At 55.3% G+C, this 45,314-nt stretch carries 40 protein-coding genes and 1 tRNA gene; 25 read left to right on the forward strand and 16 right to left on the reverse strand.

Translation table 11 applies throughout. The features are described from left to right. The first annotated feature begins 283 nt into the window (after positions 1-283). Positions 284-2,452 (forward strand): YgiQ family radical SAM protein, encoded by a 2,169-nt coding sequence (locus WFN87_RS22495; RefSeq protein WP_336983827.1) that lies wholly within the window; start codon positions 284-286, stop codon positions 2,450-2,452. Positions 2,453-2,568: 116 nt separating this feature from the next. After that, positions 2,569-3,231, forward strand: coding sequence for an HAD family hydrolase (locus WFN87_RS22500; RefSeq protein ID WP_336983842.1), 663 nt, complete (start codon positions 2,569-2,571; stop codon positions 3,229-3,231). 40 nt (positions 3,232-3,271) lie between these two features. On the opposite strand, the gene phnE (WFN87_RS22505) is transcribed toward WFN87_RS22500, so the two are convergent. The 6 genes from phnE (WFN87_RS22505) to yqhD form a co-directional block, all read right to left on the reverse strand. Next, positions 3,272-4,153, reverse strand: coding sequence for a phosphonate ABC transporter, permease protein PhnE (gene phnE, locus WFN87_RS22505; protein WP_008460938.1), 882 nt, complete (start codon positions 4,151-4,153; stop codon positions 3,272-3,274). Next, on the reverse strand, positions 4,150-5,019 hold the full coding sequence (gene phnE, locus WFN87_RS22510; RefSeq protein WP_442892792.1) for a phosphonate ABC transporter, permease protein PhnE: 870 nt from the start codon (positions 5,017-5,019) through the stop codon (positions 4,150-4,152). Before phnE (WFN87_RS22510) ends, phnE (WFN87_RS22505) begins: the two co-directional genes overlap by 4 nt. A gap of 101 nt (positions 5,020-5,120) precedes the next feature. After that, positions 5,121-6,062: a phosphonate ABC transporter substrate-binding protein gene (gene phnD, locus WFN87_RS22515; protein WP_008460942.1), complete on the reverse strand. Its 942-nt coding sequence runs from the start codon at positions 6,060-6,062 to the stop codon at positions 5,121-5,123. Positions 6,063-6,097: 35 nt separating this feature from the next. Next, positions 6,098-6,940 carry a phosphonate ABC transporter ATP-binding protein gene (gene phnC, locus WFN87_RS22520; RefSeq protein ID WP_336983829.1) on the reverse strand — a complete coding sequence of 281 codons (843 nt, stop codon included), beginning with the start codon at positions 6,938-6,940 and terminating at the stop codon, positions 6,098-6,100. A gap of 225 nt (positions 6,941-7,165) precedes the next feature. Then, complete coding sequence (dkgA, locus tag WFN87_RS22525; protein ID WP_008460946.1) at positions 7,166-7,993, reverse strand: 2,5-didehydrogluconate reductase DkgA; 828 nt, start codon at positions 7,991-7,993, stop codon at positions 7,166-7,168. 103 nt (positions 7,994-8,096) lie between these two features. Continuing rightward, positions 8,097-9,260, reverse strand: a complete 1,164-nt coding sequence (gene yqhD / locus WFN87_RS22530; RefSeq protein WP_166995200.1) for an alcohol dehydrogenase — start codon at positions 9,258-9,260, stop codon at positions 8,097-8,099. A gap of 187 nt (positions 9,261-9,447) precedes the next feature. Here yqhD and WFN87_RS22535 point away from each other — a divergent pair, with 187 nt between their 5' ends. Continuing rightward, the gene (locus WFN87_RS22535) at positions 9,448-10,335 is read left to right on the forward strand and encodes an AraC family transcriptional regulator (protein WP_008460951.1); all 888 of its coding nucleotides are present in this window, start codon (positions 9,448-9,450) and stop codon (positions 10,333-10,335) included. Between the two features lie 60 nt (positions 10,336-10,395). On the opposite strand, the gene yghB is transcribed toward WFN87_RS22535, so the two are convergent. Both yghB and metC read right to left on the reverse strand, forming a co-directional pair. Next, entirely contained in the window at positions 10,396-11,055 is a 660-nt protein-coding gene (gene yghB / locus WFN87_RS22540; RefSeq protein ID WP_008460953.1) for a DedA family general envelope maintenance protein YghB, read from the reverse strand. A 176-nt stretch (positions 11,056-11,231) separates the two neighbouring features. Then, positions 11,232-12,419 carry a cystathionine beta-lyase gene (metC, locus tag WFN87_RS22545; protein ID WP_166995202.1) on the reverse strand — a complete coding sequence of 396 codons (1,188 nt, stop codon included), beginning with the start codon at positions 12,417-12,419 and terminating at the stop codon, positions 11,232-11,234. Between the two features lie 256 nt (positions 12,420-12,675). On the opposite strand from metC, the gene exbB reads away from it, so the two are divergent. After that, a complete protein-coding gene (gene exbB, locus WFN87_RS22550) occupies positions 12,676-13,410 on the forward strand; it encodes a tol-pal system-associated acyl-CoA thioesterase (RefSeq protein ID WP_166995204.1) in 735 nt (244 codons plus the stop codon). 6 nt (positions 13,411-13,416) lie between these two features. Then, a complete protein-coding gene (exbD, locus tag WFN87_RS22555; protein WP_008460960.1) occupies positions 13,417-13,842 on the forward strand; it encodes a TonB system transport protein ExbD in 426 nt (141 codons plus the stop codon). Positions 13,843-14,622: 780 nt separating this feature from the next. Here the strand turns inward: exbD and WFN87_RS22560 are convergent. Further along, the gene (locus tag WFN87_RS22560; RefSeq protein WP_008457003.1) at positions 14,623-15,006 is read right to left on the reverse strand and encodes a hypothetical protein; all 384 of its coding nucleotides are present in this window, start codon (positions 15,004-15,006) and stop codon (positions 14,623-14,625) included. A 4-nt stretch (positions 15,007-15,010) separates the two neighbouring features. Further along, positions 15,011-15,412 carry a hypothetical protein gene (locus WFN87_RS22565; protein WP_166995206.1) on the reverse strand — a complete coding sequence of 134 codons (402 nt, stop codon included), beginning with the start codon at positions 15,410-15,412 and terminating at the stop codon, positions 15,011-15,013. A gap of 93 nt (positions 15,413-15,505) precedes the next feature. On the opposite strand from WFN87_RS22565, the gene WFN87_RS22570 reads away from it, so the two are divergent. Then, complete coding sequence (locus WFN87_RS22570) at positions 15,506-16,009, forward strand: ESA_00282 family adhesion-associated protein (protein WP_008457007.1); 504 nt, start codon at positions 15,506-15,508, stop codon at positions 16,007-16,009. Positions 16,010-16,095: 86 nt separating this feature from the next. Further along, a complete protein-coding gene (locus WFN87_RS22575) occupies positions 16,096-16,593 on the forward strand; it encodes a TIGR00645 family protein (RefSeq protein WP_008457009.1) in 498 nt (165 codons plus the stop codon). Between the two features lie 33 nt (positions 16,594-16,626). Here WFN87_RS22575 and mgrA read toward each other — a convergent pair whose 3' ends face one another. Together mgrA and WFN87_RS22585 are read right to left on the reverse strand one after the other, a co-directional pair. Next, positions 16,627-17,667: an L-glyceraldehyde 3-phosphate reductase gene (mgrA, locus tag WFN87_RS22580; protein WP_336983830.1), complete on the reverse strand. Its 1,041-nt coding sequence runs from the start codon at positions 17,665-17,667 to the stop codon at positions 16,627-16,629. Positions 17,668-17,746: 79 nt separating this feature from the next. Next, on the reverse strand, positions 17,747-18,598 hold the full coding sequence (locus WFN87_RS22585; protein WP_008457013.1) for a MurR/RpiR family transcriptional regulator: 852 nt from the start codon (positions 18,596-18,598) through the stop codon (positions 17,747-17,749). 249 nt (positions 18,599-18,847) lie between these two features. Here WFN87_RS22585 and WFN87_RS22590 point away from each other — a divergent pair, with 249 nt between their 5' ends. From WFN87_RS22590 to WFN87_RS22655, 14 genes are all read left to right on the forward strand, one after another. Further along, a complete protein-coding gene (locus WFN87_RS22590; RefSeq protein ID WP_336983831.1) occupies positions 18,848-20,353 on the forward strand; it encodes a CoA-acylating methylmalonate-semialdehyde dehydrogenase in 1,506 nt (501 codons plus the stop codon). 11 nt (positions 20,354-20,364) lie between these two features. Continuing rightward, positions 20,365-22,293, forward strand: a complete 1,929-nt coding sequence (iolD, locus tag WFN87_RS22595) for a 3D-(3,5/4)-trihydroxycyclohexane-1,2-dione acylhydrolase (decyclizing) (RefSeq protein WP_336983832.1) — start codon at positions 20,365-20,367, stop codon at positions 22,291-22,293. Positions 22,294-22,611: 318 nt separating this feature from the next. Next, a complete protein-coding gene (gene iolG / locus WFN87_RS22600; protein WP_008457020.1) occupies positions 22,612-23,598 on the forward strand; it encodes an inositol 2-dehydrogenase in 987 nt (328 codons plus the stop codon). A gap of 35 nt (positions 23,599-23,633) precedes the next feature. After that, a complete protein-coding gene (locus tag WFN87_RS22605) occupies positions 23,634-24,563 on the forward strand; it encodes a substrate-binding domain-containing protein (protein ID WP_166995218.1) in 930 nt (309 codons plus the stop codon). Between the two features lie 51 nt (positions 24,564-24,614). Beyond that, on the forward strand, positions 24,615-26,162 hold the full coding sequence (locus WFN87_RS22610; RefSeq protein ID WP_336983833.1) for a sugar ABC transporter ATP-binding protein: 1,548 nt from the start codon (positions 24,615-24,617) through the stop codon (positions 26,160-26,162). Between the two features lie 11 nt (positions 26,163-26,173). Further along, positions 26,174-27,202 (forward strand): ABC transporter permease subunit, encoded by a 1,029-nt coding sequence (locus WFN87_RS22615; RefSeq protein ID WP_166878096.1) that lies wholly within the window; start codon positions 26,174-26,176, stop codon positions 27,200-27,202. Between the two features lie 87 nt (positions 27,203-27,289). After that, entirely contained in the window at positions 27,290-28,423 is a 1,134-nt protein-coding gene (locus WFN87_RS22620; RefSeq protein ID WP_336983834.1) for a Gfo/Idh/MocA family protein, read from the forward strand. 9 nt (positions 28,424-28,432) lie between these two features. Then, complete coding sequence (locus WFN87_RS22625) at positions 28,433-30,346, forward strand: bifunctional 5-dehydro-2-deoxygluconokinase/5-dehydro-2-deoxyphosphogluconate aldolase (protein WP_008457031.1); 1,914 nt, start codon at positions 28,433-28,435, stop codon at positions 30,344-30,346. 10 nt (positions 30,347-30,356) lie between these two features. Next, entirely contained in the window at positions 30,357-31,247 is an 891-nt protein-coding gene (gene iolE, locus WFN87_RS22630; protein WP_336983835.1) for a myo-inosose-2 dehydratase, read from the forward strand. A gap of 9 nt (positions 31,248-31,256) precedes the next feature. Continuing rightward, positions 31,257-32,075 carry a 5-deoxy-glucuronate isomerase gene (gene iolB / locus WFN87_RS22635; RefSeq protein ID WP_166995226.1) on the forward strand — a complete coding sequence of 273 codons (819 nt, stop codon included), beginning with the start codon at positions 31,257-31,259 and terminating at the stop codon, positions 32,073-32,075. Between the two features lie 211 nt (positions 32,076-32,286). Then, on the forward strand, positions 32,287-34,149 hold the full coding sequence (gss, locus tag WFN87_RS22640) for a bifunctional glutathionylspermidine amidase/synthase (protein ID WP_336983836.1): 1,863 nt from the start codon (positions 32,287-32,289) through the stop codon (positions 34,147-34,149). Positions 34,150-34,664: 515 nt separating this feature from the next. Then, positions 34,665-35,885 (forward strand): phosphoadenosine phosphosulfate reductase, encoded by a 1,221-nt coding sequence (locus tag WFN87_RS22645; protein ID WP_336983837.1) that lies wholly within the window; start codon positions 34,665-34,667, stop codon positions 35,883-35,885. Beyond that, positions 35,885-36,511 carry an IbrB-like domain-containing protein gene (locus WFN87_RS22650; RefSeq protein ID WP_336983838.1) on the forward strand — a complete coding sequence of 209 codons (627 nt, stop codon included), beginning with the start codon at positions 35,885-35,887 and terminating at the stop codon, positions 36,509-36,511. The genes WFN87_RS22645 and WFN87_RS22650 overlap by 1 nt, the downstream gene beginning before the upstream one ends. A 229-nt stretch (positions 36,512-36,740) precedes the next feature. Next, positions 36,741-37,685, forward strand: coding sequence for a hypothetical protein (locus tag WFN87_RS22655; RefSeq protein ID WP_336983839.1), 945 nt, complete (start codon positions 36,741-36,743; stop codon positions 37,683-37,685). A 262-nt stretch (positions 37,686-37,947) separates the two neighbouring features. Here the strand turns inward: WFN87_RS22655 and WFN87_RS22660 are convergent. Next, positions 37,948-38,023, reverse strand: a tRNA-Phe gene (locus WFN87_RS22660). A gap of 432 nt (positions 38,024-38,455) precedes the next feature. Between WFN87_RS22660 and WFN87_RS22665 the strand changes: the two genes are divergently transcribed. Continuing rightward, positions 38,456-40,591 carry an ornithine decarboxylase gene (locus tag WFN87_RS22665; RefSeq protein ID WP_336983840.1) on the forward strand — a complete coding sequence of 712 codons (2,136 nt, stop codon included), beginning with the start codon at positions 38,456-38,458 and terminating at the stop codon, positions 40,589-40,591. 114 nt (positions 40,592-40,705) lie between these two features. On the opposite strand, the gene mltC is transcribed toward WFN87_RS22665, so the two are convergent. Genes mltC through mutY form a run of 3 tightly spaced genes read right to left on the reverse strand, consistent with a single transcriptional unit; the run spans position 40,706 to position 43,189 of the window. Continuing rightward, positions 40,706-41,785: a membrane-bound lytic murein transglycosylase MltC gene (gene mltC, locus WFN87_RS22670; protein ID WP_008461527.1), complete on the reverse strand. Its 1,080-nt coding sequence runs from the start codon at positions 41,783-41,785 to the stop codon at positions 40,706-40,708. Positions 41,786-41,828: 43 nt separating this feature from the next. Further along, a complete protein-coding gene (locus WFN87_RS22675) occupies positions 41,829-42,104 on the reverse strand; it encodes an oxidative damage protection protein (RefSeq protein WP_008461529.1) in 276 nt (91 codons plus the stop codon). A gap of 2 nt (positions 42,105-42,106) precedes the next feature. Next, positions 42,107-43,189, reverse strand: a complete 1,083-nt coding sequence (gene mutY / locus WFN87_RS22680) for an A/G-specific adenine glycosylase (RefSeq protein WP_336983841.1) — start codon at positions 43,187-43,189, stop codon at positions 42,107-42,109. Positions 43,190-43,344: 155 nt separating this feature from the next. On the opposite strand from mutY, the gene trmB reads away from it, so the two are divergent. The 3 genes from trmB to WFN87_RS22695 all read left to right on the forward strand — a co-directional run bounded on the left by trmB (position 43,345) and on the right by WFN87_RS22695 (position 45,175). Next, a complete protein-coding gene (trmB, locus tag WFN87_RS22685) occupies positions 43,345-44,064 on the forward strand; it encodes a tRNA (guanosine(46)-N7)-methyltransferase TrmB (RefSeq protein ID WP_166868480.1) in 720 nt (239 codons plus the stop codon). Beyond that, the gene (locus WFN87_RS22690; RefSeq protein ID WP_008461534.1) at positions 44,064-44,390 is read left to right on the forward strand and encodes a YggL family protein; all 327 of its coding nucleotides are present in this window, start codon (positions 44,064-44,066) and stop codon (positions 44,388-44,390) included. Before trmB ends, WFN87_RS22690 begins: the two co-directional genes overlap by 1 nt. A 68-nt stretch (positions 44,391-44,458) precedes the next feature. Then, positions 44,459-45,175, forward strand: a complete 717-nt coding sequence (locus WFN87_RS22695) for a DUF2884 domain-containing protein (protein WP_008461536.1) — start codon at positions 44,459-44,461, stop codon at positions 45,173-45,175. Positions 45,176-45,314 lie beyond the last annotated feature (139 nt).

A 45,314-nucleotide genomic window follows, 5' to 3' on the forward strand; every position in this document is an offset into this window, starting at 1 on the left:
GAAAGTGGGGGTGATCGACCTGAAGAATAAGTCGATCACCATGGGTAAAGGATGTTAAAAAGTGTTCACCATGTCTGCGAACACCTGTCTACCATGTCCCCGGACTGTACAAAGGGAGAAGGGATAGCATGGGACTCTACGCAGAGTCTTTTTCCCCTCGCCCCTTTGGTGAGAGGGCCGGGTGAGGGGCGTAAAACACCGAATAACCCTTCAAAGATTACTGCTAATAGGCGTATAATCGCCGCCCTTTTGTTCATTTCTACATCATCTCTTCGGAAATATTATGAGCGTCAAAAGCCTGATCCAGCCGGAACGCGAACTCTTTTCATGGCCTCAATACTGGGCCGCCTGTTTTGGTCCGGCACCGTTTTTACCCATGTCTCGAGCGGAGATGGACGAACTCGGCTGGGACAGCTGCGACATCATTCTGGTCACCGGCGATGCCTACGTGGATCACCCCAGCTTTGGGATGGCCATCTGTGGCCGTATGTTAGAGGCGCAGGGTTTCCGTGTCGGTATCATTGCTCAGCCGGACTGGTCTTCTAAACAGGACTTTATGCGCCTCGGCAAGCCGAACCTGTTCTTTGGCGTGACCGCCGGGAACATGGATTCGATGATTAACCGCTACACGGCGGACCGCAAGCTGCGCCACGACGATGCCTACACGCCGGATAACGTGGCAGGCAAGCGCCCCGATCGTGCTTCTCTGGTTTACACCCAGCGCTGCAAAGAAGCGTGGCGTGATGTGCCGGTGATCCTCGGCGGCATCGAGGCCAGCCTGCGCCGTACCGCGCATTATGATTACTGGTCTGATACCGTGCGCCGCTCGATTTTGGTTGATGCCAAAGCCGATATGCTGATCTTCGGCAATGGTGAACGTCCGCTGGTGGAAGTGGCGCATCGTCTGGCTAACGGAGAAGGGATCGCTGACATTTGCGACGTGCGTAATACCGCCATCATGCGCAAAGAAGCGATGCCCGGCTGGGCAGGCGTCGATTCCACCCGGCTTGATACGCCAGGAAAAATCGACCCCATTCCGCATCCTTACGGGGACGATCTCCCCTGTGCCGACGGCAATAAACCGAAGGACAAGAAGGCGGATGAAACCAAAGCGGTAACCGTGCAGCCGCCGCGACCAAAGCCGTGGGAAAAGACCTATGTTCTGCTGCCGTCCTTTGAGAAGGTGAAGGCCGATAAGGTGATGTATGCCCACGCTTCTCGGATCCTGCATCATGAAACTAACCCCGGTTGCGCCCGAGCGCTGATGCAAAAGCACGGCGATCGCTATATCTGGATCAACCCTCCGGCAATCCCGCTTTCTACCGAAGAGATGGATAGCGTGTTCGCGCTCCCTTACCAGCGTGTGCCTCATCCTTCCTACGGCAAGGCCCGCATTCCGGCCTATGAGATAATCCGCTTCTCGGTGAACATTATGCGCGGCTGCTTCGGCGGCTGCTCTTTCTGCTCCATCACCGAGCATGAAGGCCGCATTATTCAGAGCCGATCCGAAGATTCCATCATCAGCGAAATCGAAGCGATGCGCGACAGCGTGCCGGGCTTTACCGGCGTGGTGTCCGATCTCGGTGGCCCAACGGCCAATATGTATATGCTGCGCTGCAAGTCGCCGCGCGCGGAGCAAACCTGCCGTCGCCTGTCGTGCGTTTACCCGGAAATTTGCCAGCATATGGACACCAACCATCAGCCGATCATCGATCTCTACCGCCGTGCCCGCGATCTGCAGGGCGTGAAGAAGATCTTGATTGCCTCCGGCGTGCGTTACGATCTGGCGGTTGCCGATCCGCGTTACATCAAAGAGCTGGCCACTTACCACGTGGGCGGTTATCTCAAAATTGCCCCGGAGCATACCGAAGAAGGGCCGTTGTCGAAGATGATGAAGCCGGGGATGGGCAGCTATCATCGCTTTAAAGAGCTGTTCGATACCTATTCGAAGCAGGCTGGCAAAGAGCAGTATCTGATCCCATACTTTATCTCCGCGCACCCTGGGACGCGTGATGAGGACATGGTGAACCTGGCGCTGTGGCTGAAGCAGCATCGGTTCCGCCTCGATCAGGTTCAGAACTTTTATCCGTCGCCGCTGGCTAACTCCACCACCATGTATTACACGGGTAAAAATCCGCTGAGTAAGGTGAACTACAAAAGCGAGGATATCGTTGTGCCTCGCGGTGACCGCCAGCGCCGCCTTCATAAAGCTCTGCTGCGCTATCACGACCCGGCTAACTGGACGCTGATCCGTGAGGCGCTGGAGGCGATGGGGAAAAAGCACCTGATTGGCGGCAGACGTGAATGCCTGGTGCCTGCCCCGACCCTGGAAGAGATACGTGAGGCCCGCAGGCATGCTCGTCACGCCCGCCCGGCGCTGACGAAACATACCCCGCTTGCGCACCAGCGCCGTCCGGCAGCAGCAGGAAAGAGGAAGCCGCATGTGAAGTAACCCGTGCTTTCATGCCGCTGTCATTTTTTTCTGCGACAAAGAGGAGTGGGAATCCCTGCCCGTCGGGTCTGGTGCTAAGCTGCCCGGCGGCCTCTTTGCTGAAATGAGAAATGAACATGTCTAACCCGCTGTACGTTTTTGACCTCGACCACACCCTGATTGACGCCGATTGCAGCACTCTCTGGAGCCGCTTCCTTTCTCGCGAAGGGCTGATCAAAGACCCTGATTATCTGGCCAAAGAGCACAAGCTGATGCTCGACTACCAGCGTGGCGAAATGAACATTCACGAATACGTTGGCGTCACGCTGGCCCCGCTGGCCGGCATGACAGTTGCCGATGTCGATACGCTGGTGGCTCGCTGCGTAGAAAATGATGTACTGCCGCTGGTTTACCCGGAGGCGAAGCGCCTGATTGAGCAATTACACGCTCAGGGCCAGCAGATGATGATCATCTCTGCGTCGGTCAGCCTGCTGGTGAAGGCCATTGCGCCGCGGCTGGGCATTGAACACGCCATCGGTATCGACCTGGTGACCGGCAATAACGCCTACACCAGCGTGATAAGCGGCGTGCCGAGCTATCAGGCAGGTAAAATTACCCGTCTGAAGGAGTGGCTGACGGTGAACCCCGAATACAGCGGAGAACTGACGTTTTATACCGACTCTATTAACGACCTACCGCTCTGCCTTGAGGTCGATAAAGTGCTGATGGTAAATCCTTGCCAGAAGCTTGCGGCGCAGGGCGCTCGCTACGGCTGGCAAACGCTGAGCTGGTCTTTATAGCGAAACCGGGGCATGGTGAAAACCGTGCCCCGTTTAGGCGTTATTGCGGAGAATACAGCGGCACCGGCTTCCCGGTGATATAGCGGCGGCGCAGCCAGGCAGAAATAGCATCCATCGCCATTACCACGCAGACCAGAATCAGGGTGATAAACATCACCACGTCCCAGTTCCACAGCCGCATGTTCTCGGCATAAACCAGGCCGACACCGCCCGCGCCGACAAAACCCAGCACCGCCGCTGAACGGGTGTTGGACTCAATCTGGTACAGGCTGAGGGAGAGAAACGCCGGGAACGACTGGGTGAAGATCCCGAAGCGGTGCTTCTGAATGCCTGCCGCGCCCACGGCGGTTAATCCCCGGCTCGGAGAGCGTTCTACCGCTTCGTGCCCCTCGGCATACAGCCTGCCCAGTAAGCCGGTATCCTGCATGATAATTGCCAGTACGCCAGCCAGCGGGCCAAGCCCCACGGCGCGCACAAATATTAGCCCCCAGATTGCCATATCCACGCCGCGCAGCAGGTCGAACAGGCGGCGCACCAGCAGCGCAATGACCCTTGCCACCGGGCCCTGCATGATATTGCGGGCGGCAAAGAACGACAGCAGCAGCGCCAGCACAGTGGCGGTTAGCGTCCCGGCAAAGACAATGGCGAGCGTAATAGCGATTTGCGAGAAGTAATAGGCGAACGGCCAGTTAACAAAGTCATGCCAGACAAACATACGCAGGAAATAGCGCCCGAGCTGAGCGATGCCGGTCAGGATTTGCCCGGAGTCGATGCCGAAAGTGAAGAAAAACCAGACGTAGTAGCCGAGGATGGCGGCGGCCAGCAGGCCGATGTGACGCAGATAGCGTCCCTGCATCCGGTAAAGTTCGCGGTGCTGCTCGCGGCTTTTAGCGATATCCGGTGTTGCCTGTGAAATGCTCATTTTTTCCCCTCCAGAACCCAGCGGCGCAGCCTGCCGGACAGGACATCGAGGATGGAAACCACCACGATAATCAGCAGCAGCGTGATGCTGACCTGGTCGTAGCGGTCGAGTTTAATGTTGGTCATCAGCTCCTGGCCGATCCCGCCCGCGCCAACGAGGCCGAGAATGGTGGAGGAACGGAAGTTAATTTCAAAGCGCATAAAGCTGTAGGACAGGAAGATCGGTTTCACCTGCGGCCACAGAGCGAAGCGCACGCGCTGAAGTGGCGTGGCACCGCAGGCCACCAGGCCGCGCACAGGTTTGTCGGACGCGCTTTCGATGGCTTCGTAAAACAGCTTGGTCAGGCTGCCAATGGTGTGCAGGGCCAGCGCCAGAAACCCCGGAATAGCGCCGATACCAAAGGCCATCACGAACATCACCGCCCATGCCAGCTCCGGCATGGTTCTCAGGAAGGCAACTGAAGCACGAACGCCGAAGCGCACGGCGGGCGGTGTCCAGGTATTACCGGCGGCCAAAAATGCCAGCACAGCGGCAATGCAGGTCGAAATCAGCGTCGACGCCAGCGCCAGCTGCAGCGTTTCCCAAATCAGCGGCAGCTGAATCGGCAGGCGGTATCCCCAGTAGGCCAGCGAGCCTTTGGTGTGGACGTCGGCCAGCAGAACCGGGAGGTGCAGCGTCGGCAGGGTTTCGAACATGTAGTCGAGGAAGTTTGGCAGCGATTGCCAGATGGTGGTCAGGCTGAACTCTGCGATATGACCGGCGGTAAGATACAGGACTACCAGCAGCAGGGACCAAATCAGGGTATCGCGCTTCTGGCGCATTCTGACCTGGTGATAGTAACGCTCAAATTCCGTATTCAACATCATCACTTATTATCCGGTTTGTTTCCGGTGACGGGTTGCCCCGTCCTGATAAAAAAGCACCCAGGCAGGCTGCCGGGGTGCGATTTTTATGCGGTGGGCGTCAATTAGCGAGCGCTAACCAGCTCACGCTTCATGTCGATGATCTGCTGGAAGTCAGCCACTGACGCCGGGCCGATGTGCTGGGTGCCGCCCATCGCCTTCACAAAGCAGCCGTGATCTTCTTTATCCAGTTTTTTCACCGCATCCACCACTTTGGCCTTGAAGTCAGCTGGCAGCTTGTTGCTGACCAGGATCGGGCCGTTCGGGATCAGTGGTGAGGTCCAGATGATGCGGATCTGCTTCATCAGGTCAGGGTGATCCATACGGATCAGGCGGTTAAATGCCCCGGCGGTGTAGCCGTCGTTATAGTCGCCAACCATGGAAGCCCAGGTCACCGCGCCAGCAAACTGGCCGTTCAGCACGCCCAGGATGTCCTGTTCGTGGCCGCCGGAGAAGGTGACGCTGGAGAAGAAGTTGTTGTATTTGTTGTCCGCGGTGCCGCCGAGTTTCTGTTTGAACTCGTGGTTCGGGATCAGATAGCCAGAGGTGGAGTCCGGATCCGCGAAGCCGAAGGATTTGCCTTTCAGATCTTCGATGGTTTTGTACGGACTGTCGGCTTTCACGATCACTACGGAGTGGTAGCCGCGGGACTGGTCCTTATCGTCAACCGCGATGCCGACGATATCCACCGCTTTCGGGTCGTTCATGTACACCGAAGCGTAGGAAGAAGGAGACATGCTCAGCACCAGGTCGACTTTACCGCCGATCAGGCCCTGAATAACGCCAGAGTAGTCAGAAGAGTTACGCAGTTTAGTGTCGACATTCAGTTCTTTATCCATGAACTGCTTCACACACTGGTTATCACCAATTTGCTGGGTCGCATTCTGCCCGCCGAGGATCCCGAGGTTCAGTTCGCGCGGCTGGTCAGCAGCCATAGCGTGGCCTGCAATCACAAGGCCAGTAATCACTGCGGATAAACGTAATGCGCCAGTCAGTTGCTTTTTCATTATCATTGCCTGTGTTGTATCAATTGGAGAGAGAATTAATGCACTTGATTGATTTCATCGCCGTACAAGAGATGCAGCACGTCGTCCGTTAACATCGACGGATGACCGTCAAACACGATATTTCCTTTTGCAACCCCGATAACGCGGGTGCAGTACTCTTTCACCAGCTCGATGGAATGCAGGTTCACCATCACGCTGATGCCTTGCTCACACACTTCACGCAGCACTTTCATGATGCGTTGGGTATTTTTCGGGTCGAGTGAAGCCACCGGCTCATCGGCCAGCAGAATGCTTGGGTTTTGCATCAGCGCGCGGCAAATAGCGACGCGCTGCATCTGGCCGCCGGAAAGGTTCTCGGCGCGCTGCAGGGCGTGGGGCAGCATGTTCATCCACTTCAGAAGCGAAATAGCGCGGGCGCGGTCTGCTTCAGGGAAAACCTTAAACAAGGATTTCAGCGTGGAGGTCTGGCTCAGGCGACCCAGCAGGACGTTAGTCAGCACGTCCAGTCTTGGCACCAGGCAGAAGTCCTGGAAGATCATGCCGCATTCGGTGCGCCACTGGTTCAGGGCGCGACCGCTGAGTTTAGACACATCGTGCGGCATCCCGACTTCCGGAAAGCTGAGGATCTCGCCCGACGTGGCAGAATGCGTACCGTTAAGAATATGCAGCAGCGTAGATTTACCTGCGCCTGAACGGCCAATCACGCCCACCAGTTCACCGGCATGCAGGTCGAAGTTAATGTCGTGCAGCACGGTCTGGTGTGCGTTATAGGCCTTACTCAGACTCTTAACGCTCAGGACTTTACGCCCCGGCGCGGGCGCAAACTGCGGCAGCGACTCCAGGTCAGAGTTGGTAACTACGGCAAGGGATCTGTTCATAACCATTCCAAATGAGTTAGCGAAGCTGGCCCTATTTATCGTGGTGTTGTGTGACTTTTTGATTACGGCTAAAAGAACAAATAATGAACGCCAGGAAAATTCACGTGACGATCAAACGGATGTGTTACACGTAGAAAGCGCTGGGGCAGGGGGTGTGCGGGAAATAAAAAACCACCCTGCGGGTGAAGGCGAAGGTGGTTTTGGGGACGAAAAGAGAAGCCGGATTTAGCCGACAAACACGTCCGGGTCTGGCCCAAGGCGTTTGCCGCTGTCGAGCTTCGCAATTTCAGCCAGTTCTTCTTTGTCCAGGCGGAAGTCGAACACGTCAAAGTTTTCAGCAATACGGGCAGGCGTGACCGATTTAGGGATAACCACCAGCCCGCTATCGAGGTGCCAGCGAATCACCACCTGAGCCGGGGTTTTACCGTATTTGTCCGCTAAATCACGAATGATTTTCTGATCAAACACGCCTTCACCGCCCTGGGCCAGCGGGCTCCAGGACTCGGTCTGGATTTTGTGGGTCGCGTTCCAGGCGTGGAGCTGGCGCTGTTGCAGCAGAGGGTGCAGCTCAATCTGGTTGATCACCGGGCTAACGCCGGTTTCGTCGATCAGCCGCTGGAGATGATTAAGATTGAAGTTACACACCCCAATACTCTTCGCCAGTCCCTCTTTTTGCAGCTCAATCAGCCCTTTCCAGGCTTCGAGATAATGATCTTTACTCGGCACCGGCCAGTGCAGCAGGTAGAGATCGACATAATCAAGCTGCAGTTTTTCAAGGCTGTCTTCCAGCGCCTGGCGGGGCCGCTGCTGGTCGCTGTTCCAGAGCTTGGTGGTAATAAACAGATCGTCACGCGCAATGCCTGCGCTTTTCAGCGCGGCACCTACGCCGTCCTCGTTTTTGTAGGCGGCGGCGGTATCAATGGAGCGGTATCCCACTTCCAGGGCTTTCTCAATGGCCGTTCTGACCTGGTCGTTGCTGGCCTGCCAGACACCGAGCCCAAGCTGCGGCATTACGTTGCCATCCTGGAGCTTGATTAAGGTTGGATGAGTCATGCGTACCTCCTTAATAGTGCGAAAAACACCGGGCAAGCCCGGTGTAAGTTTTGTATTAAGTCTAGTCGAAACTCAGGCGATCAAATCGCTAACCTGGATTCTCTTAGCGCGCGGCTTCGTAAATGCGGCGGCTAACGTCCAGCGTAATGTCCTGATGTTCGCCCAGCTTAGTCATGCCTTTTTCTTCCAGTTTCACCAGCAGAGCAGGGATGGAGCTGCCGTCCAGGCCGTAGGCGGACAGGCGAGTCGCGGTGCCCATTTTCTCGAAGAAATTGCGGGTTGCTTCGATGGCCGCATCAATACGCTCTTCTTCGCTGCCGGAGGTGATGTTCCAGACGCGTTCTGCGTATTGCAGCAGTTTGGCGTGCTTCTCGTTACGCTTTTCATTCATCAGCGAAGGCAGAACCACCGCCAGCGTTTGAGCGTGATCCAGGCCGTGCATCGCGGTCAGTTCGTGGCCCAGCATGTGGGTCGCCCAGTCCTGCGGCACGCCAGCCCCGATCAGGCCGTTCAGCGCCATTGTTGCAGCCCACATAACGTTCGCACGCACGTCATAGTTTTCAGGATCTTTCAGCGCTTTCGGGCCGTCTTCGATCAGCGTCAGCAGAATGCCTTCCGCAAAACGATCCTGCACTTTGGCGTTGACCGGGTAGGTCAGGTACTGCTCGATGGTGTGAACAAAGGCATCCACCACGCCGTTAGCAACCTGTTTAGGCGGCAGGGTGTAGGTGTAAACCGGATCCAGAACCGCAAAGACAGGCTGCACGAAGTCAGACATGAACGCCTGTTTGTCGCCGGTAGAGCGGCGGGAAACCACTGCGCCTTTGTTAGATTCGGAGCCGGTGGCCGGCAGCGTCAGCACGGAACCCATTGGGATCGCGCTTTTCACGTCGCTACCGCGGGTCAGCAGAATGTTCCACGGATCGATATCCTGCGGATAGTGCGCCGCAGCGGCGATAAATTTAGTGCCGTCTAGCACGGAGCCACCGCCGACTGCCAGCAGGAAAGTCACGTTTTCTTTACGCGCAATCTCTACGGCTTTCATCAGCGTTTCGTAAGACGGGTTAGGTTCGATGCCGCCAAACTCCAGCACGTCGAGGCCTTTCAGCGCGTCTTTAACCTGGTCCAGTACGCCAGTTTTAATCACGCTGCCGCCGCCGTAGGTAATCAGTACGCGAGCGTCTGCTGGGATCTGGTCACGCAGTTCTGCCAGGGAGCCTTTACCAAACAGGATGCGGGTTGGGGTATGAAGATTGAAGTTATTCATGATGGGTTTCCCGTTCGTTAGATGAGTCACATTGCTAAATCTGATGGTGCCTATTGTGGTCCGCCACGCTGCCTCTCTCAATGCATATTCCTGCCTTTATCTTGCCTGTTTCTCCAAATGACTGGAGAAATCGCAGAATCCATCGTACACTGTAAGCCGGATAAAAAGCGCCGTGGAGACGTAAGAAATGAACCGCCAGGCTATCTGCCAGCAGCTGACGGATAAAATCAATCAGCTGATTTTAAAAGAAAAGAGTGATGTATTTTTTGATGGCGTACGGCTGATGTACGGCACCAAGCCGATGGCGCGTACCCCGGTCATGTACGAGCCGGGCATTGTTTTTCTCTTTTCGGGTCATAAAACAGGTTATCTTAATGACCGCGTATTCCGCTATGACGCCAATGAATACCTGCTGCTGACGGTGCCTTTACCCTTCGAGTGCGAAACTTTTGCGACGGCAGACGTACCGCTCGCCGGGATGCGTGTGAAAGTGGATATCCAGCAACTGCAGGATTTGCTGATGGACATCGGAGAAGACGATCTCTTCCGTCCGCAGTCCTGTACCGACGGGATAAATTCTGCCGAACTGTCGGAAGAAATTCTTTGCGCTGCAGAGCGGTTGCTGGATGTATTAGAGAGGCCTCTCGATGCCCGAGTCCTGGGCAAGCAGATTATCCGTGAGATCCTTTATCACGTTTTGACGGGCCCAAGCGGCGGGGCGCTACTGGCGCTGGTAAGCCGCCAGACGCATTTTAGCCTGATCAGCCGCGTGCTGCGCCGGATTGAAAACCAGTACACCGAAAACTTGTCGGTGGACCAGCTGGCAGCCGAGGCTAACATGAGCGTTTCTGCGTTTCATCACAACTTCAAGTCGGTGACCAGCACGTCGCCGCTGCAATACCTGAAAACTTACCGTCTGCATAAGGCAAGAATGTTAATGCTGCATGACGGTATGAAGGCAAGCGCGGCGGCTATCCGCGTGGGCTACGAGAGCGCGTCTCAGTTTAGCCGGGAGTTTAAACGCTATTTTGGCGTGACGCCGGGGGAAGATATGGCGCGGATGCGGGTTATTTAATGAGGCAAAAGCGAAGAGCGAATAAGTCGGGCTTATCCGCTCTTTCTTCATCAAGCAGGGTTACGCGGCGCTAACCTTTTTTTTCAGCACCACAAACACCGTGCCGACCAGGCCCACAATCAACAGAGCAACCGGCAAAATCATCAGGAAGGTCATCACCTGATCTTCATGGCGCTTAACAAAGGGGATCATGCTAAGCGCGTAGCCCAGGCTAATCACAACGCCGACCCACAGCAGGCCGCTTAGCCAGTTAAAGAACTGAAAACGGCGGTTGCTGAGGCCTGAAATTCCCGCCATGGTAGGCAGCAGAGTACGAACAAAGGCCAGGAAGCGGCCCGCGAGCAGCGCCAGTAAACCGTGGCGGTCAAACATTTGCGTGGCGCGCTGGTGGTACTGGGTTGGCAGCTGTTTCAGCCAGCCTTTAACCGTGCGGGTATTGCCGAGCCAGCGCCCTTGTAAATAGCTAAGCCAGCAGCCCAGACTGGCTGCGATGGTTAAAATCACCAGCGTCGGTACAAAGCCCATCACGCCTTTGGCGATCAGCGCTCCCGCGAGCAGCAACAGGCTATCGCCCGGCAAAAATGAAGCAGGAAGTAGCCCATTTTCCAGGAACAGCGTCGCAAACATAACGCAATAGACAATGCCAATCACATGGGGGTCGGCCAGCGCGGCAAAATCGTGATGCCAAAGCGCCTCGACAATATTTTGTATAACAGCCATAGGTATTCCTGTGGAACCGCTTATTGAGTTCGCCCCGAGTATTACACCCGCAACTTAGGCTCACCTTAATTTCTACACATTGTACTGCTAAAATCTTCTCGACACCTTGATCCCAGGCTCAACAAAATCCCGATAATGGCAAAAAACTGTTCCACGATTACCGATAAACGGATTTTTTAGGCAATACGCTGGAAACCCGCTTCCAGATCCGCCATCAGATCGTCCACGTTTTCCAGGCCAATATGAAGGCGAACCAGGGTGCCGCTAAAGTCGACGCCGCCTGCCGGGCGGATCTCCGCCAGCTCATCGGGCTGATTAGCGAGAATAAGCGATTCATAGCCGCCCCAGGAATAGGCCATGCTGAAATACTCGAAATGATTGAGGTACTGTTCATACTCTTCATCACTCAGCCGCTTTTTCAGCACAAATGAGAACAGCCCGCTGCTGCCCGTAAAGTCACGTTTCCAGTATTCATGCCCTTTGCTGCCGGGCAGCGCTGGATGATTCACGCGCTCAACCTGCGGATGCTGTGCCAGCCATTCGGCAACTTTTAAGCTACTTTCTTGATGCTGACGCAGGCGAACACCCAGGGTCCGAATACCGCGGCTGGTCATATACGCGGTGTCTGCATCCAGCATTTGCCCCATCAGATAGGCATTCTCGCGCAGCTGATCCCAGCATCGGGCATTGGATACCGCGGTGCCAACCATCGCATCCGAATGGCCAATTAAATATTTGGTTCCCGCCTGAATGGAGATGTCGATGCCGAACTCCAGCGCTTTAAACAGCACGCCAGCCGCCCAGGTATTGTCGATCATGATGATAGCGTCGGGGGCAACGCGCCTTACCGCTGCGACAATCGCCGGAATATCGTGGACTTCCATCGTAATGGAACCGGGGGATTCCAGAAAAACGACTTTGGTATTCGGCTGAATCAGGCTGGCAATATCGGCACCAATCTCCGGCGCGAACCAGCCAGTGCTAACCCCAAGCTTTGAGAGAATTTTGGTACAGAAATCCTGCGTTGGTTCATAGGCCGTTTCGGTCACCAGAACGTGATCGCCCTGTTCAACAAAGGCCAGAATTGTATTAGCCACCGCGGCGGCGCCGCAGGGAAAGAGGGCACAGCCCGCGCCGCCCTCAAGTTCACACATCGCTTCCTGCAACGAGAAATGGGTCAGCGTGCCGCGACGGCCATAGAACAGCTCGCCCTTAGCGCGGTTAGCGGTGGCCTGCTTTTTGGCCTCAACGCTTTCAAAGACGAGGGAGGAGGCGCGCTGAATCACGCTGTTAACCGAACCCTGAGTAAACTTCTTGCTGCGCCCGGCGTTGACCAGCGCCGTTTCGATGTGTTTTTCCGCCATTTCCGCTTCCCCGTCTAACCATCTGGATGTCTGGACGTAAATTAACACAGAATGGGCAAAGGGCATCATGGCGTTTTCTCAGGTTGGCGAAAAAAGTCATCATTTCGCCAGGTGGGCGCTTTTCCTGCGTAAGCGCAAGGAATGCTTCAACAATTTCCGGCAGTCTGCAAATACTAATGAGAACGACTATCAATTCGATAGTTTTTTGATATATTAGTCTCAGTTTTGACATTTATTTCTCGCTGGAGCGTAAGACGTGACGAGTAATCTGATGCAGACGGATCTGTCCGTTTGGGGCATGTATCAACATGCTGACATCGTAGTGAAGATCGTGATGATTGGCCTGATTCTGGCCTCTGTTGTCACCTGGGCCATCTTTTTCAGTAAGAGCGTGGAGCTGATCACCCAGAAACGTCGCCTCAAGCGAGAGCAGCAGCAGCTGGCTAACGTGCGCTCCCTGAACGAAGCGAGCAGCGTGGCAGAAGCCTTTGACAGTAAAAGCCTGAGCACGCTGTTAATCAACGAAGCCCAGAACGAACTGGAACTTTCAGCCGGCGTGGAAGATAACGAAGGCATTAAAGATCGTACCGGCTTCCGCCTTGAGCGCCGCGTGGCCGCCGTTGGGCGTCACATGGGGCGCGGTAACGGCTTCCTGGCCACCATCGGTGCGATTTCACCGTTCGTCGGCCTGTTCGGTACCGTTTGGGGCATCATGAACAGCTTCATCGGTATCGCTCAATCCCAGACCACTAACCTGGCGGTCGTTGCCCCGGGCATCGCAGAAGCGCTGCTGGCGACGGCAATCGGCCTGGTTGCCGCCATCCCGGCGGTGGTTATCTATAACATCTTCGCGCGTATGATCGGCAGCTACAAAGCCAGCCTCAGCGACGTTGCCGCGCAGGTTCTGCTGCTGCAAAGCCGCGATCTGGACCTGGATGGTACCGCTCAGCCGCGTCCGGTGCGTAATACCCAGCAACTGCGAGTAGGTTAATGCCCCATGGCAATGCGTCTGAACGAAAACCTCGACGACAATGGTGAAATGCACGAAATCAACGTTACGCCGTTTATCGACGTGATGTTGGTGCTGCTGATCATCTTCATGGTGGCGGCGCCGCTGGCAACGGTGGACGTGAAGGTTAACCTTCCGGCCTCCAGCAGTGAACCACAGCCACGCCCTGAGAAGCCGGTTTATCTGTCGGTAAAAGCCGATCATTCGATGTTTATCGGTAATGACCCGGTAACCAAAGAGTCGATGGTCAATGCGCTGATTGCCGCAACCGAAGGGAAAAAAGACACCACCATTTTCTTCCGCGCGGACAAAACGGTGGACTACGAAACGCTGATGGACGTGATGGATACGCTGCACCAGGCAGGGTATTTGAAGATTGGCCTGGTCGGCCAGGAAGTCACGAAAGCGAAGTAAGTGGGGATGACCCTCATCACGGCCCTCTTCCTCTTGGGAGAGGGTGAAAACAACTCAAGTTTATTCTCTCCGTAGTTGTTACGTTCACCCGTAAATCTGTTTCCCCTGCGCGTTCAGAGCACGGTGAACGTGTCCGGGGGATAACGCCATCCCCCGGACAGCCCCGGCGCCCGGCGAGCTCATCGCCGCTGAAGCGGTAAACCCCCCGGCTATCACCCAAACATTCGGGGTCGTTCGCGATTCGTTCCTGACGATCGCTCTCTTTCGCTGTTCCCGACAGCTCAACCCCGCCTGAGTTGGGTCATAGCCGGGGGCGATGAGAGCCGGGGACAAGGGCGTGGCGGTGTGACTTGCAGCGACTGTTGCGTTCAGCGTTGCTTTGAGCTTAAAGCGAGGCTCGGTTCCGGCTTAAATCGCCTCCGTTTTCTCTCCGACTGGCCAGGGTCCGGACGCCGGGAGCGGCCGGAGGCTGAGAGCGTCGGGAGCGCATCTCAGCCGACCCAGGACTGGGAGATAAAACGGAGGTCTGCCGCTTCAGCGGTCGATTTATTTGGCCGGGAGTCCGGGGTCTCGGGGGAGTGACGGTGACTCCACCGAGTCGTTCACAAGTTTGGGGGCTGCATATAAAGCTGTGCTTGAGGTGAACGGAACCTTAGCTGAACCTTCATATAGCTTATTTGTGACTAACAGACAGCCAAAGAGAGAAATCGTTAAATTTTATTACTCTTTATATTCCCTCGCCCCACTGGGGAGAGGGCCTGGGAAAGGGGCAAACCCCACTCACAGCGTAGAACTTTTCCACGTCTTCTCTGCAAGACCACGGGTCATCGACAGCGTCTGGGCTTCCTGCTCCTTCAGGCGCTGATAATGCCCTTCCAGCCGCTTAAGAATCTGCTCTTTAAGCTTCGGATGATGGCTGAGGATCTCTTCCAGCACCGCCCCATACACCTCTTCTTTGGCGCGCCACGGGAAGATTTCACGGCGGTTCATCCACTTCAGATCGATAAGCGCCGAAGTAATATCCGTAACTTCCTGCGTATTACGGGTGATATTTTCATTCTTAAGGCGAACCAGAATCGCTATATTTTTACTTAACGTAAATTCATGGTCTTTATTTTCATCAGCGCTAATTAACAAGGGCTGTTTTTTTAGAGGTTCTGCCATAGCACTACTCCTCAATTGAATAGCATAATGGCCAGGGTTTTTCTTGGGTCATTTGATTAACCCAAATTTCCTGCTCCTTGCTACTCACCCAGGCGGTTTTGTCTTCGATAAGCATCTGCAAATCGGCGGTACTAATAAGTTCTTTTTCAACCAGTTCGCCTATCAGGGCATGTAACGCCTCTATCCTAACCGCGCACAGCAGCCGCTCTTTAATATGACGGTCGGTTTCTTCAAGCAGGCGGTTCTTGGCCTGCCCGGCATAATGACTGCCGCTCAGGATGTTTTTTTCCAGCGTTAAAATCTTGTCCTGAACGACTTCCGACGTGGTACTATTTTCAGCTTCTGCAGGGAGCGTTGACGGTGCAACAACGGGATAGCGCCGTGGTAAGAAGTGTTCAGGCAGCATCGAATGTGATCCTTTGAAATCGGTTCAATATTCAGGTTCAGAGATTCGCGATATGATGCCTCAATTCAAAAATAAAAAAAACAGGAGTTTCTTATGCACAGCATATTTTATTCTATTGTCACCATTTTGATTTTGTTGTGTGCTGTATTGGTTATGCTCAAGGAGTTTAGCGCTTCAAATAATAAGAAAAATCGTGCGGCGGGTGAAATACAACCCATCACCACCAGCGAAGAGCGGGAAGATTATTTTGGCATGCTGATGTCTAAAATTACGCCCAGCTATTATTGGCGTATTAACAGTGAGTATATTGATTTTACTCACGCCACAATTAAAAAAATGCGTATCGATGAACTGACTTCCCAGCCGGTTTTATTTAGCGCCCAGCGCCGCTGCAGTGATTTAAATTCGGCGGTGTATAAATATTATGACAATATTAAAAAACGCTGTGCCGAAGGTGAGCAGGTGCCATTGTCAGATATTGAAGTGCTGAACCTGCGCCAGTGTTTTAACGAGTTTAGCCGCGACGCTTATCCTGCACTGGTCGCGTTGGTATGGCCACAGTATCAGCGCCCGGAGATCGACCTGAACAGCGTGTGAGCCCTGTAATCCTGCGTCCGGGGCTCACGCTTAAACGCCGGAATTCGCTATAATGACGCCCTTTTGCTATTTCCAGACAGGACATTATGGAACGTTTTATTGAGAATGCGATGTACGCCTCGCGCTGGCTTCTGGCCCCGGTTTACTTCGGGTTATCTCTGGCCCTGCTTGCGCTGACGGTGAAGTTTTTCCAGGAGATCATTCACGTTCTCCCGAATATCTTCTCGATTGCGGAGGCTGACTTAATTTTGACCCTGCTCTCGCTGGTGGATATGGCGCTGGTCGGCGGCCTGCTGGTGATGGTGATGTTTTCCGGCTATGAGAACTTTGTCTCGACGCTGGATATTTACGAAGGCAAAGAGAAACTAAGCTGGCTGGGGAAAATGGACTCTGGCTCGCTGAAGAATAAAGTCGCAGCATCCATCGTGGCCATCTCTTCCATCCATCTGCTGCGTATTTTTATGGACGCTAAAAACGTGCCGGACAACAAGCTGATGTGGTACGTGATCATCCACCTGACGTTTGTGCTGTCGGCGTTTGTGATGGGCTATCTCGACAAGCTTTCCCGCAGCGGGAAATATTAAAAACTAAGCCCCTGTTTACAGGGGCTTTGGCTTTTATTTGTCGGAGGATGCCTGCCACAGATTTAGCTCGCCATCGGCGACGTGGCGGTCAATTCGCTCCAGCTCTTCTGCGGTAAAGTGCAGATTATCCAGCGCCTTAACGTTCTCTTTTAGCTGTTCTGCCAGGCTGGCACCGATCAGCACTGAGGTGACGCGCTCATCTTTCAGCAGCCAGCTCAGCGCCATCTGTGCCATTGTCTGGCCACGCTCCAGCGCCATCTCGTTGAGTAAGCGCAGGCTACTGAGATTCGCCTCGGTCAGCATCTTTTCATTCAGCCCACGAATTTTATTGCCTTCCACCTGCATCCTTGAGCCTTCCGGGATGCCGTTCAGGTATTTGCCGGTCAGCAGGCCCTGGGCTAGCGGGGTAAAGGCGATACAGCCGCTGCCGTTGTGCTGCAGCGTGTCCAGCAGGCCGCTTTTATCGACCCAGCGGTTTAACAGGTTGTAGGAGGGCTGGTGAATAAGCAGCGGAATTTTCCATTCTCGCAGCAGATCGGCCATTTTCTGTGTTCTTTCGGCGGAGTAAGAGGAGATCCCGACGTAAAGCGCTTTGCCGCTTTGCACCGCATGTGCCAGGGCGCTGGCCGTTTCTTCCATCGGCGTTCTCTCATCCACTCGATGGGAATAGAAGATATCGACGTACTCCAGCCCCATGCGCTTAAGGCTCTGATCCAAACTTGCCAGCAGGTACTTACGTGAGCCGCCGGATCCATAAGGGCCTGGCCACATGTCATACCCCGCTTTGGTGGCAATAATCAGCTCATCGCGGTAGCTGCCAAAATCCTGCTTCAGCAGGCGGCCAAAGTTTTCTTCCGCCGAGCCCGGAGGCGGCCCGTAGTTATTCGCCAGATCGAAATGCGTAATACCCAGATCGAACGCGGTGCGCAGCAGATCGCGCTGGGACTCCAGCGGACTCACGCCGCCAAAACTGTGCCACAAGCCGAGAGAAAGCGCGGGCAGCTGCAGGCCGCTCTGGCCGCAGAAGCGATACTGCATGGATTGATAACGCGACGGGCTGGCTTCGTAGGGCATGGTGTCTCCTTAGGGTAAGAGTTATTTTTGAAACGTTGTTTCCATCTTAACCCTGCGGAGACATTCGGCAATCCGAAAATCAGGCCTCCGGCGAGAGCGCGCTGTGGGGCGTGCCCTGATAATACGCGAGCGCCACCATCAGCGACTGCACCAGGCAAAGCGTGGCGGACTGCGAGCGGAAGGCGTCTACCTGCGCCTCTTTCACCACAAAACAGAGATCGCTAAACGTGGCGAATGGGCTAATTTGGCTGTCCGTGATCACTATCTGCCGAGCGCCCGCCTGGGCGGCAATTTCACTCACCATCAGCGTCTCTTCGGCATACGGGGAGAAGCTTATCGACACCACAATATCTTTCGCTTTCACCCGGTTAACCTGCTCTCGCAGCATGCCGCCAAGCCCGTCCAGCAGCACGGCACGGCAATCCAGATGGCTCAGAGCGTAGGTCAGATAAGCCGCCACGCTAAAGGAGCGGCGCAGGCCGACAACGTAGATCGTGTCTGCTTCGGCCAGCAATTCCACGGCACGCTGCAGCATTTCCGGTTCGGTACGGGCGGCCAGCTGCTGCAGGGCCTGAGCATTTGAGCGGGCAAACTCCTGCAAAATATCCAGCGGCGTTTCCGGCACGGCTTCGCTGCCCAGCTCACGGAACAGCCTCGCCCGATCGGTATAGCTGGCCGTCTCTTCCACCAGATTCATGCGAAACAGCTGTTTCATTTCGTTGAACCCGCTGAAATCAAAGGCATTGGCAAAGCGGATAAGCGTTGAGGGCGGCACCTCCGCCCGTTCGGCAATGGCGGCCACGGTATCAAATGCCACGCTATTGGTGTTATCCAGCACGTAGCGGGAAACCTGCTGCAGCCTTTTGCTCAGGCTGTCGTAGCGGTCGCGGATCTGCTGCTGGAGTTCGCTCAGGGTTGTCGCGGTGGTCAATTTGCCATCCTCAAAAGTATTCGCTGAAACGTATTTAAGCGTAGTACTGGCAAAAATGAAACAGATGCACCAAAACTGGCGGGGGATGAAACGACACTGACGTCTCAGTCTTTGCACCTCATTCTGCGGGTTAACATAAAAACGAAGTGTTGATCACAATAATCAACATTTATTTTATTTGAACTTAAAATGGAATGTTTGTTTCATATACAGTGTTCGGGAGACAACCCTAACAGCAAGAGGCCAGAGATGGAGACGGTAGCGAATTTTATCCACGGTGAATGCGTCGCGGGCGAAGGCCAGCGGGTACAGGCGATCTTTAACCCGGCGACCGGCGCGCAGATCCGCCTGGTCGCCATGAGCACGGCCAGGCAGACGGAGCAGGCCATTGCCGCTGCCCAGCAGGCGTTTCCAGGCTGGGCTCGCCAGTCTCCGCTCAAGCGCGCCCGCGTGATGTTCCGCTTTAAAAGCCTGCTTGAGGAACACATGGACGGCCTGGCGAAGCTCATCAGCGAAGAGCACGGCAAGGTTTATTCTGACGCGGTGGGCGAACTGACCCGCGGCCTTGAAGTGGTGGAATTCGCCTGCGGCATCCCGCATCTGCAAAAAGGTGAGCATTCGGCCAACGTGGGTACGGGCGTGGACAGCCATTCTCTGATGCAGCCGCTTGGCGTCTGTGCGGGGATCACGCCGTTTAATTTCCCGGCAATGGTGCCGATGTGGATGTTCCCTATCGCGCTGGCAACCGGGAATACCTTTGTGCTCAAACCGTCGGAAAAAGATCCGTCTCTGTCGCTGCGTCTGGCTCAGTTGCTGAAGGAAGCCGGGCTGCCGGACGGCGTGTTTAACGTGGTGCAGGGCGATAAAGAAGCCGTGGACGTATTGCTGACCGACCCAAGGATTCAGGCCGTTAGCTTTGTCGGCTCTACGCCGATTGCCGAATACATTTACCAGACCGCTTCTGCCCACGGCAAGCGCTGTCAGGCGCTGGGCGGGGCGAAAAACCACTGTATTTTGATGCCGGATGCCGATCTGGAGATGGCAACTAACGCCATTATGGGGGCGGCTTTTGGTGCCGCGGGGGAACGCTGCATGGCGCTTTCGGTGGTGGTTGCCGTGGGGGATGAAACTGCAGATGCGCTGTGCGCGGGGCTGGAAAAACAGCTTGCTACGCTGCGTGTGGGGCCGGGCCTTGGGCAGGAGCCGGAAAACGAAATGGGGCCGCTCATTTCTGCACCGCACCGGGCCAAAGTGCTGGGCTATATTGATAGCGGAGAGCAGCAGGGCGCGACGCTGCGCGTGGACGGTCGGGGCCTGAGGCTCGCAGGCCATGAAGGCGGCTATTTTGTTGGCCCAACGCTGTTTGATCATGTCACGCCTGAAATGACCATTTATAAAGAAGAGATTTTTGGCCCGGTACTGAGCGTGGTGCGCGTGCCGGATTACGCCAGCGCGCTGGAACTGATCAACAAGCACGAATACGGCAACGGCACGGCGATTTTTACCCGTGACGGTGGTACTGCAAGGCGATTCACCGAAGAAGTTCTGGTGGGCATGGTCGGCGTGAACGTGCCTATCCCGGTGCCGATGGCTTTCCACAGCTTTGGCGGCTGGAAGCGTTCTATCTTCGGGCCGCTGAACGTGCACGGCAGCGACGGCGTGCGTTTCTATACGCGGATGAAAACCGTCACCGCTCGCTGGCCGGAAACCAGCCATCAGCAAGGATCTGCATTCTCAATGCCGACGCTGGGCTAAGGGGAGGAAAGATGACCACACACCGCATGACCATGGCGCAGGCGCTGGTCAGGTTTTTAAACCAGCAGTACGTTGAAATCGATGGGCAGGAAGCGCCCTTTGTGGAAGGCGTAATGACCATTTTCGGGCACGGCAACGTGCTCGGGCTTGGGCAGGCGCTGGAGGAGGACCCCGGCCACCTGAAGGTGCATCAGGGCTGTAACGAACAGGGCATGGCGCATATCGCCACCGGCTTCGCCAAGCAACACCGGCGGCAGCGTATTTACGCCGTGACTTCATCGGTGGGGCCGGGGGCAGCCAATATGGTGACTGCCGCCGCAACGGCCACCGCCAACCGTATTCCGCTTCTGCTCTTGCCCGGCGATATTTACGCCAGCCGCCAGCCGGACCCGGTGCTCCAGCAAATCGAGCAGTTTCATGACCTGAGCATTAGCACCAACGACTGCTTCCGGCCGGTGTCCCGTTACTGGGACAGAATCAACCGCCCGGAGCAGCTGATGAGCGCCATGATTAGCGCCATGCGAGTGCTTACTAACCCTGCGGATACCGGCGCGGTAACGATTTGCCTACCGCAGGATGTGCAGGGTGAAGCCTGGGATTATCCGCAAAGCTTCTTTGCCCGGCGAGTGCACCATATCGAGCGGCGTCCGCCGGATGAAAATCGGCTGCATGCCGCGCTAAAGCTCATTGCCAGCAAGCGTCGTCCGCTGGTTATTTGCGGCGGTGGGGTTCGCTATTCCGGCGCGCATCAGGTTTTCCAGGATTTTGTGGAACGCTTCGGGCTACCGTTTGCCGAAACCCAGGCCGGAAAAGGTGCGCTTGTAAGCGAGCACTTACTTAATCTGGGCGGCCTCGGCGTAACGGGCGGCCTGGCGGCTAACCTACTGGCCCCGCAGGCGGATTTAATCATCGGCGTCGGCACCCGGCTGACCGACTTTACCACCGGCTCTAAATCGCTGTTTTCACCCGAGGCTGAGTACCTGCTGCTAAACGTAGCCGAATTTGACGCCCTGAAGCTGGACGCCACCCCGCTGGTGGCCGATGCCCGGATTGGGCTCGAGCAGTTGACTGCCGGGCTGCATCAGGCTGGCTATCACGCCGCCTGGCAGAACGAAGCTGCTAACGCTCAAGCGGCCTGGCGCGAGGAGTGCCAGCGGCTGTGGACTCGGCAATGGCAGGCGGGAGAAGCCCCTGAAGTGGCGGGCCATCTGGACGAAACGTTGCAGGAATACAGCCGTGAGCTAGGTACGTCATTGACTCAAACCCGCGTGCTGGGCCTGGTGAATCAGCATATTGAAGACGACGCTATCGTGGTGGGCGCGGCGGGTTCGCTGCCGGGGGATTTACAGCGCCTGTGGCAGGTAAAAACGCCGGACAGCTATCACCTCGAATACGGCTATTCGTGTATGGGCTACGAGATTGCCGCGGCGGTGGGGGCAAAGCTCGCGAAGCCGCAGCAGCCAGTGTATGCGATGGTGGGGGACGGTTCTTACCTGATGCTGCATTCCGAGCTGCAAACCGCCGTGCAGGAAGGGATAAAAATCACCATTCTGCTGTTCGATAATGCCGGGTTCGGCTGCATCAATAACCTGCAGATGGGCCACGGCATGGGCAGTTTTGGTACCGAAAACCGCCATCGAAGTCCACACAGCGGCAGGCTGGATGGCCCGCTGGTGAAGGTCGATTTTGCCCAAAATGCCGAAAGCTACGGCTGCAAAGCCTGGCGGGTCAATAGCGAGGCGGAGCTGCTTGCCGCGCTGGAGGCATCCCGGCATGAGCCTGGGCCAACGCTGCTGGATATCAAAGTGCTGCCTAAAACCATGACCCACGACTACGAGGCCTGGTGGCGCACCGGAGACGCTCAGGTTGCTCGCTCGAGCACGGTGGCCGATGCCGCTGAACAAACCGCCGCTAAGCTCAAAAACGCCCGTCAGTACTAACCCTTCAGCATTCCGCTGGACTGTCTGGCGGAATGTTTATTTCATTTTTGCTTTATTCTCTTCTCGTACTGGAGCATGGGCGCGCTCTCCCTCTCAAATCCCTTCTCTGTGGAGGTTTTAATTCATTCGGCGTTGTGATTTTGCTAACAAAATACAGCCGATAAATTATCAAAATGTTAACCTCTGCGCAAAAATGAAACTTTCACTCTGCATTAAAATGAAATAAATGTTTTATTTAAGGCGTCGTTATTCAGCTGCATGTGAAAGCCGGAAGATCCGGCTCATGACCCTACTGCAACACCACTTTCGGGAGCCGCCATGTTTAACATTGCTTTACTGGGCGCGGGCCGTATCGGCCAAATCCACGCCGCCAATATTGCCGCCCATCCCCATTCCACCCTCTGGTCCGTTGTCGATCCTAATGCAGAAAACGCCGCGCGCATTGCCGAAAAATACCAGGCGCGCCAGCAGAGCGTTGCCGAGGCGATGAGCGACCCGGAGGTTCATGCGGTGCTGATCGCCTCGGCGACCGACACTCACGCTGACCTGATTGAGCTTGCCGCCAAACACGGCAAAGCGATCTTCTGTGAAAAGCCGGTGCATTTGGATCTGGCCCGCGTGCGCGACTGCCTGAAAGTGGTGAAAGCTCATAATGTGCCGCTGTTTATCGGCTTTAACCGCCGCTTTGACCCTCAGTTCCGCAAGCTGAAAAACGAAGCGCTACAGGGGCGCATCGGCACGCCGGAATCGCTGGTGATTATCTCCCGCGACCCGTCGCCGCCGCCCGCTGAATATGTGCGTGTCTCCGGCGGCATGTTCCGCGACATGACCATTCACGACTTTGATATGGCTCGCTTCATCATGGGCGAAGAGCCGGTGGCCGTGTATGCCCAGGGCAGCAATCTGGTAGATCCGGCGATTGGTGAGGCAGGCGACATCGACACTGCTTTTATCGTCCTGAAATATGCCTCCGGGGCGCTGGCGACCATTGTGAACAGCCGCCGCTCGGCCTATGGCTACGACCAGCGTCTGGAGCTGCACGGCGCTAAGGGCCTGCTAACAGCGGGCAATATCCTGGAAAACCAGGTTCAATTCTTTGGCGACGGCGGGAACACCAGCGCGTTGCCAGAACACTTCTTCCTCCAGCGCTACAAAGATGCCTACGCCGCCGAATGGCAGCACTTTGTTGCCGTCCTGCGCGGCGAGGCCAAACCCGAGTGCAGCGGCGATGACGGTGAACGCGCCCTGTACCTGGCCGACAAGGCGCTGGAGTCACTGCGTAGCCAGCGCGAAGTTGCTTTGTAACCTCCGAAGACCCTACACATAGAAGAGAGATAACAATGAAAAAGCTGATCCTCGCCGCCCTCATCGCCCTGACCACGGCTCCGGCGCTGGCCGAAAACGAACAGATTGTTTTTAGCACCCCCAACCTTGCGATGCCGTTTGAAGTGCATATGCAGCGCACCGCCGTGCAGGCCGCCAAAGAGATGGGCGTCAAGCTGCAGGTTCTCGACAGCCAGGGCAGCTCTCCTAAGCAGGTCGCGGACCTGGAAAACGCCATCACCCGTGGCGCTCAGGGCTTTATCGTTTCGCCAAACGACGTTAACGCCGTGTCGAGCGCGGTAGGTGAAATTCAGGATGCCAAGCTGCCGGTGGTGACACTCGACCGCTCGGTTGTTAGCGATAAGCCGGTGCCGCACTTTGGCGCCAACAACTATAAAGGCGGCCAGGCGGTGGCGGACTTTGTGAAAGCCAAATTCCCTGACGGCGCGGACATCGTGCTGCTGACCGGGCAGCCTGGCTCCTCCTCCAATATCGAACGTACTAAAGGGATCCGCGATGGTCTAAAAGCCGGGGGCGATAAATACAGGATCGTCGCCGATCAGACCGGGAACTGGATGCGTTCCGAAGGCATGCGCATCGTTGAAAGCGTTCTGCCGTCTCTGCCGAAAAAGCCTCAGGTGATCCTCTCCGCCAACGACGATATGGCGCTCGGCGCGATTGAAGCGCTGCAGGGCCAGGGCATGAAACCGGGTGAAGTGCTGGTGACCGGCTTTGACGCAGTGCCGGAAGCGCTGGCCCGCGTACGCGATGGCTGGATGGCGGCAACCGCCGATCAGCGCCCTGGTTTTGCGGTGAAAACGGCGATGAGCCAGCTGGTGGCCAACATCCGCGAGAAGAAGGCGATTACCGGGGCAGATTACGCGCCCACGATGATCACCAAAGATAACCTCGATCAAGCAGAGCGTATCGGCGAAGCCGGCAAATAAATCTGAACGTGCCCGTCCGCCTGCGGGCGGGCGCAACAGAGGAGCAGTCTGATGTCGCAACCTTTACTGAAAGTGACCGACCTGGCGAAGAGTTTCTCCGGCGTTTGGGCGTTAAGCAGCGCGCAGCTCAGCGTCGGGCAGGGGGAAATCCATGCCCTGCTGGGGGAAAACGGCGCGGGAAAATCCACGCTGCTGAAGGCGCTGGCCGGGGCGCAGCCGCAAACGCGCGGTGAGATCTGGTTCAACGGTGAAACGCTTTCTGCGGATGACTCGCCGGTAGCGCGCCAGAACAAAGGCATTATCACGATTTATCAAGAATTTAACCTGCTGCCCAATATGACGGTGGCGGAAAACATGTTTCTTGGCCGCGAGCCGCGCCGCCGCAACCTGATCGTCGACAGCAAAGCGGTGAACCAGGAAGCGCAGGTCATTCTGGATTATTTGCAGCTCAACGTTGCGCCGACGACCGCCGTGGCCCGCCTGAGCGTTGCCCAGCAGCAAATGGTGGAGATTGCCAGGGCGCTGACGCTGAACGCCCGGCTGATCATTATGGATGAGCCATCCGCTGCCCTGAGCGACAGCGAAGTTGAGAGCCTTCACCGCGTGGTGCGCGAGCTGAAAGGCCGTGGCGTCAGCATTATTTATGTGACTCATCGCCTGCATGAAGTCTTCCAGCTTTGTGACCGTTTCACCGTGTTTCAGGATGGCCGCTATACCGGCTCCGGCGACGTGGCGGGCATCAACGTGGAGCAAATTATTCGCCTGATGGTCGGCCGAGACGTGGTGTTTAACCGCCGCGATGCCAGCCTCACGCACCATGCAGACAAGCCCATCCGCCTGGCGGTGAAGGGGCTGAGCCGTGAAAAGCCGCCGCTTGATCCACACGGCATTGCGTTGAAAGACATCAGTTTCCACGTGCACGCCGGAGAAGTGTTGGGCATCGCCGGGCTGGTTGGTGCCGGACGCACCGAGGTTGCTCGCTGCCTGTTTGGCGCAGACAAATTCACCACCGGCAGTTTCGAGCTGGACGGCAAACCTTACCGGCCTCAAAACCCGATGCACGCGCTGGACCAGGGCATCGCGCTGGTGCCGGAAGATCGTAAAAAAGAAGGGGCGGTGCTGGGCCTGTCGATCCGCGACAACCTGTCGCTCTCCAGCCTTTCGTCCCTGCTGACCTGGCGCTATTTCGTTAGCCCGCGTAAAGAAGATGCGCTGATTGAGTCCTACCGGCAGGCGCTGCAAATCAAAATGGTTAACGCCGAACAGGAGGTGCGCAAGCTCTCCGGCGGGAACCAGCAAAAAGTGATCCTGGCGCGCTGTATGGCGCTGAATCCAAGGGTGTTGATCGTCGACGAGCCGACTCGCGGCATTGACGTAGGCACGAAATCTGAAGTGCATCAGGTGCTGTTTGATATGGCTAAGCGAGGCGTGGCGGTGATCGTGATCTCTTCCGACCTGCCGGAAATTCTCGCGGTGTCGGATCGGATCATCACCCTCAGTGAAGGGCGAGTGACCGGCGAACTGCACGGCGACGAAGCCAACGAAGAACGGCTGATGACCCTGATGGCCATCAACCATAGCGCCTTAAGCGCCGCATAACGGGGGAGCCCATGACGCAGATGATTACCAAAACCCAGACGCCGGCAAAAAGTGCCTCACGCTTCGATCCGATCGCTTTCTTCGAGCGCTTCGGGGTGCTGATCTTCATGTTCCTGCTGCTGATCTTCTTCCAGTCGCAGAACAGCAACTTCCTATCCGAACGTAATATTTTCAACATCCTGACCGAGGTTTCTATCTACGGGATCATCGCGGTGGGCATGACCTTTGTCATTCTCACGGCGGGTATCGATCTGTCGGTGGGTTCGATCCTGGCCGTGTGCGCGATGACCGCAGCCTACGTGATCAAGGGGGATAACTTTACCACTGTCGATCCGAACGCCTGGGGCGGCTTTAGCTGGCTGCTGGGGTTGGGGATTTGCCTGGCGCTCGGCACGCTGATTGGGTTCCTGCACGGTCTGGGCGTCACTCGCCTGCGTCTGCCGCCGTTCATTGTCACGCTGGGCGGGATGACTATCTGGCGCGGCCTGACGCTGGTGATCAACGACGGCGCGCCAATTGCCGGGTTTGATGCCGGCTACCGCTGGTGGGGACGCGGCGAAATGCTCGGCATCTCGATACCTATCTGGATCTTCGCCATCGTCTCGATTCTGGGCTATCTGGCGCTGCACAAAACTCGCTGGGGACGCTTTGTGTATGCCATCGGCGGCAACCCGGAAGCGGCTCGCCTCGCCGGGGTTAACGTGAGGCGCGTGCTGGTTAGCGTGTATGTGGTGATTGGCTGTCTTGCCGGGCTGGCGGGCTTTGTGCTCAGCGCCCGATTGGGCAGCGCTGAAGCGGTCGCGGGGATCTCCTTCGAGCTGCGCGTTATCGCCTCGGTGGTGATCGGCGGGACATCGCTGATGGGCGGCTACGGGCGGATCAGCGGCACGATCATCGGCGCCATCATCATGGGGATCCTGATTAATGGCCTGGTGCTGATGAACGTGTCGGCCTACTACCAGCAGATCATTACCGGGCTGATTATCGTACTGGCGGTGGCGTTTGATACTTACGCCAAGAACCGGCGCGGCGCGCTGTAGGGATTGCCCCTCATCCTAACCCTCTCCCATTCAGGGAGAGGGCTGGGGTGAGGGTACAAAGGCTGGTCACGATTTCAGGAACAACACATGAAAAAGGTCAGAATTGGTTTAATCGGCACCGGTTACATCGGCAAAGCCCACGCCATCGCCTACGCCCAGGCGCCGACGGTCTTTGACCTGCAGGGCGAACTGGTGCGTGAAATGGTAGCGGAAGTCACGCCGGAGCTGGCGGCAAAACGCGCCGCGGCGCTTGGGTTTAATCGCTCCACCGGCGACTGGCGCGAACTGGTGGCGGACCCGAACATTGACGTGGTGGACATTTGTTCCCCAAACCACCTGCATAAAGAGATGGCGCTGGAAGCGATTCGCCACGGCAAGCACGTCTATTCAGAAAAGCCGCTGGCGCTTAACGCCCGCGACGCACGCCTGATGGTGGATGCTGCCGATTTGGCTGGAGTGAAGACATTGGTCGGCTTCAACTACATGAAGAACCCGACGGCGCAGCTGGCAAAGCAGATCATTGCACGCGGTGAGATCGGGGAAGTGATCCACTTCTACGGTACCCACAATGAAGACTATATGGCCGATCCGCTTTCGCCGATCCACTGGCACTGTTTCAAAGAAACCGCCGGGCTTGGCGCGCTGGGGGATCTGGCGGCGCACATCGTCAATATGGCGCAGTACCTGGTGGGCGATATCCACGAAGTCTGCGGTGACCTGAAAATCGTGGTGCCGGAGCGCCCGGCTTCCGCTGGCAGCAGCGAGATGATCGCCGTGGAAAACGAAGATCAGGCCCACGCGATGGTGCGTTTTGAAGGCGGTGCCCAGGGCGTGATCGAAACATCACGTGTCGCCAGCGGTAGAAAAATGGGGCTGACCTGGACAATCACCGGCACGAAAGGGGCGTTGAGCTTTACTCAGGAACGCATGGCGGAGCTGAAACTTTATCTGCAAAGCGATCCCGAAGGCCGCCAGGGGTTCCGCACGCTGCTGGTTGGTCCGGCTCACCCGGATTACGGCTCGTTCTGTATGGGGGCGGGGCACGGCATTGGCTTTAACGATCAAAAAACGGTGGAAGTACGCGATCTGATCGACGGCATTGCCACTGATAAGCCGATGTGGCCGGACTTTGAAGAGGGCTGGAAGGTGTCGCGCATTCTCGACGCTATCGCCCTGTCACACCAGCAGGGGCGCTGGGTCAACGTATCTGACATTGTCTGAGGACGAAGCATGAAAGAAAAGCAGTTGGATCTGATTTGCATGGGGCGGGTCGCGGTAGATCTCTACAGCCAGCAGATTGGTGCGCGGCTGGAAGATGCCAGCAGCTTCGCCCGTTATCTTGGCGGCTCCTCCGGCAATGTGGCCTACGGTACCGCTCGCCAGGGGCTGAAATCTTCCATGCTGGCGCGCGTTGGCGACGAGCACATGGGGCGCTTTCTGCGCGAAGAACTTAGCCAGGTCGGCTGCGACACCAGCCATTTAATTACCGACAAAGAGCGGCTGACGGCGCTGGTGCTGCTGGGCATCAAAGATCGCGACACTTTCCCGCTGATTTTTTATCGCGACAACTGCGCGGATATGGCGATTACGGCGGACGATTTCAGCGAAGAGTACATTGCCTCTGCCCGCTGCCTGGCGATTACCGGCACGCACCTCTCAAACCCGCGTACCCGTGAGGCGGTGCTGACTGCGCTGAGCTATGCCCGCCGGAACGATGTTCGCACCGTGCTGGATATTGATTATCGCCCGGTGCTGTGGGGGCTGACCTCCCTCGGCGACGGCGAGACGCGCTTTGTTGAAGCCGAACAGGTCACAACCCAGCTGCAAACGGTTCTGCATCTTTTTGATGTGATTGTCGGCACCGAAGAAGAATTCCACATTGCCGGCGGGTCAATCGACACGCTCGCGGCACTGAAAAAAGTGCGGCAGAACACCGAGGCGACGTTGGTCTGTAAGCGAGGCGCGCAAGGTTGTTCCGTGTTCCTCGGGCTGATCCCTGACTCGCTGGATGGCGGGATAAACGTCAGCGGCGTGCGCGTGGAAGTGCTCAACGTGCTGGGCGCGGGGGACGCGTTCATGTCCGGCCTGCTGCGCGGCTACCTCAATGACGAAGGCTGGGAGCAGGCCTGCCGCTATGCCAATGCCTGCGGTGCACTGGTGGTTTCACGCCATGGCTGCGCCCCGGCGATGCCAAGCAAAATTGAGCTGGATGATTACCTTTCGCGTGAACATCAGGTGCCTCGCCCGGATCTCGACGCACGCCTGAATCACCTGCACCGCGTCACCACGCGTCGACGCCAGTGGCCGGAACTCTGCGTGATGGCGTTCGATCACCGCAGCCAACTGGAAGAGATGGCGCTGAAAAGCGGCGCGGATTTACGCCGAATTCCGGTGCTTAAACAATTGATTTTACAGGCTAGCCGCGAAGCCGCTCAGCGTGCCGAGCTGGAGGGCAAAGCCGGGCTGTTGTGCGACGGCACCTTCGGCCAGGACGCGCTGAATTCCATCACCGGTGAAGGCTGGTGGATCGGTCGCCCGATTGAGCTGCCAGGGTCACGCCCGCTGGAAATGGAACATGGCAACATCGGTTCGCAGCTGATTAGCTGGCCGCAGGAACACATTGTTAAGTGCCTGGTCTTTTTCCACCCGGAAGATGCCCACGCTCTGCGTCTGGAGCAGGAGCAGAAGATTGCCGAAGTGTACCGCGCCTGCTGCCAGTCGGGCCACGAGCTGCTGCTGGAAGTTATCCTCCCGGCGAATATGCCGCGCAGCGACGAGCTTTATCTCAGAGCCGTTTCCCGCTTCTACAACCTTGGCATCTACCCGGACTGGTGGAAGTTGCCGCCGCTGAGCAGCGCTGGCTGGGCGGCCCTGAGCGAGCTGGTGGATAAACGCGATCCCCACTGCCGCGGCGTGGTGATCCTCGGCCTGGATGCCCCGGTAGAGGTGCTGCGTGATGGCTTCAATGCCGCCGCTAATTACCCGATTGTGAAAGGCTTTGCGGTAGGGCGCACGCTGTTTGGCGAAGCCTCGCAGGCCTGGTTAAAACGCGATATCGACGATGCGCAGCTGGTGGCGCGCATCCGTGACAATTACCTGCGGCTGATCGCCCTGTGGCGCGAGCGCGGCCAGCATAAACAATAAGGAGAGCATTATGACCGTGCATTTAGGCATTAACCCGCTGACCTGGACCAATGACGATCTGCCTTCTTTGGGCGCCGACACGCCGCTGGACACCTGCCTGAGCGAAGGAAAAGAGGCCGGATTTGAAGGTTTTGAACTGGGGAATAAATTCCCGCGAGAGGCCGGCGTGCTGGGGCCGATTCTCGATAAGCATGATTTGAAGCTGGTCTCCGGCTGGTATTCTGGCCGTTTGCTTGAGCGCTCCGTTGAGCAGGAAATTGAGGCCGTGCAGCCGCACCTGACGCTGCTGCGCGAACTGGGGGCGAAGGTGTTGGTATTTGCAGAAGTCACCCACTGCATTCACGGTGAGCAGCAAACTCCGGTGCATTTACGGCCCCGTTTCCCTGCCGAACGCTGGCAGGAGTACGGCGAAAAGCTTACCGCGTTCGCCCGTTATACCCAGCAGCAGGGCGTGCAAATTGCCTATCACCACCATATGGGAACGGTGATTGAGAGCGCGGATGACGTGAATAATTTGATGGTTCACACAGGGCCGGAAGTCGGGCTGCTGCTGGATACCGGGCATCTGACTTTTGCAGGGGCCGATCCGCTGGCGATGGCCGAGCGCTGGATCTCGCGCATTAACCACGTGCATTGCAAAGATGTGCGCGCTGGCGTGCTGGCGGACGTGAAAAACCGCAAAACCAGCTTCCTGGATGCGGTCCTGAGCGGCGTATTTACCGTGCCGGGCGATGGCTGCGTGAACTACCCGCCGATCATGGCGCTGCTGAAAAAGCATGGCTATCAGGGCTGGCTGGTAGTTGAGGCCGAGCAGGATCCGGCGGTGGCACACCCGATGACCTACGCGCGTCTGGGCTACGCTAATTTGAGCCGTTTTGCTCGCGAAGCCGGGCTGATTTAAGGAGGGAGCATGGCCGAATTACTTTCCCGCTGGCAGCAGCCGGACGCGCAGGGGCAGACGCAGTGCGTCACGCCGGAAAACGCGGGCTGGGGCTACGTGGGATTCGCCGCTTATCAGCTTCAGGAAGGGCAGGTTCTGGAACTGCCCGCCGTGGAGGAAGAGCGCTGCCTGGTGCTGGTCGCAGGACGTGCGACGGTGGACACGCCGCTCGCTCGCTTCCCTGAAATAGGCGACCGCATGAGCCCGTTTGAGCGCCGTAAACCCTGGGCCGTGTACGTGACGTCCGGCGAGGGGGTTAAGGTTCTGGCGCTCACCGCGCTCGAACTGGCCGTTTGCTCCGCGCCGGGTAAAGGGACTTATGCCACGCGGCTCATTGCCCCGCAGGATATTGATGCCGAGGCGCGCGGTAAAGGCCACAACCAGCGCTATGTCCACAATATTCTGCCGGAGGATAAGCCCGCCGACAGCCTGCTGGTGGTGGAGGTGTATACCAACGAGGGCTGCACCAGCTCGTACCCGAGCCACAAGCATGACACCGATAATCCGCCCAACGAAACCTATCTCGAAGAGACTTATTATCACCGCCTCAACCCGCCGCAGGGGTTCTGTCTGCAGCGTGTGTATACCGATGACCGCTCGTTGGATGAGTGCATGGCGGTGTACGACAAAGACGTGGTGAAAGTGCCGAAAGGCTACCATCCGGTGGCGACGATGGCCGGGTACGACAGCTATTACCTGAACGTGATGGCGGGGCCGGTACGCAAGTGGATGTTTACCTGGGAGAAAGATCACGCCTGGGTTAACGGCAGCGAGTACGGGAACAAATAAACTGGCTGAGTCACTTTTTAACAAAGGCTGCCCGCTGAGGCAGCCTTTTTCTTTGGGCCCCGACCTGCCGGAATATGTCTGTTTAAACGAAGCGCGACTGCACAAAACCGTTGGCAGAGGTGTATGATAACGGCTTCTCTGTCAGGTTAATTTTAACGTGCAGACGACAATCCGCGTGACCTTTGCCGCCTGCCTGATTTAGGTTGGACACATGCATACAGGAACACCAGACAACGATTCGCCCTTTGGTACACTTCTGGGCTATGCGCCGGGTGGCGTAGCGATTTACTCCTCTAATTACGGCAGCCTCGACCCGAAAAATTACCCCGAAGACGCGGAGTTTCGCAGCTACATCGGCAACGAATACATGGGCCACAAATGGCAGTGCGTAGAGTTTGCCCGCCGCTTTCTCTTCTTAAACTACGGCTTTGTCTTCACCGACGTTCACATGGCGTGGGAAATCTTCTCGCTGCGTTTTTTACGTCAGGTGGTGAACGACAATATTCTGCCGCTGCAGGCCTTTGCGAATGGCTCAAAACGAGCGCCGGAGGCGGGCGCGTTGCTTATCTGGCAGAAGGGCGGCGAGTTTCATGAAACCGGCCATGTCGCGGTGATCACTCAGCTTATCGGCAATAAAGTGCGCATTGCCGAACAGAACGTGGTTCATGCGCCGTTACCCGCCGGACAGCAGTGGACGCGCGAATTAACCCTGGTTGAACGCGACGGCCACTACACGCTGCAGGATACGTTTGCCGACACGTCGATTCTTGGCTGGATGATTCAAACTGAAGAGACGACCGACAGCGAGCCGCAGCCGGAAATCGGCGGTGAAGCGCTAAAAATTGGTGGGGCTCGTCTGGCCAATAAGCGCCAGTTCGACGGCAAATGGCTGAATGAAAAAGATGAGCTTCAACTGGCCTATATACAGGCCAATGGCCACATTATTAATAAAGATCCTTGCCAGTATTTCACTATTACCGAAAGCGCCGAGCAGGAACTGATCAAGGCCACCAACGAGCTACACCTGATGTACCTGCACGCCACGGATAAAGTGCTGAAAGACGACAGTCTTCTGGCACTCTTTGATATTCCCAAAATTCTCTGGCCGCGTCTGAGACTTTCCTGGCAATGGCGCCGCCACCAGATGGTCAGCGGCCGCATGGATTTTTGCATGGATGAGCGCGGGCTGAAGGTGTACGAATACAACGCCGATTCAGCCTCCTGCCACACCGAAAGTGGGCTTATCCTTGAGGAGTGGGTTAAGACGGGATACCGGGGAACCGGGCATAATCCGGCGGAAGGGTTGCTGGAAGAGCTTACCGGGGCCTGGAAGCACAGCAGCGCCCGGCCGTTTGTCCATATTATGCAGGACAATGACGCCGAGGAGGATTACCACGCGTTGTTTATGCAGCGTTCGCTGATGCAGGCCGGGTTTGACACCAAAATATTGCACGGCCTGGGCGAGCTGAGCTGGGACAGCGCCGGGCAGCTTATTGATAATGACGGCCGGGCGGTGAACTGTGTCTGGAAAACCTGGGCGTGGGAAACCGCGATTGAGCAAATTCGTGAGGTTAGCGAAACCGAATATGCCGCCGTGCCGATCCGTACCGGCCATCCACAGGGAGAAGTGCGCCTGATTGACGTCTTGCTTCGCCCGGAAGTGCTGGTGTTTGAACCGCTGTGGACGGTGATCCCCGGTAATAAAGCCATTCTGCCGGTGCTCTGGCAGCTGTTCCCGAACCACCGTTACCTGCTGGATACGGATTTCGAGGTGAACAACCTGCTGTTAAAAACCGGCTACGCGGTGAAGCCAATTGCCGGGCGCTGCGGCAGCAATATCGATCTGGTCAGCCACCATGATGAACTGCTGGATAAAACCAGCGGCAAGTTCGTGGATCGCAAGAATATCTATCAGCAGCTGTGGTGCCTGCCGAAGGTGGATGGCAAGTACATCCAGGTCTGCACTTTTACCGTGGGCGGCAGCTACGGTGGCACTTGCCTGCGTGGCGATGATTCGCTGGTGATTAAAAAAGAGAGCGATATCGAGCCGCTGATTGTGGTCAAAGACAGGTAGCGGTTGATCGTCCCTAAGGATGAGTTGATGGCCCGGATGCTGCTTCGATCCGGGCAAGTCGCCCGCTTATACTACGGTAGTTCATCTATTCTGTTTCGGCATAGCCTGCGCTATTTCTTATTTCTATCGTGGTTATCCATTTTATTAATCTGCAATTATTTTAATAAAATTAACGCCAGGCTGTAGATAGGGCTTCTTTGATTTTTTGTTGATGTGTTTTTTTTGTTTGCATTTTAAATATAGATAATTCAATTGATTACGGTTTTTTCTTGATGATTTTAAATTTTTATTGTCTGGGGTTGAGGCTGGATATAACATAACCGCACTGCGGTATTGATGGTGTTTATATAAAATATGCGAATCATAATTTATGTAAATGTTTTATCCGGAGAGCGTGGTTTTCCTGGCGGAGGATATTACCAGGCTGGTGCGCTAAGATATCCTGGGTGGATTGAACGAAATGCAGGGATTTTGCTGTCGTAGTAATGTTGAGACAGCAGTAAAAGGGAGTTTTTGTGAGAAAAGATAAAAAAATCATTCTTGATGATAATGTTCTTAATGCTTCTAAAAAGAGAATCGATTGGATATTCGATACCTTTGATCAGGTCTGCGTCTCTTTTTCCGGTGGAAAGGATTCCAGCGTGCTTTTTCACCTTGTGGCTGAAATCGCTCGCCGCCGGGAGCGTCAGTTTGACGTGCTATTTATCGACTGGGAAGTTCAGTTCCAGTATACCATCGACCATGTATTGCGACTCAGGCAGCAATATGACGATATCGTTGGGCATTTTTACTGGGTCGCTTTGCCGCTAACCACGGTGAACGGGGTTTCGCAGGCTCAGCCGGAATGGATTTGCTGGGAGGAGGGCGTGGAATGGGTTCGCCGGCCGCCAGAAGACGCCATTACCGATCCAAACTTCTTCCCCTTCTATCGCTATGGCATGACCTTTGAAGAGTTTATGCCAGCGTTCTCGCGCTGGCTTTCCGGCGATAAAGGTCTGGCCACGTTAACCGGTATCCGGGCCGACGAATCCCTCAACCGTTTTTTAGCGCTGGCTTCACAAAGCAAAACCCGCTATGCCGATGATAAGCCCTGGACTACGGCCAGCCGGGAGGGCAATTTTTGTGTCGCTTATCCTTTGTACGACTGGAAGGTACGGGACATCTGGATTTTTAACGGCAAATACAAAGCTGCCGGAAACCCGCTTTATGACCTGATGTATCGCGCCGGTGTCCCTATGAAAGCGATGAGGGTGTGTGAACCTTTTGGCCCGGAGGCGCGCCGTGGGCTTTGGCTCTACCATGTTCTGGAGCCGGAAACCTGGTCCCGGGTATGCATGCGCGTAGCTGGCGCCAATAGCGGCGCTATTTATGCGCACCAGAGCGGTTCTTTCTATGCCCGCAATACTAGCATCACAAAACCGAACCATTTAACCTGGCAAGAGTACGCCATGTTTTTACTGGCATCGATGCCGGAAAAAACGGCGGAGCATTACAAGAATAAAATTGCCATTTATTTAAAATGGTATAGAGAACGAGAGTTTCCAGAAAACATCCCTGATGAACAGGATAAAGATTCCGGCTCGAGAGATATACCCTCGTGGCGACGGATATGTAAGACGCTATTAAAGAATGACTTTTGGTGTCGGACGCTATCATTTAGCCCTAATAAGCCACAGCACTACAACCGGTACCTTGAAAGGATACAAAAGAAACGACAAATGTGGGGGATCCTCTGATGCTTAATACGCTATTAAAACAACTGGATAATTATCTTTCTTCCGTCGAATCGGATGAGTCAAAAGTGGACGCAATAAATGAAGTCAAAAAAGTCATGCATCAGCACAGCCCTTTTAAAAAAGAGCCGGTTGATTGTGTCCTTTGGGTTCGTGAGGGCGATATTGTGGCCAATGATTATAACCCTAACGTTATGGCGCCCGTTGAACGAAGCTTGTTACAGCTTTCAATTGAGACAGATGGATTCACTCAGCCTATTGTGGTGACGCCGCTGAAAGATAAGTTTCAGGTCGTGGATGGGTTTCACCGGCATTTGGTAGGAAAAACATCGCCTGTGGCAAAAAAGAGAATTAACGGTTTTTTTCCTATTACGGTGGTAAACCTGGAATCCAGTGGTGAAGCCGAATGTATTGCCGCGACGGTGCGTCATAACAGGGCGCGTGGAAAACATCAGGTAACGGCGATGTCCGATATTGTCCGCGATCTTTCCCGTCTGGGCTGGGATGATTTGAAAATCGGATCAGAATTAGGGATGGACGCTGATGAAGTGCTGCGCCTGAAGCAGATTAGCGGCCTGTCTGAGCTGTTCAGTAGCGAACAGTTTAGTGATGCGTGGACGATAAAATAGCGCGTTTTAAATAGTAAAAAAAACGCTTTTGGGGGGGGCTTTAAGTTGTGTGTCTGGACGATAAATATTGTAGGTGAAAATAATTAATGGCGTTACAAGAGTCTTAATTAATGTATGTTAATGTTTTAATGAACATATTTGGAAGTAGTTAAGCCAATTTTTGTTGAGTTTATATTTGATGGTGTTTAATGTGTTTTCAATGTTCACCATTTGTTAATGTAAGGTTTTTATGTTAAATATTAACTTGAAAAAGTTTGGCGAGAAACTTGATAAGAATAAAATTGCAAGGTTTAGAGATGAATATCTAAATAAAAGATATAGTGAGCTAGAGACCAAGAGAATACTCGATGGTTGGCGGCGGCGAATCGATATAAATGGCGATCTTAAAATTATTCATACTATCAGTGGCATCTGTAGTATGAGTCGAGCTGGTCGAGATATTATATCTCCATTCGAGCAACGTTCTGTTGAGTCGATCTTAAATAGTTGGGATGTTATTTCATGTTGCTGCGTTGCAAAAAAAATACCGGCTCGTTTAGCGGGATGTGGTATAGCACCGCTCCCTGTTGCATTGGACTTAAATGTACCTGTGCAAAATATTCTGGGCACTCACCTACAGGATGTGGCATTCCCTAATTTTGCGGGTAGAGAGGGAGCTGTTCCTTCAGGAGCACTGGTCGATAGTTACGCTTTGGCAGACGCTATATTTCAAGGGAAAAATAGGCCTACTAAAGGTAACTTTAGAATGAATAAACCTTATAATACTTTGTTATCCGTTGAGGAAATTCATCGTCAAATTAGGCGTCAACAAACTACGGCCGAGTACAATGAGATTTTAGTTGTTGGGCGAACTGGCCTGAATATATATTCTGGACTTCCTGCAACAGATAGAATCAGATTAAATGGAATATCTTACCGTCCTTTTTATGCAGGGATCAAAAGTCTTCTCTCCAGTGGACGGGTCGGTCCTCAACTGATAGAGATGGTTCTTAAAGATTTAGAATTTATTAAAAAATTACTGCGAGTAAATAATCTTAATGAATTTACTTGCTGTTGGTCGAAGGGAGGGTTGTTGCGCATAAATCCATTGAACCAGGTTATTATCAATGCTGGATTTGAGCAAAGCTCTTATTCTCCTGAAGTTTTTAAATTATCAAATTATAGTTTTGCCTAATATGCATTCTCAATATTAGCCCTGAAAGTTTGTATCGTGTAAAACGGGAGCGTTTTTGAACAGCGCTTGCGTTGGACCCTTATGGGGGGAGTCTCAGGGATGAAACGAATACTAAAACGTCGGGAACGTTTTTGAACAGCGCTTGCGCTGGCCCCTCATGGGGTGAGTCTCAGGGATGAGACGAATAATCGACTTTCAGTTCGATGCAGAGTCCGTTTCGCCAAAAGCAAAAAACCCGCCATAGGCGGGTTCTTCTAAATAGTGGTGCCCGGACTCGGAATCGAACCAAGGACACGGGGATTTTCAATCCCCTGCTCTACCGACTGAGCTATCCGGGCAACGGGGCGCATTAAACCGTAAACCCCATTCCGCGTCAATGGCTTTGTTGCACAGCACGGTGCGTTTGCCTGATTTATGTGCGGGCTGTTACAGACTTCATGTTGAACCCCCTGGCAGAAGGTGCCATGATTGCGCCAGTTTTCTTATCCACTACGGGGCGCCTTGATGTTCACTCTCAATTCCCATGCATCTTTCGGGATGGCGCTCGTCCGTGCGGCTATAACCTTCCGAAGTCCCTTGCTCACCATGCGGTGAGGGCAATGCTTGCTCGCTGCAGGACATCAGTAAAATCAGGCATCGCCTGGTTTTACTGATGTCTGGCGGTCGAAGTGGATTCACACCTAAGACCTTCAGAACGCCTTCGTTGGGGAATTTTCCCTTTGCCGTGCCGGTTGGCACTCACTCATCCTTGCAGACGGGGATTTGTGCTTATGAAATCACTGAAAATTGCCGCCAGCCACGACGTGGCTGCATTACTCTCAACGCATCGTGAAGTGGTCACACTCGACGAGACCGACTTCACCGATGTGGCGGCAGTTGTCATCTCCGTTGCGGACAGTCGCAGCGGCATTCTGGCCTTGCTGAAACGCACGGGTTTTAATTTGCCGGTGTTTATTTTTAGCGAAGCCGCCGTTGACGGTTTGCCTGCGGTAACCGGCGTGATTGCCGGGAAAGCGCAGGATTATCTGGAGCTGGAAACCGCGGCCAGCGGCTACGAAGAAGATCTGTTGCCACCGTTCTTCAACACGCTGACCAAATACGTGGCGATGGACAACAGCACTTTTGCCTGCCCGGGGCACCAGCACGGGAAATTCTTTAAAAAACACCCGGCGGGACGGCAGTTTTATGATTTCTTTGGTGAGAACGTATTTCGTGCCGACATGTGCAACGCGGACGTTAAGCTGGGTGACCTGCTGATCCACGAAGGCTCAGCTAAGCACGCGCAGAAGTTTGCCGCGAAAGTTTTCCACGCCGACAAAACTTATTTCGTGCTTAACGGTACCTCTGCGGCGAACAAAGTGGTGACCAATGCTCTGCTGACACGCGGCGATCTGGTGCTGTTTGACCGCAACAACCATAAATCAAACCACCACGGCGCACTCATCCAGGCCGGTGCTACGCCGGTTTATCTGGAAGCTTCCCGCAATCCCTTTGGCTTTATCGGCGGCATTGATGCGCACTGTTTTGATGAGAAATACCTGCGGGAGCTGATTACGGAAGTGGCACCTGAACGAGCACAGGAGGCAAGGCCTTTCCGCCTGGCGGTGATCCAGCTCGGCACCTATGACGGCACAATTTATAATGCTCGCCAGGTGGTAGATAACATCGGCCATCTGTGCGATTACATCCTCTTTGATTCGGCCTGGGTCGGCTACGAGCAGTTTATTCCGATGATGGCGGACTGTTCGCCGCTGTTACTGGAGCTGAATGAAAACGATCCGGGGATCTTTGTCACTCAGTCGGTTCACAAGCAGCAGGCCGGGTTCTCCCAGACTTCGCAGATCCATAAGAAAGATAACCATCTTCGCGGCCAGGCCCGTTTTTGCCCGCACAAGCGGCTGAACAATGCTTTCATGCTGCATGCTTCAACCAGCCCGTTTTACCCGCTGTTTGCTGCGCTGGATGTGAATGCCAAGATCCACGAGGGTGAAAGCGGTCGCCGCCTGTGGGCGGAATGCGTGGCGCTGGGCATTGAAGCGCGCAAGGCGATTATCGCCAACTGTAAGATGATCAAACCGTTTATTCCGCCGGAAGTGGCCGGGCGGCCGTGGCAGGATCACCCCACGGAGAAGATCGCTCAGGAGCGCCGCTTCTTCAGCTTTGAACCCGGTGAGCGCTGGCACGGTTTTGAAGGTTATGCGAAGGACGAATATTTTGTCGATCCCTGCAAGCTGCTTCTAACCACGCCGGGCATCGATCCCGAAACCGGACGCTACACCGAGTTCGGTGTGCCAGCGGCAATCCTCGCTAACTATCTGCGTGAAAACGGAATTGTGCCGGAGAAGTCGGATCTTAACTCGATCTTGTTCTTGCTTACCCCGGCGGAGAGCCACGAGAAGCTGGCTCAGCTGGTGGCCATGCTGGCGCAGTTTGAACAGCATATTGAGGACGACACGCCGCTGGCGGATGTGCTGCCCACGATTCATCAGAAATACCCGGTGCGCTACAAGGGCTACACCCTGCGCCAGCTTTGCCAGGAGATGCACGATCTGTACGTGAGTTTTGAGGTCAAAGAGCTGCAGAAGGCGATGTTCCGCAAGGAGAGCCTGCCTGCCGTGGTGGTGAACCCGCAGGACGCCAACATCGAGTTTATTCGCGGCAACGTGGAGCTGGTGCGCCTGAGCGAATCTGAAGGCCGTATCGCGGCGGAAGGCGCGTTGCCTTATCCTCCGGGCGTGCTTTGCGTGGTGCCGGGTGAAGTTTGGGGCGGGGCGGCACTGCGTTACTTCCTGGCGCTGGAAGAGGGCGTGAATATGCTGCCGGGCTTCTCCCCTGAGCTGCAGGGCGTGTACAGCGAGACGGATTCGGACGGCATTAAGCGGCTGTACGGCTACATGCTGAAGTAAGAGGGAATCGCCCCTCACCCCAGTCCTCTCCCCGAGGGAGCAGAAAAGGGTGAAGCAAGGCAGTCCCGAAATGTCCCCTCTCCCTTTTAGGGAGAGGGTTAGGGTGAGGGTAAATTACCGCCGGCGATAGCTCTTCTGGGCGTTATTCACTTTGTACAGGTAACGACGAGACTCTGCGGACGGATGGCGCGTGGTCAACGTTTGATAGACATCGCCCGGCGCCATGCTGTTAATCAGGCTAAACGCCTGCATCTTATCGTTAGAGAACACCCGCAGCACGCTGCCCGCGCCGCCGTTATAGGCCGTAATCACCGCATAGCGACGTGACGTTGGGTTATCAATCTGCCCCAGATAGCTGTTCTGCAAAATCGCCAGATAGGCCGTGCCGGTATCAATGTTGCTTTCCGGGTCGAACAGGAAGCTGCGGCTTGGTTTGCCCCATTTCCCCTGCGCCTTAAACACGTCGACCCCGGCGCTGTGCTGAACAACCTGCATCAGGCCCAGCGCATCCGCGTGGCTTACCGCATACGGGTTGAAGCTGGATTCCGTCTGCATGATTGCCAGAATCAATGACTCGTCCACGCCGTATTTCTTCGACGCTTTACGCACCATACCGATGTATTTATGTGCTCGTTTGTCGAGGTGGTTAGGCACAAGATTGATGGTCACGCTATAGACGATTTTCAGCCCGGTACTGCGCTTTTGCAGGCGTGTTTGCAGCAGGTAGTCGGCAAACTTCGTCGCACGGCCTTCCCAGCGAATGGGCTGGCCGGTGTTATCCACGACCTGCCCGTAAAGGAACGGCTCTTTGGAGATCTGGACGTCGTTGGCATCGGAATAGAGATCTATTGAGCCAGGATCGTCTCCCATCAGCAGGGTGGTAATGATGGCCTGGCGCAGGTGCGCGGCAGGATCGGTGCCCGCGATGGTCTCAACGGTGATGGTACCTTCATCAAAGTTGATGTGGCTACGCGTCAGATATTGGTCGGTGTATTTGACGTAATCTTTCGGGCCTGCGATCAGGACCTCTTTCATACCCCAGATATTTTCGATGTTGTTGGCAAACTGCCCCATCAAAATATCAAACCCGTTGGTGTCCTTTACGTAGGCTTCGTTAAAAGCGTCATCGCCTTTTTTACTGGAACAGGAGATCAGCAACGGGGCCACGAGAGCCAGCGCGAGAAGTTTTTTCATCATTCCGTGTATGCGTGTTGTGTTTGCAAAAAGGTGCCGACGATTACTGTTTTTCTGGCGGGGTGAAGCCTTCGATATGGACTTCTTTCCCTTCAAACAGGAAATTAACCATCTCGTTTTCCAGCTCTTTGCGGTGTTCCGGGTTCATCATGCTCATCTTTCTTTCATTGATCAGCATGGTCTGCTTGGACTGCCACTGCGCCCAGGCTTCTTTGGAGATTTCGTTGTAGATCCGCTTGCCCAGTTCGCCCGGGTACAGCTGGAAATCCTGGCCTTCAGCATCGCGCTGCAGGTAAGTACAAAAAATCGTTCTGCTCATGATTATTCCTCTTCTTCGGCACGAACGGGCGCTAAGGCAACCGGTTCGGCTCGTAATTGTTGTAGCAGGCGTTCCACGGGAGCCGCCAGCCCGACAGACGGTGGCTGGCCTAAGTTATACCAGAGAGCGGGGCCTTCATCCATGCAGGCGTCCATGGACGACACCGGAAGCCACATCGGCACAATGTCTAAATGGAAATGGCTAAAGGTGTGGCGGAAAGCCGTTAACTGCGTGAGATTATCTGCCGGAATACCTCTCTGCTCCAGCCAGCGATGTAATTCCTGTTCTTCAGCGAACTGTGGGAAGCAGAATAGGCCTCCCCATAGCCCGACCGCCGGGCGCTGCGCCAGGAAGACTTCATCGCCATGCTGCATCATCAGCATATAACCGGTGCGTTCAGGCAGCGTCACTTTAGGCTTCTTGCCGGGATAGTTCGCCCAGCTGTGGTTGGCATAGGCCACGCAGCCGTTGTTCAGCGGGCAAAGCTCGCATTTTGGCTTTGAGCGGGTGCAGACCATGGCCCCGAGGTCCATCATCGCCTGATTAAACTGGCTAACGCCCTGTGCAGGGGTCACGCGTTCGCTGATTTCCCAGAGGCGGTTTTCAACCTCTTTTTTGCCCGGCCAGCCGGAAACGGCATAGCAACGGGCGAGCACGCGCTTTACGTTGCCATCGAGAATCGGGAAGTGTTTACCCAACGAAAGAGACAGAATCGCGCCTGCGGTTGAGCGCCCGACGCCAGGCAGGTCGGCCACTTCGTCATACGTTTGAGGGAAAACGCCACCGTGTTTATTGGCAACCTGCTTAGCGGCTTTATGCAGATTGCGCGCGCGGGCGTAATAACCCAGCCCTGTCCACAGGTGCAGCACTTCGTCCAGCGGGGCGTTCGCCAGGTCGGTCACGGTGGGGAAACGCGCCATAAAGCGCTCAAAATAAGGGATGACCGTCGCGACCTGGGTTTGTTGCAACATTACCTCAGAGAGCCATACTTTATAAGGCGTTTTCTCCTGCTGCCACGGCAGGGTTTTGCGCCCATACTTGTGGTACCAGTCGAGGACTTGTTGGGCGAATTGAGGAGCTTGCATGGTCAACGCGGGATATCCGGCAAAGGTGTAATAAAGGAGCCGATTCCAGCACAGCGGCGTAAAGCTGTAAACCGGAACTTTCTGCCACTTGCTTCTCATCCTTAACTTTGGATAATGCCCGTTTCCCGAACACTAAGCGAAGCGTTAAGAAAACCATGAAGAATGACGTCATTTCACCGGAATTTAATGAAGAAGGCCGTGTGCTGCGCCGCATCCGCAGCTTTGTCCGTCGCCAGGGGCGTCTGACAAAAGGCCAGCAGCACGCGCTGGATAACTACTGGCCGGTGATGGGCGTTGAGTTCCAGGCCGAGCCTGCCGACTTTAGCGAGATTTTTGGCCGCGAAGCGCCGGTCACGCTGGAGATCGGTTTTGGTATGGGCACCTCGCTGGTAACCATGGCACAAACCAATCCACAGCATAACTATCTCGGTATTGAAGTGCATTCACCGGGCGTGGGCGCTTGTCTGAGCACCGCGCATGAGGCCGGCGTGGAGAACCTTCGTGTGATGTGCCACGACGCGGTGGAAGTGCTGGAAAACATGATTCCTGACAATTCTTTGAACATGGTTCAGCTGTTTTTCCCTGATCCATGGCATAAAGCACGTCATAATAAACGCCGTATCGTTCAGGCACCGTTTGCTGACCTGGTAAAACGCAAGCTGAAGCTGGGCGGCGTGTTCCATATGGCTACCGACTGGGAACCTTATGCTGAACATATGCTCGAAGTGATGTCCTCTATCGAAGGGTATAAAAACCAGTCGGAGAGTCACGACTACGTACCGCGTCCGGACTCACGTCCGGTAACCAAATTTGAACAACGTGGCCATCGTCTTGGTCACGGCGTATGGGACTTAATGTTCGAGAGGGTGAAATAATGGCAAAGAATCGTAGCCGTCGTCTGCGTAAGAAAATGCACATCGAAGAGTTCCAGGAACTGGGGTTCTCGATTGCCTGGCGCTTCCCGGAGGGCACTTCCGAAGAGCAAATTGATAAAACCGTGGACGAGCTGATCGCCGAAGTGATCGCGCCGAACAAGCTGGCGTTTGACGGCAGCGGTTACCTGGTCTGGGAAGGTCTGGTGTGCATGGAAGAGATTGGCAAATGCACCGAAGAGCATCAGGCGCTGGTGCGTAAATGGTTAGAAGACCGCAAACTCGAAGATGTTCGCATCAGCGATCTGTTCGACGTCTGGTGGGATTAAGCTTTAGCAAAAACAGGCTGGTTAATTAACCGGCCTTTTTTTCAGGAGCTGATTTTTCAGGAGAAAATATGATCCGTAAGGTTCTTTTAGGCGCGCTGCTGGTCACCGCCGCTTCGGCACACGCGGACTATCAGTGCAGCGTCAATCCACGTGATGACGTGGTGATTAACCCGCAGTCCGTGCAGGTTGTGGGTGAGAACGGCAATCTGGTCATCGCGCCTGACGGCAGCGTGCAATACAACGGTGTTCAGAAGACGCTGACCGCTGCACAGCGCCAGCAGGCGCTGAACTACCAGAAAGCCCTGCGCACGGATTTACCGTGGATCGATAATGGGGCTCGCTCTCGCGTAGAGAAAAGCCGCGTCGCGCTGGACGGCATTATTGCTAAACAGGTCGGGGAAAGCAGCAGCATGCGTAATCGCCTGACCAAGCTGGATGCCCAGCTAAAAGAGCAGATGAACCGGATTATTGAGCGCCGTCAGGACGGGCTGACGTTCCATTATAAAGCGGTCGATCAGGTAAGAGCCGATGGCCAGCAGTTGGTGAACCAGGCGATGGGCGGCATTCTGCAGGACAGCATTAATGAAATGGGCGCGCAGGCGGTGCTGAAAGGCGGCGGCAACCCGCTGCAGAATGTACTGGGTAACCTGGGCGGTCTGCAAACGGCGGTTCAGAACGAATGGAATAATCAGCAGGCTGATTTTGAACAGTTCGGCCACGAGGTGTGTAACCGGGTGGTGTCGCTGGAAAATCAGCGTAAAGGGCTTGTGGGGGCGCTGAAGTAATTTTCCCCTCACCCTAACCCTCTCCCCTTGTACGGTCCGGGGACATCGTGAACACTTGTTCGGGGACATGGTAGACACTTACAACTAAGGCATAAGAACCCGTTTATGGAGCCGCTTATGCCGTGGGATGCGAGAGATA

The sequence above is a fragment of the Cedecea sp. AS113 genome, assembly GCF_037152415.1.
Lineage (GTDB): Bacteria > Pseudomonadota > Gammaproteobacteria > Enterobacterales > Enterobacteriaceae > Cedecea.

Bases quoted from the DNA above. Each gene is read 5' to 3' on its own strand.
- WFN87_RS22495 (WP_336983827.1), top strand. From the start codon at position 284: ATGAGCGTCAAAAGCCTGATCCAGCCGGAACGCGAACTCTTTTCATGG.
- WFN87_RS22500 (WP_336983842.1), top strand. From the start codon at position 2,569: ATGTCTAACCCGCTGTACGTTTTTGACCTCGACCACACCCTGATTGAC.
- phnE (WP_008460938.1), bottom strand. From the start codon at position 4,153: ATGAGCATTTCACAGGCAACACCGGATATCGCTAAAAGCCGCGAGCAG.
- phnE (WP_442892792.1), bottom strand. From the start codon at position 5,019: ATGATGTTGAATACGGAATTTGAGCGTTACTATCACCAGGTCAGAATG.
- phnD (WP_008460942.1), bottom strand. From the start codon at position 6,062: ATGAAAAAGCAACTGACTGGCGCATTACGTTTATCCGCAGTGATTACT.
- phnC (WP_336983829.1), bottom strand. From the start codon at position 6,940: ATGAACAGATCCCTTGCCGTAGTTACCAACTCTGACCTGGAGTCGCTG.
- dkgA (WP_008460946.1), bottom strand. From the start codon at position 7,993: ATGACTCATCCAACCTTAATCAAGCTCCAGGATGGCAACGTAATGCCG.
- yqhD (WP_166995200.1), bottom strand. From the start codon at position 9,260: ATGAATAACTTCAATCTTCATACCCCAACCCGCATCCTGTTTGGTAAA.
- WFN87_RS22535 (WP_008460951.1), top strand. From the start codon at position 9,448: ATGAACCGCCAGGCTATCTGCCAGCAGCTGACGGATAAAATCAATCAG.
- yghB (WP_008460953.1), bottom strand. From the start codon at position 11,055: ATGGCTGTTATACAAAATATTGTCGAGGCGCTTTGGCATCACGATTTT.
- metC (WP_166995202.1), bottom strand. From the start codon at position 12,419: ATGGCGGAAAAACACATCGAAACGGCGCTGGTCAACGCCGGGCGCAGC.
- exbD (WP_008460960.1), top strand. From the start codon at position 13,417: ATGGCAATGCGTCTGAACGAAAACCTCGACGACAATGGTGAAATGCAC.
- WFN87_RS22560 (WP_008457003.1), bottom strand. From the start codon at position 15,006: ATGGCAGAACCTCTAAAAAAACAGCCCTTGTTAATTAGCGCTGATGAA.
- WFN87_RS22565 (WP_166995206.1), bottom strand. From the start codon at position 15,412: ATGCTGCCTGAACACTTCTTACCACGGCGCTATCCCGTTGTTGCACCG.
- WFN87_RS22570 (WP_008457007.1), top strand. From the start codon at position 15,506: ATGCACAGCATATTTTATTCTATTGTCACCATTTTGATTTTGTTGTGT.
- WFN87_RS22575 (WP_008457009.1), top strand. From the start codon at position 16,096: ATGGAACGTTTTATTGAGAATGCGATGTACGCCTCGCGCTGGCTTCTG.
- mgrA (WP_336983830.1), bottom strand. From the start codon at position 17,667: ATGCCCTACGAAGCCAGCCCGTCGCGTTATCAATCCATGCAGTATCGC.
- WFN87_RS22590 (WP_336983831.1), top strand. From the start codon at position 18,848: ATGGAGACGGTAGCGAATTTTATCCACGGTGAATGCGTCGCGGGCGAA.
- iolD (WP_336983832.1), top strand. From the start codon at position 20,365: ATGACCACACACCGCATGACCATGGCGCAGGCGCTGGTCAGGTTTTTA.
- iolG (WP_008457020.1), top strand. From the start codon at position 22,612: ATGTTTAACATTGCTTTACTGGGCGCGGGCCGTATCGGCCAAATCCAC.
- WFN87_RS22605 (WP_166995218.1), top strand. From the start codon at position 23,634: ATGAAAAAGCTGATCCTCGCCGCCCTCATCGCCCTGACCACGGCTCCG.
- WFN87_RS22610 (WP_336983833.1), top strand. From the start codon at position 24,615: ATGTCGCAACCTTTACTGAAAGTGACCGACCTGGCGAAGAGTTTCTCC.
- WFN87_RS22615 (WP_166878096.1), top strand. From the start codon at position 26,174: ATGACGCAGATGATTACCAAAACCCAGACGCCGGCAAAAAGTGCCTCA.
- WFN87_RS22620 (WP_336983834.1), top strand. From the start codon at position 27,290: ATGAAAAAGGTCAGAATTGGTTTAATCGGCACCGGTTACATCGGCAAA.
- WFN87_RS22625 (WP_008457031.1), top strand. From the start codon at position 28,433: ATGAAAGAAAAGCAGTTGGATCTGATTTGCATGGGGCGGGTCGCGGTA.
- iolE (WP_336983835.1), top strand. From the start codon at position 30,357: ATGACCGTGCATTTAGGCATTAACCCGCTGACCTGGACCAATGACGAT.
- iolB (WP_166995226.1), top strand. From the start codon at position 31,257: ATGGCCGAATTACTTTCCCGCTGGCAGCAGCCGGACGCGCAGGGGCAG.
- gss (WP_336983836.1), top strand. From the start codon at position 32,287: ATGCATACAGGAACACCAGACAACGATTCGCCCTTTGGTACACTTCTG.
- WFN87_RS22650 (WP_336983838.1), top strand. From the start codon at position 35,885: ATGCTTAATACGCTATTAAAACAACTGGATAATTATCTTTCTTCCGTC.
- WFN87_RS22655 (WP_336983839.1), top strand. From the start codon at position 36,741: ATGTTAAATATTAACTTGAAAAAGTTTGGCGAGAAACTTGATAAGAAT.
- WFN87_RS22665 (WP_336983840.1), top strand. From the start codon at position 38,456: ATGAAATCACTGAAAATTGCCGCCAGCCACGACGTGGCTGCATTACTC.
- mltC (WP_008461527.1), bottom strand. From the start codon at position 41,785: ATGAAAAAACTTCTCGCGCTGGCTCTCGTGGCCCCGTTGCTGATCTCC.
- WFN87_RS22675 (WP_008461529.1), bottom strand. From the start codon at position 42,104: ATGAGCAGAACGATTTTTTGTACTTACCTGCAGCGCGATGCTGAAGGC.
- mutY (WP_336983841.1), bottom strand. From the start codon at position 43,189: ATGCAAGCTCCTCAATTCGCCCAACAAGTCCTCGACTGGTACCACAAG.
- trmB (WP_166868480.1), top strand. From the start codon at position 43,345: ATGAAGAATGACGTCATTTCACCGGAATTTAATGAAGAAGGCCGTGTG.
- WFN87_RS22690 (WP_008461534.1), top strand. From the start codon at position 44,064: ATGGCAAAGAATCGTAGCCGTCGTCTGCGTAAGAAAATGCACATCGAA.
- WFN87_RS22695 (WP_008461536.1), top strand. From the start codon at position 44,459: ATGATCCGTAAGGTTCTTTTAGGCGCGCTGCTGGTCACCGCCGCTTCG.